Consider the following 57,671-nt stretch of genomic DNA (forward strand, 5'->3'; position numbering starts at 1 on the left):
AAGCGGGCTGGCAGCGACGCTACTTGGGCGTCGTGCTGGGCTCCCTTCAGGGAGCGATCCCGCTGCTGATCGGGCTTCTCGCCCTGCGTCTGGGCGTGTTCGAGCGGCACGCGGTCGGTTGGCGACTCCTCATCGCCGTCACTCTCATTGGCGTGCCATGGTGGGTGTTCGGTCAGTTTCGTCTCGACCAGAAACTCTGGCCAGCCGCATGGGTGATCCCTTCAGTGCGTGTCGCGGCGGGAATCAAGAGTGGGTTTGGACTCGCTTACCGCTGGCAGCTGGGACTCCATGCGATCTATATCCTGGCTATCACGCTGCTCGTCGACAGGTCGCAAACGTGGGAGCGCAGGCTCACCGCGGTCTTCGGCGCGGCTGGCCGGATGGCGCTCACGAACTACGTGATTCAGTTCGCCGTGATAGGCATCGTGTTCGGCAACTACGCAATCGACGCAAAGACAATCACCCCTCAACTCGGACTGGCTGGCGCGGGAACCCTATTTGGCGCACTCATAGTGTTCAGCCGGTGGTGGCTGGCGCGATTCCGCTTCGGGCCCGCTGAGTGGTTGCTTCGGTCACTGACGTATGCGAGGTTTCAGCCCTTTCGTCGGCCTGAGGCAGTGGAAGTGTGAACCAAGCGAACACAGCAGTGTGGCAAGTGTCGGTCGTCTGATGCCCCGTACCGGGACGAGTGGAGCCCTCGTTTTCGAGGTGCACCGTTACGCTACCTGAAGATGGAGCCGACGAACCGGTAGTCTAGTGCGATCCTGTCGCAGCGGCGCACCGCTCGCTCGTAGTTGCTCAGCCCACCACCCTATCGGCAGCGTACCGAAATCCAGTGATTGCTGAGACAACCCAGCCTCCGAGGTCGCTACCGCGGATAGCGCCGAACTTACGGCGAAACCAGATGGCTATCCTCGAGGAGTTTCCGGTACGGGGAAGAACCCGGTCGACGACCGTCAGCCCGATGACGGCTCTTAGAGGCAGGATCTCGCGATCTCCAGGTCAAGAAGCCGGAGCTCGCGATCACCGATACAAGAGGCCGGAGGGCGCGATCGCAAGTTCAACAGGCCGGAACGCAGTCGATCGATCCTGTCTCACGACTCCCGTCGAAGAGGCGCGAAGACGCGTCAGGGCCGCACGATAAGGCCGATCCAGCCTTCCTCGCTGGCCTGCCATTCGATCCTCGCGCGACTGGCAAACGCCTCCAGAACTCCCGTGGCTTCTTCGACGGTGATGCCGCTCAGAATCGCCGCGCCACCCGGCCGGCAGAGTGTCAGCACGTCGTCGGCCGACGAGGCCAGCATCGCGCCCGTCAGGTTGGCCAGCACGATGTCGGCCTGGGGCAGGCGCTCAGCTCTGAAATCGGCCTGCCGGAAGGTAAGCGTCGTGGGATCGCCGTTCAATGCCGCATTGGTGCGCGCCGAATCCAGCGCGTCGGGATCGACATCGACCGCCAGCACGGATGACGCTCCTAGCAGCGCCGACGCGATCGCGAGCACACCGGATCCCGTGCCGATATCCAGCACCGCCCGCCCGTGCGGGCTCACTCGCTGGAGGGCCTGGAGGCACAGCCGTGTGGTCGAGTGATGCCCACTGCCGAATCCCATGCCCGGTTCGATGACGATGGTCAAGGCATCCGGCGTCGGCGCGACAGCCGCGGGGTCCCACGGCGGAGCCACGACAACCCCGCCTACTCGGATGGCGTGTATCGCCGCCTGACTTCGACGAGCCCAGTCTTCGTCTGGCACGTCGACTTCCTCGATCGCCAGACCCGCGTCAATCAGATCGCCGAGAGCGCCGACGGCCTGGTCCCGCGCAACGGTGTCTCGGAAACAGACCCGCCAGACGTCTGCGGACGGTTCTTCAATGGCGACGACATCAAGGCCGTCGAGGCAGGCCGAAACACGGTCCTGCAGCGATACGGCCGGTTCGGAGGTCTCGCCGACAACGTTCACGCCCGGCCGGTCGCAACCAGGTTGGTCATTCGGAAAGGTCAGCGTCAGTGCCGGCCAGGTTCGCATCAGCTGAACAGATCCTTGACGCGACCGAACACGCCGCGGTCCTCGGATTCCTGGCCCGGCTTCCGGACTTCGACCTTGTCAGGCGGCAGCACTTTGGCGAGATGCTGGATGGCGGCCTTCTGTTCCTTGGTGAGCTTCTTGGGGGTCTTCGCCTGGACGAGCACATGGAGATCGCCGCGACCCCGCCCGCTGACGTTCGGCACGCCCTTGCCTCGGATGCGGAAGACCGTACCGGCGTCAGTGCCGTCCGGGATCCGGAGCGACTCCTCGCTATCCACGGTCGGGACGGTGATCTCTCCCCCGAGAGCCAGCGTCGAGAAGTTGACGGCCACCTCGCAGTAGAGGTCGTCGCCCTCACGCTTGAAGAACTCGTGCTCCTGGACCTGGACGACGACGTAGAGATCGCCTGCGGGCCCGCCCATGGCCCCGGCCTCTCCCTCGCTGTACAGGCGGAGGCGCTGGCCGCTCGAAATCCCGGCCGGGATCTTGACGGTGAGCTTGCGATCTCGGGTGAGTTGTCCCGTGCCTCGACACGCGGCGCACGGGTTCGCGATGACCGACCCCGATCCATTGCATGACCCGCACGTGCGGGAGACGACGAAGAAGCCCTGCTGGTAGCGAAGTTGTCCCCGGCCCTGGCATTGTGGACAGCGCGTCGGCGCACTGCCGGCTGCGGCGCCCGTCCCCCGGCATGTGTCGCACTGTTCGAGCCGGGGAATCTGGATCGCGGTCTCGACGCCGCGGGCGGCCTCTTCGAAACTGATTTCGAGATCGTAGCGCAGGTCTGATCCGCGCTGTGGCCCGCCCCGGCGGCGGCCTCCTCCAAACATGTCGCCAAGCCCGAAGATGTCACCGAGTCCGCCGAAGATGTCTTCGAAGCCCTGGAACACGGACGGGTCGAATCCGCCACCGGTGGAGTTTCCGACGCCCGCGTGGCCGAACCGATCGTAGGAGGCTCGCTTGTCGCGATCGGCAATCACCGCGTACGCTTCGGCAGCTTCCTTGAATTTCTCCTCGGCGGACTTGTCGCCCGGATTGCGATCGGGATGGTACTGCAGTGCCAGCTTGCGGTACGCGCTCTTAATTTCCTGTTCGGATGCCGTCCGCGCGAGACCGAGCACTTCGTAGTAATCTCGCCTGCTCACGCCCGGGCCACCTTGACCGTCGCCGGCCGGAGCAGGCGATCGCCGGCCATGTAGCCGCGTCTGAACTGCTCGATCACTTCCCCATCGCGCCGGTCGGGTGCTTCTTCAGAGACGACGGCTTGATGCAGGTGTGGGTCGAAATCCTGGCCGAGCGCGTCGAACGGCGTCACGCCGCGCCGCCTCAACAGTTCCACCATCTGTCGATAGATGAGCTCGACGCCCTGGCGGTACGCCTCGGCCTGTTCGCCGGCGGCCTCGGCCTTCAGCGCGCGCTCGAGGTCATCGATAATCGGCAACATCTCCAGAAACACGTCGGTCACGGTCCGGTCTGCCTGTTCGCGGCGCTCGCGGTCGACTCTCCGGCGGTAGTTGTCGAACTCGGCCGACGTGCGCAGCAGGCGGTCGTAATACTGGTCGCGCTCCTGCTCGAGCGCCTGTTCCCGGGTCGGAGTCTCGGTGTCCGAGACCGCGTCCCGGTCGGGCCTCCCCGTCGGAACAACCGGCGCGTCGTCGTCGGCCGCGCCGACCTGATCGGGTTCATTCATCTCTTCTGTCATGGTTCAAAATGCTCGAACTAGGTATCTCTCGGGGTCTTCTGGCCTGACGGTTCGGTGAGTACGCGGGAGACCGCCTGCGCCGCGCCGTCCACCATCGAGATGGCCCTGGCGTAGTGCATTCGCAGCGGACCGATCAGGCCGACCGACCCGGTGTCCCTGCCATCCGAATACGTCGACGCGACCAGGCTGAACTGGCGGAGGGTCGGATCGGAATGCTCGGCCCCGATGATGACCGTGAGGCCAGGCGTGTCGATGTACTCGTTCAACAGCTGGACGAGGCGATGTTTCTCTTCGATCAGGCGGACCAGCACGCCCAGCGCCGCCAGCGTGATGCCGCTGGACGGGGCCGACACTTCGTCGACCAGGGCTGAGGTGCCGTCGACAAAGAGCGAGACCTGATGGCCCAGCCCTTCAAACGTCGAGCGCGCCAGTCGCAACGCCCGGGCCATCAAACGGTCGTAGAGGATGCGGTCGTGGGACATGCGTTCCAGCACCGCGTCACGGACTGCCGCCAGGGACATGCCGGAGAACTCGATGTTCAGATAGTTGGCCGCCTGCTCGAGTTCGCCCGCGGCCACCTCGTCTTCGAGTTCGATGACCTTATGGCTGACCTGCGAATTGCGTGCGACAACGATGACGAGCACGCGGCCCGACCCGAGCGGCACGAACTCGATGCGCTGGAACTCCGCCGTACCGGCAGACGGCGTCGTCGCGAATGCGACATGACGCGAGGCCTGTGAGAGCATGTGCGGCACGGCCGAAATCACCGTGTCGAAGTCAGGCCGGCCGCCAATCCGCTCGAGCATCTGCGCCTCGACCGACGAGGTCGCACGCGAGACCCGCGGGCGGGTCAGCAGGCTGTTTACGTAGATCCGGTAGCCGGAATCGGTCGGCACGCGGCCGGCCGACGTGTGAGGCTGCCGGACATAGCCGAGCTTCTCCAGCCGTGCGAGGACGTTGCGAATCGTCGCTGACGACAAACCGAAGCCGCCTCGGCGCACAAGTACCTGCGAGGCCACGGGTTCGCCCGAGTCGATGTGCTCCCGCACCAGCGTCGCGAGAATGCGGCGCGAACGCTCGTTGAGAGACAGCGGTTCTATGGCCATGGTTTTCCGCACGCGGGCACGTCAGGCCCTGTTGCCATTATACCAACGTCGGAAGAAGTAGACGGCAAGCACCAGGAGTGCGACTCAAATCCCGGCACGCAACGCGAGAGCTCTCGCCTCGGTCCTGGCCTCCGCCGCGATCTCGACGGGATCGAGGTGCGCAAGCGCGAAGTCGCTCACCAGCATCTGGCCATCTACGATCGTCGTGCTGACGTCGGTTCCGCGTGCCGCATAGACCAGCGTGGAATACGGATCGGGCCCTGGCGTGGTGTGCAATCGGCTCACGTCAACGACGATGAGATCGGCTCGCTTGCCGACCTCGATCGACCCGATGTCCGCCTGCAATCGCAGAGCCCGCGCGCCTTCGCGCGTGGCCATCCAGACGACGTCGCGGGCTGGCAACGCCCCTGGCCCGTTCCGCACCGCCTGGATGACTGCCGCGAGGCGCATCTCCTCGAACATGTCGAGGCGGTTGTTGCACGCGGCGCCGTCGGCGCCGAGCGACACACAGATGCCCCGCGCCCGCAGTTCTGGAATCGGGGCCAGGCCGCTCCCGAGCTTCAGATTCGAGCCGGGACAGTGGAGCACCTTGCAATCGTGTTCGGCCATCAGCGCCTGTTCGTGCGGGTCGACCCAGATGCAGTGCGCGAGGCAAAGCCGCGGCGACGTAAGGCCGATGTCCGCGAAGTACTCAAGGTTGCGGCGGCCCGTGAGCCGCTCGACGATACGTACTTCCTCTTGCTGCTCGGACGCGTGGGTATGGACCAGGACATCCGCACTCGCCGACAGCGACGCCACGGCTTCGAGCAGCGCTCGCGAGCAGGACACGGCGAAGCGGGGAGCGAAGGCCGCGGAGAGCCGCCCGTTGGCCGCGCCGGTCCATCGCCGCTGGATATCCAGGCTGTCGTCGATCGAGGCCTGCGTGTCTTCGAGCAGGCGCCGCGGCACCTGCGCGTCGGCGTCCATCATGCACTTCCCGATCGTCGCTCGCAGGCCCGTCCCCGCGATCGCATCGAACACCACGTCGGTGTCATGGACGGTTTCCATCGTCAGCGCCGTTGTCGTGCCCGTCAACAGCAACTCGCAGGCAGCCAGTCGGGCCGAGGCCCGGAGCGACGCAGGCGTGTGGGCCGCCTCCATCGGCCACACCCGCAGGCGCAGCCAGTCGATCAGCGCGAGATCGTCGGCATATCCTCGGAACAGCGTCTGACACAGGTGCACGTGTGTCTGGATGAAACCTGGCAGCACCAGCGAGCCTGACGCGTCGACGGTGCGATCGTGCGGTCCTTCGATCCCTCCGCCAATGGCGGCGATCCGGCCATCGCGCACCGACACGTCGCCGATGAAGACGTCCATGGCGTCGTTCATCGTGAGGATCGTTCCGCCGCGAATCAGGATGCTCGACACGAACTATGCTCCGGTGCAGACCAGTTTCATGGACAAGGCCGAGGTCTCCGGCTGCTCGATCGCGCCTCGCCGGACAGCCACCAGTTCCGCGACGATGCTGACGGCAATCTCCTCGGGGGTGACGGCGCCGATTCGCAGGCCAATCGGCGCACGGACGGCGTCGAGCCACGCAGGGGCGACGCCAGACTGCGCCAGGGCTTCTCTGATGCGCGCCACCTTGACCCGGCTGCCAATCATCCCGACGTAGCGGAATGCGCGACCGGCCAGGGCCTGCATGGCGGTCAAATCGTGCTTATGGCCTCGCGTGACCACCACCACGTACGCCGACGGCGGCAGTTCGGTTCGCGCCAGCCAGTCCGGGATCGGCTCGACGGCGACCTCGACAGCGTCCGGAAACCGGGCAGGGCTCGCGAACTTGCCGCGATCGTCGACGACATGAACACGGAAGCCGACATCGTGGGCGACGGCCGCGAGATGCTGGCTGATGTGTCCCGCGCCGATCAGGTAGACGTGCGGGGACGGGTCGAGCGGTTCGATGAAGACCTCCATCTGTCCTCCGCAGATGAGCCCGTGTTCTTCGGCGACGTCATCGGTCAGATCGTAGCGGACGACCTGTGCTGTTCGCGTGCGGATGAGCTCGCGGGCCTTGCCGGCCGCGTCGTTCTCGTAGCATCCGCCGCCGATGGTTCCGACGGTGCGTCCGTCTTCCCAGACGAGCATCTTTGCGCCAACGCGCTGGGGCGTGGATCCGCGAGTCGCGACGATGGTGACCAGCGCCGCCGCCTCGCCGAGTTCGAGGGCGCGGACGACGGCGGAAAAGACCGCTTCCTGCACGCCGCGATTATACAGGGGAGTCGGGATGTTCTAGAACTTGTGCAGCGTGCAGATCTCGGTCGGCTCGGTACCGATCAGAAACGCCTCGGAGAACACCCGAGGGCACGCCGGCTGCGCGATCTTGCCGGTGTCACGATCGATGTCCACGAAGGTGATGCCGTCGGGCACCCCAAACGACGTGCGGGGACGTCCGGCGAGCGCGCCCATCATGAAGCGGGTCCAGATCGGGAGCGCCGCGACCGCGCCACTCAGTCCGAGCGGCTGGTTGTCGTCGAAGCCCACCCACACCGCCGTCAGCAGCTCAGGCGTGAATCCGACGAACCAGGCGTCGCGCAGATCGTTGGTCGTGCCGGTCTTGCCGGCGGCGTCTGCGCTGAATCCGTAACTGCGTGCGCTCGCGCCGGTCCCTTCATTGAGCACGCTGCGCATCATATTGGTGACCAGGAAGGTCGCGTCGCGCCGGGTGATGCGCCTGGCGGGCGGGGTGACCACTCGAACCTCGTGTCCGCCGTTGAAGATGCGGCTGAGCGCGCGGAGAGGGCGAAGTTCGCCATAGTTCGGAAAGATCGTGTACGCCGTCGCGACTTCGAACGGCGTGGCTTCGAAGACCCCGAGCGCGATGGACGGATACGGCTTGGGCACGGTGCTCGATCCGACCTGCTTCCAGAGGTTCGCGACCTTGTCATAGCCCGTCATTTCGGCCACCTTGACGGTGGCGGTGTTGCGCGAGTGGGCCAGCGCGCGCCGGAGCGTGATGGCCCCGTCGTACTCATTCTCGTAGTTGCCCGGCGTCCACTCCTTACCCTCAAATGTGAACGTCGTCTGTACGTCATCGACGATCGTGGCTGGCGTGATGTCGGTCAGCCCCTCGTGGGCGGCGTTCTCGAAGGCGGCCAGGTAGACGAAGGGCTTGAAGACCGATCCTGGCTGACGCCTCGCCGCCAGCGCACGGTTGAACTGGGACTGGCTGTACGTGCGCCCGCCGACCAGCGCCAGGATGTCGCCCGTGCGCGGATCAACGGCGATCAGCGCCACCTGCGCCCGGGTCTTGATCTTGCGCCGGCTCAGCTGGAGGTCGATCTGCGCCAGGCCGTCGTGCACGGCGTCCTGGGCGATGCGTTGCTGGTTGATGTCGAGCGTCGTGTAGATCTCGACGGGCAACGTGCTGGCCAGCAGCCCGGGATACTGCTCGGCCAGCACCTGGCCCAGCAGGTCGATGAAGTAAGGGGCTTCGGTATCGAGCGCATGAGCGGCGATCTGGACCGGCTCTCGTCCGGCGCGCTCGGCCGCCGCCGTGCTCACGTATCCGGCGTCAGCCATCGCCTGAAGGACGACGTTGCGGCGGTCCCGCGCCCGCGTGGTCGACGAGAACGGCGAGTGCGTGAAGGGCGCCTGGATCACGCCGGCGATCGTGGCCGCTTCGGCCAGCGACAGGTTCGTCACGTCCTTGCCGAAAAACAGCCGCGCGGCTTCGGGCACACCGTGAATGCCGAACGATCCCCGCTGCCCGAGGTAAACGTCGTTCAGGTAGAGCTCGAGGATCTCGTCTTTCGTGGCCCGCGTCTCGAGTACCACTGCGAGAAACTGTTCCTGCAACTTGCGACGCCACGACTTCTCCGGCGTCAGAAAGAAGTTCTTGATCAGCTGCTGGGTCAGCGTGCTGGCGCCCACCAGGTACGGCTTGTTTCCCCGGATGTTGGTGATGACGGCACCGACAATGCGGATTGGATCAATCCCGGGATGCTCGTAGAACCGGCGGTCCTCGATCGCGAGCACGGCCTGGACCATCATTCTGGGAATCAGGCTCAGCGACACGCGACGCCGCTTCTCGCGGTTGGCCGTCACCAGCGCCGTCATCAACGGCCGCTCGAGCTGCACCGCGCCAATGGCCTGTGCTCCAGCCACGTCGATCCTGTCGATGACCGTCGTCGGCAGCGGCTTGCCATCGGGCCCGAACGGCCGGGGGTCCCGAGGGCCAAGCGATCTGAGCGTGACGCGGATGCTGCGGCCGGCCTGATCGCCACCCCGGGGAAGCACGGTCAACAGGTTGTCGATGCGGGCGAACTCGCCGGGCTTCTCCGCCTTCGCACGCTCCGCATAGCCGAGGTCGTTGAGCCGGTCGACAATCTGCTGCCCCGAGAGCCATTGACCACGGCGGATCTCGAAGGGCCTCGCGAAGACCTTGGGAATCGTCCGCACGCGCTCACCGTGGAGCCGTTCATCGATCAGCCTCGCAAACGTGACGTAGTAGTACCCGGTGACGGCCAGCGCCACCACGAGCGGGATCCCGAGCACGAGCGCGATCCACCGCTTGAGGCGCCGCTTCCGCTGCTTGGGTCGGGCCGGCTTCTTGGCTGATGTGGCGTCAGGCGTCACGGAGGTTCCCTAAATCGTCAGAATCCAGTGCGAGCCCGGATCGATCGAGAGGTCGCTCATCAGTCGATCGATCAGGGCCGGTCCGTAGCGGTTCAGAAAATACACAAATCCGGTCGACCGCTCCTGGGCCTGTCCGGCCGGAAACGCCTGCGCCTGCGTGCGCCCGAATTGCCGCCGGAGCGTCTCGTCGCGCTTCTTGGCGGCATGGATGATCTTGCCATGCAGCCCCTGGAGCTCATGTCGAAGGCGGCCCGCCACCGACCGGGCTGCACCTTCCAGCGTCGGATCGAGCGCCGGCAGGGCGTCGATCAGTACCTGCATCCGCTGCCCGATGGCCGAGTCCGCTTCGTGAAGCGCCTGTTCAACCGCGGGTGGCAGCTGCGATTCGAGGAGGCGATTGAGCGTGCCCTCGTCCCGTGCGTGCAGCGTCTCGAGAGACACGCCGTACTTCGCCAGAAAGCGCACGCTGGCGGAATCGAGCAGCGTGGCCGACGCGCGCTGGTACATCAGGGGCATCGGGACGCCAAAATCGGCGTAGACCGCTTTGAGCTGCCCGAGATAGGCCAGTTCGTTCGGGCCCGCCACGTAGGCGATGGTCGGGAAGAGCGCATCCTGCACGATCGGGCGGAGCAGCACGTTTGGGCTGAATGCCGCCGGCGCCGACGCGGTCAGCTCGACGAGTGACTTCCGATCCATCGCACGTCCACCCACCACAAACCGGCCATCGGCTAGCGTGATCGCCTGGCGGCCGCCGTCGAGATGAAACATCGACACCTGGTCGGGCGCTGGCACAACCTGGGCGTGATAGCCGAGACCCACCAGGCGCTCGCCGGCCTCGGCAGCGAGCTTGGCGGTATGGCCCGCAGACGCGGCTTCGTGCGCGAAGATGTGGGCGACCAGCGGCTTGGCAGCCGGATCGGCGGCGTCGTAGACAATCAAGCCCAACTCGCCCAGGAGTGACTCCAGCCAGCGGCCGAACGCCTCGGACATGCCATGGCCCGGCTGGTACGCGCCGCGGATCTTCGTCAGCAGGCTGCTCGTAAATTCCGTAGGCGGAAGCACGTCGGCCAGCCGATCGACGCAGGCAGACACACTTGCGTCCAGCCGCACCTGGGCTACCGGTACCTCGCCCGCGCGCGCCGGACTCGGCAGGCTGATAGTGGCAGACTGCAGATCGGCGTCGAGCACCTGGCAGTGATCGACCTCGTTCCAGTCGTGATCTTCCGATTCAATCCAGAACACCGCCTCGGCGGGAACCTGGTAGTCCTGCCGGATGCGTGCCGCGAGTTTCAGCGCCGTGATGGCCTTGAGCAGGGTATAGAGCGGGCCGCCAAACAGCCCCGCCTGTTGGCCCGTGACGACTGCGACCGAGCGGGGATCGCGGAGCCGGTCGGATGCCGCCAAGGCCTCAGGCGGCGCTCCGCGGTACCGCTGCTGCCGCGTCAGCGCATCAGACAAACCGGCTCGGTTCCGGGGATGCGTCTGGGCGCGCTCGATCGCTTTTCGCCACGCTTCCGGTTGGCGAGGGTCCCCGGCGAAGAAGTCGAGCAGGCGATCGGCGCCGTCCGAATAGTCAGCCGCCAGGCGGCGGATTCCCGGGTAGAGGCGCATGTCAACCGCCTGATCAACGACGCCGGAGGAAGCAGAATCGGGATATGGGGTCACCGAGAGCTACTGTCTCAGACGCCCCAGTGACTGTCAAGCCGACCGCCGGTCAGTTGTTCGCCCAGTCGAACGCTTCGCGCGTCCTGGCGATCAACGCCCCCTCGCGGGCAATTGAAGCCACAGAAGTTCCGTGTTAGTGTTCCGAATCAGCAGTTCAGTGACAGACAGGCCGGCGAACGCCTGATTCGACACTCGAACCTCGGGCCACTGGTCGATGTAAGGACTTGACTCCAGGTACTTCCTACTCGCCGCCTCCGGCCTTTGGCCGGTTCAGACTCCAGCATCAGATTGGCGCCGGCGTCCTGGGCCCCGTTTTTCGCACGCTGGACGAACAGGACCAGCACCTGGTCGCGGTCAAGGCATTTACCCTCGATATCACGCCGGAGCGGGCAGCGGAGTTGTCCGACCGGCTGCAACGCCTGGTCGACATCGACCTCGGGCACCCTCATATCGCGTTGCCGATTGCCACCGGTGTTGAAGAGTCGGTCGCGTACTTGGCCCAGCAGTACGTCGAGGGCGAGTCGCTCGATGCCGCCATCCGCCAGTATGGACCGGCGCCTGCCGCTGATGTTTTGCGCATGATCGGGCACGCCGCCGAGGCATTGGATTTAGCCGCGCGCGTCGGCGTGTTTCACGGGTCGCTCCATCCGAGGGACATCATGGTGACGCCGGTCGAGACTCGCGTCACCGGCCTTGGAGTGCCGATGGCTCTCGAGGGGATCGGTCAGCACGGGCCGATCCGGCGGCCGTATGCAGCCCCTGAGCGGGAATCGGGGCTCGAATGGGGAGCGGCGGCCGACGTATTTTCGCTCGCGGTCATCGCGTACGAGGTGCTCACCGGGCGCCGCGCACTGCCGGGGACTGAGCAACCGTTCCCGGGACTCGCCGACATCCAGGTGCATGATGTCGCCGCGCTGCGCGAGTTGTTCGAGACCGCGATCGATCCGGATCCTGATCGCCGGCCGGCCAATGCGCGCGATTTCGCGAGCGCGATGGCCCTGACGCTGGTGGAAGGTGGAATCGTACGCGCGCCGGGCGACCGGGCGGGCGGCTCGCGTCGCAAGATCAAGCCCAGAGCTCCCAAACTGCCGGGCCTCGACGATCCACCATATGCGGCGGAAGCCTCGGGCGCAGTGCTCCCGGTGGCGGAACTGAAGAGCGAACCGGCTCCGGCCGTGGATGTCCCGATGCCGGCGGCGCCGGTGGAGGATCGCCGAGAGCTGAGATACGACTGGGACACCGAGGAGGCTGAGCCCGGCCACCGCATCGATGAGGCCGAGTCGCTCGATGCGGCCCCGGGAGCGCCGGACCTCGCCGTTCCACCTGGCGTCGAACCATCAGAGCGATACGAGCTTCGGATGAGACCGACGCCGCGTCTGGAGCCGGTCGTTCCGATTATCTCGACGCGGCCTGACGCCCCGCCTCCCGAAGCATGGGACGAGGCCGACACGGACGTATCCCCGTCGCTCCTGGCTGCCGAGCCCGCCGAATCACCATCCGCGCCGCCGCGATCAGCCGGGCCCGATTCTGCCGTCGATGACGCGCGGGATCCGGGAGCGCTCGGGCTCGATCTGCCTGTGCCGCGAGCGATTGACCCGACGCGGGGAGGTGAGAATTTCTCGCGCCCGCCAAGGCGCTACGAGCCTGACGAGGCGCCGCAGACCAAACGGTCCTATGCGCCGATTGCGATCGCCGCCGTAGCCGGCCTGCTGCTGGGCTTGCTCGGGGGCTACGAAATGGGTGCGCGGTGGGGAGCCCAACCCACTCCCGCGACCGCGGCCGTGGCCCAGACTCAGTCGGTGCCGGCTGGTGAGACGGCACGCCGGCCATCTGCGACCGCTCCGGCTCCGGTGTCCGCGCCGACTCCAATCGCCGTGCCGGCCTCGGCCGTGCCGGCAAAGCGCGCGGCCGTTGCTCCGGTCACGCGTGCCCCCGCCGCGCCGCGCAAGCCCACGGCGAAGAAGCCGGTTCCCACATCTGCGGTTTCCTTTGACTCGCGTCCACCCGGGGCGCGCGTGATTCTCGACGGCAAGGACGTGGGCATCACGCCGTTCACGCTGAACAGGGTTGCCCCCGGGCGCCACACCGTCGAACTGAGGCTTGCGGGTTTCGGCCCGTGGACCACCTCCATCACAGTCGTCGCGGGCAAGCCGCGGCGTGTGTCGGCATCACTCGAGAGGAACATCTCGCGGTGAAGGCCGTTCTCGCCTTGGAAGATGGTTCCTGGTTCCAGGGCACGGCCGCCGGCGCGGAAGGCACCGCGTCTGGCGAAGTCGTGTTCAACACCGGGATGACCGGCTACCAGGAAATCCTGACCGATCCGTCGTACGCCGGACAGATGGTCACGATGACCTGCCCCGAAATAGGCAATTACGGGGTGACCCCCGATGATGTGGAATCGAGGGGGCCGCAGGTGTCGGGCTTCATCATGCGCAGCCCGTCGCCGGTCGCCAGCAACTGGCGGGCAACCGGCACTCTGCGCGAGTATCTGACGGCCGCCGGCGTCGTCGCCATCGGCGACATCGACACGCGCGCGCTCACGCGCCGGCTTCGCTCGGCCGGTGTGATGCGCGGCGTGATTGCGACAGGATCCGCGTGCGACCCTGACGATCTGGTGATGCGGGCGCGGGCCGTGCCATCAATGGTCGGCGCCGATCTGGTGCGGCAGGTCACGTGCGCCGAACCGTTCGACTGGCCTCCGGCCGACGCCGCGGCCGGAATCGGCGGCTACGGGTTTCCTGTTGCGCGGCCTGCCACCAGGCGCTTGCGCGTCGCGGCCTACGACTTCGGGATGAAGTGGAATATTCTCCGCCGACTCGCGGCCTACGGCTGCGCCGTTCGCGTGTATCCCGCGGCCACGCCGGCGGAGATGCTGATCGCGGACCGGCCCGACGGCGTGTTCCTGAGCAATGGCCCCGGCGATCCCGCCGCGCTGCCGTATGTCATTGCCAATGTGCAGGCACTCGTGGCTGGCGATCTGCCGCTGTTTGGCATCTGCCTCGGGCACCAGGTGCTGGGCCTGGCGCTCGGCGCGCGGACATTCAAGATGAAGTTCGGGCATCGGGGATCGAATCATCCGGTGAAGCACCACGAGACGGGCCGGGTCGAGATCACGTCGCAAAACCACGGCTTCGCCGTGGATCCGGAGACGCTGCCGCCCGATCTGATAGTGACGCACACCAATTTGTACGACGGGACCCTCGAGGGCTTCCGTCATCGCCGCAAGCCGATCTTCAGCGTCCAGTACCATCCGGAGGCCTCGCCCGGGCCACACGACGCGGACTACCTGTTCGGAATGTTTGTTGACGCGATGGAGCGCGGTTAGATGCCTCGCCGAACAGACATCAGGCGCGTGCTGGTGGTCGGAGCCGGGCCGATCGTGATCGGCCAGGCGTGCGAGTTCGACTATTCGGGATCGCAGGCGTGCAAGGCGCTGCGCAGCGAGGGCATCGAGGTGGTGCTGGTCAACAGCAATCCCGCCACGATCATGACCGACCCCGAGCTCGCCGATCGCACCTACGTCGAGCCGCTCACCCCCGAGTTCCTCGAGGCGATCATCGCCCGCGAACGGCCTGATGCGCTCCTGCCGACGGTGGGCGGCCAGACGGCCCTGAATCTGGCCATCACGCTGGCAAGACGCGGCGTGCTCGACCGCTACGGCGTCCGGCTCATTGGCGCGTCGGTCGAAGCGATCGAGGTGGCCGAGGATCGCCTGAAGTTCCGCGACGCGATGCGCGACATCGATATCGAAGTGCCGCAAAGCGGCTACGCGCGCTCGCTCGAAGACGCGCTCGAACTGGTCAAGACGCTCGGCTTCCCGTCGGTCATCCGCCCGTCGTTCACGCTAGGCGGCGTCGGCGCGGGCATCGCCTACAACATCGACGAGTTCCACGAGGTCGTTCGCCGCGGCCTCGCGATGAGCCCGGTGCACGAGATCCTGATCGAGGAATCCGTGATCGGGTGGAAGGAATTCGAGCTCGAGGTGATGCGCGACGCCGCCGACAACTTCGTGGTCATCTGCTCGATCGAGAACATCGATCCGATGGGCGTGCACACGGGCGACAGCATCACCGTCGCACCGGCGCTCACCCTGACAGACAAGGAATACCAGCGGATGCGCGATGCCGCACGGCGCATCATCACGAGGATTGGCGTCGAAACGGGCGGGTCGAACATCCAGTTCGCCATCAACCCGCGCGACGGACGCATGGTCGCGATCGAGATGAACCCGCGCGTGTCCCGGTCGTCGGCGCTGGCGTCGAAGGCGACGGGCTTTCCGATCGCGAAGATTGCCGCCAAGCTCGCGCTGGGGTATCACCTCGACGAGATTCCCAACGACATCACCCGGCTGACGCCGGCCTCCTTCGAACCGGCCATCGACTACGTGGTCGTCAAGATCCCTCGCTGGAACTTCGAGAAGTTCCCGGAGGCGGATCGCACGCTGATGACCCAGATGAAATCGGTGGGCGAGGTGATGGCCATCGGCCGCACCTTCAAAGAGGCCTTCATGAAGGCCGTGCGCTCGCTCGAAATGGGGCGTTCGAGTCTGCTGTTCGAAGATGCGGCCTCGCGGGAGGAAGACGACGACGAACTGCGGCAGCGGTTGTCCACGCCGAACGACCGCCGGATCTGGAGCGTATTCGAAGCGCTCGATCGCGGATGGCCGCTCGCCAGCCTGTACGGCCTGACGATGATCGATCCCTGGTTTCTGAACCAGTTCGCCGAACTGGTGGACCAGCGGCGGGAACTGGGGAAGACGGACATCGCGGACCTTGGCGAGGAGGAACTGCGCCGGGCCAAGCGCGCCGGATTCAGCGATGCGCAGATCGGCAGTTCGGTCGGGGCCAGCGAGGCGATCGTGCGCGCGACACGTGAGGCGCTGGGTGTGCGCGCGGTCTACAAACGCATCGACACGTGCGCGGCGGAGTTCGAGTCCTTCACGCCGTACCTCTACGGGACCTACGAACGGGAGTGCGAATCCGCACCCACGCCGGCCCGCAAGGTCATCATTCTCGGCAGCGGTCCCAACCGGATCGGGCAGGGGATCGAGTTCGACTACTGCTGCTGCCACGCCGTCTTCGGCCTGCGGGACGAAGGGTTCGAGACGGTGATGGTGAACTGCAACCCGGAAACGGTGTCGACCGACTACGACACGTCCGACCGGTTGTACTTCGAGCCGCTGACGCTCGAAGACGTGCTGGCCATCGTCGAGAAGGAACGGGAGGCCGGTGGGGAGGTAGCGTGTCTCGTACAGTTCGGCGGGCAGACACCGCTGAAGCTGTCGCTGCCGTTGCAGAACGCGGGTGTGCGCATCCTCGGGACCTCGCCCGATTCAATCGACCTGGCGGAGGATCGCAAGCGCTTCTCGGCGCTGCTTACCGGCCTCGGGATACCTCAGCCGAAAAGCGGGACGGCGACGTCGCGCGACGAGGCACGCGACGTGGCGGCGTCGATCGGGTACCCGATCGTGGTGCGCCCGTCGTACGTGCTGGGCGGCCGCGCCATGGCGATTGTCTACGACCCGGGCGCGCTCGATCGCTACATGACGACGGCTGTGGACGCGTCACCCGACCACCCGGTGCTGATTGACCGGTTCCTCGAAGACGCCTTCGAGCTTGACGTCGATGCGGTCGCCGATGCGACCGGCGCCGTGATGATCGGCGGCGTGATGGAGCATATCGAAGAGGCCGGGATCCATTCGGGCGACAGTTCGTGCGTCATTCCGCCATACCTGGTGGCCGAACACCACCTCGCGACGATTCGCGACTACACGCGACGCATCGCGAGAGCGCTGGGCGTTGTCGGACTGATGAACGCGCAGTACGCGATCATGAACGAGACCGTCTACGTCCTCGAGGTCAATCCCCGCGCCTCACGGACCGTGCCGTACCTGTCGAAGGCGACCGGTGTGCCGCTGGCGAAGGTCGCGGCCAGGGTGATGGCCGGGCGATCGCTGGCTGAGCTCGGGCTGACCGACGACCTCACCGTCGACGGCGTGTTCGTCAAGACGCCGGTGTTTCCGTTCATCAGATTCCCGGGGGTCGATACGATTCTCGGGCCCGAGATGAAGTCCACCGGCGAGGTGATGGGCGGAGCGTCGACGTTCGGAGAGGCGTTCGCCAAGGCGTACCTCTCGGTGGGCCAGCAGCTGCCGGCGTCCGGCACCGTGTTTGTCAGCGTCAATAACCATGACAAGCCCAACGTCCTGGCGACCGTGCGCGACCTCGCATCGCTTGGGTTCCAGATCGTGGCGAGCCGGGGGACGGCCGCGTACCTTCGCGTGCACGGCGTGGACGTCGACACCGTCTTCAAGGTCAACGAGGGCCGGCCGAACGTCGCCGATCAGGTGGTCAACGGCCAGATTCAGCTCATCATCAACACGCCGCTTGGACGGGCGTCGTTCTTCGACGATCGCGCCGTTCGCCGTGCGGCCATGCTGCACGGCGTCCCCTGTATCACGACGCTGACGGGCGCGGCGGCCGCCGTGAGCGCCATCCGGGCGCTGGGGACGCACCCGCTCGACGTGCGTGCGCTCCAGGACCATCACGCAGGATCTGCCAACCGCTGAGCCCCTATCGATCGCAGAATCTGACAGGGCCTGACATGGTCTGACGGCGGGAGCTGCATTTTCGGCCCCTGTTGCCGCGCACCGTGTGGCACCCGACTTGCCACCTCGTGACACGTGCACTACCCGTGCGTACCTCCAGTGCTCGCCCTTCTGTGTGGCGTTGCCGCCGGCTGCGCCTGGCACATGCCCTCGCACATCTCCATCGCCGCCGCAGGCCTCGCGTGGGGATTGGCGCTCGCGAGTCTGATGATTCGTTCGACCGGCCGGTTCGTCGCCAGCGCGCTGGCGGGATTTGCCGTGTGCGGCGTCGGGCTCGGTTCGAGCGCCACGTGGGCCGCACTCCACACGCCTGCCAGGGCGGCGCTCAAGGCGGCGCACGGGGTTACCGAGCTGACCGATGAGCCAAGCGGAGTGGTCGTCGTCACCGGGCGCTTGACGGAGGATGCGGCCCCCTCTGCTTCCGGCGGATCCCGTCTCGCGATGGAGTCGATGAGCCTCCGCGTCGAGGGTCGATCGTGGACTGCAGGCGGGGGCGTCGTCTTGAACGTGGTGGGCACGGTCGAACCGGCGGCAGCGGCGGCGTGGCGGCGCGGCAGAGTGGTCACGGTTCCGGCTCAACTGCGGCGCCCGGCGCGCTATCTGGATCCAGGAGTGCCCGACTTCGAGCTGATGCTGGCGCGGCGCGGAACGACACTGGTGGGGTTCGCGAAGAGCGGCCTGCTGGTCGAGGTGATCGCACGAGGCACCCCGATCGAGGAGGCGTGCGCCGAATTGCGGGCCAGGGCGCGCGGCGTGATCGACCGCGTGATTGGGAGGTGGAGTGCGCGGTCGGCCGCGGTGGCTCGCGCCGTGATTCTCGGGGACCGGACCGGCCTCGACGACGAGACGGAAGAGCGGCTGCAGCGGGCGGGAACGTATCACGTCATCGCGATCTCGGGCGGGAACATCGCGATTCTGGCCGGCCTTCTCTTCGTCACGGTCCGTCTGGTCACGCAAGTGCCCATCATCCCGGACGTCGGGGTGGCGGCCTGCCTGATCGGGTACGCGTTTCTCGTTGGCGGCGGCGCATCCGTCACGCGTGCGACAACGATGGCCGTTGTGCTGCTGGTGGCTCACGCATTTGACGGACGAGGTCGTCCGTTGAACGCGCTCGCGTGCGCAGCGGGTCTGAGTCTGACGATCCAACCGCTGATGATCTACGATGCCGGCGCGTGGCTCACCTACGGCGCGACACTCGCGATCATTGTCGGTTCACCGGTGGCGTTCGGGAGCCTGCCGCCGCTGCCACGGGCACTCAGGCCGGTTGTCGCCCTCTTTGTGGCGTCGCTCTCCGCCGAACTTGCGCTGTTCCCGATTTCGGCAACCGTCTTTTCGCGAGTGACGGCGGCTGGGCTGGCGCTGAACTTCGCAGCGATTCCGCTGATGACCGTCGTTCAGATCGGGGGCATGTGCGTCCTGGGACTCGCGGGACTGTCGGCCCCGCTTGCGAGTCTTGCGGGCGTCGTCACTCACGCGGCGGCATGGGGATTGGTCGAGAGCGCCAGGTTCGTCGATCTGGTTCCCTGGCTGACTACCAGGCTGCCTCCCCCCGAATCGGTCGCGATCGTCGTCTACTACATAGCCTGGTGTGTCCTCTTCGCGATCCGGCCGGAAGTGGAGTCTCGGGTCCGTCTCATCTTCCGCGTTCGATGTGTCGCGGCGCTCGTCGTCGTCGCCGCCGGCATCTGGATCGTCGCGGCGCCGGTCGTCAGCCGGGGCGCGGCAGGCCGACTGCGTGTGACGTTCATCGACGTCGGACAGGGCGATGCGACCCTCATTCAATTCCCCTCTGGTCACGCGTGGATGATCGACGCCGGAGGAGCAACCGGACCGCGGTTCGACATCGCGCGTCGGGTCATCGAGCCTGTGGTCTGGACGCGTGGTGTGAGGCAACTGGCACACCTCGTCCTGACACACGGCGATGCGGACCACATCGGTGGAGCTCCGTCCCTGGTGCGCGACCTGGTGCCCGATGAGGTCTGGGAAGGAACTCCCGTCCCGAAACACGAACCGCTGCGCCAGCTGCGCGATCTCGCGGGCGGGAGCGGCTCGGCGTGGCGCACGGTCCAGCGGGGCGATCAGATCCGGATCGCGGGCGTCGACCTCATCGTGTGGCATCCTCCGCCCGCCGACTGGGAGCGGCAGCGCGTCCGCAACGACGACTCCGTCGTCATTGAGCTGCGCTACGGACGTGTTGCGATCGTGCTGCCAGGAGACATCGAGGCGGCGAGCGAGCAGGCGCTGGCGCGCTTGCTCACGCCGGCGCCGATCACCATCGTGCAGGCTCCACATCATGGAAGCCCCTCGTCAAGCTCTGAGCCGCTTCTCCGGGCGCTGCTGCCGGCGGCCGTGGTGATGAGCGTCGGGAGGAACAACCGGTTCGGGCATCCCGGCCGGGATGTGGTGGAACGATACCGTGCAATTGGCGCCGCCGTGTTCCGGACCGATCAGGATGGCGCCGTCACGATCGAGACCGACGGGCGCACCGCGGACGTGAGGAGTTTCACCGGGCGCCGTCAGCGCCTGACGCCGGCGGCGCCGCATGCCGTTCCGCCTGTTTGACGCGGCCCCAGGCGGTCTCCATCTCGTCAAGGGTGTAGGAGGTGAGCGCTCTGCCGTGTTCCCGGAGACTCGCTTCCATCGAGCCGAATCGGCGTGTGAACTTGTCGTTGGCTTCGCGCAGCGCCGACTCCGGTTCGATCCCGAGTTTGCGCGAGAGGTTCGCGATGGCAAACAGCAGATCGCCCATTTCTTCTTCGGCCCGTGCCCGATCAGCAGCCAAACCGGAGCCGACCACCTCGCGCAGCTCCGCCACCTCCTCCTCGATCTTCGTCACGACGTCTGCCGCGCGTTCCCAGTCGAAACCGACCGCGGCGGCACGTGTGGAGACTTCGTGCGCGCGCAGCAACGCCGGCAGTGTCCTGGGCACGCCGCCGAGCGTCGTCTTGGGCTTGCCCGTGTCGGTGGTCTCGCGAGCCTTGACGCTTTCCCACAGCCGGATCACCTCGTCGGGCGTCATTGTGCTTGGCTCAGCCGGCTTCGCAGGTGTTCCCTCGTTCGGCCCGAAGACGTGGACGTGCCGGCGCACGAGCTTGTTCGAGATGGACTCGAGCGACTCGGCGATCGAGAAATCGCCGGCCTCGTCGCACAGTTGCGCAAGCAGCACCGCTTCGAAGATGAAGTCGCCGAGTTCTTCGCGAAGAGCCACCCGGTCGTCCCGGTCCAGGGCTTCGAGCACCTCGTAGGTTTCTTCGAGCAGGAAGGGCCGCAGCGTCTGAAGCGTCTGCGCCCGATCCCACGGGCAGCCGTTCGGACCGCGCAGATAGCGCACGATTTCGACCAGTCGGGCGAACGCATCGGCGGGTGTCGTTGGAGCCATGGGCGGTATGCTACCATGCCGATCCGGTGGCCATTCTGGCCGGCGGACCGCACGGCGTCTCCTCCGATCGGGGTAGTGGACGATTGCGGGCGCGGGCGAGGGTGACGTCGTGAGCAGGGAGGCGGTAGCGTGTCTGAAGACCCGACGGTGACATTTACTGGCTTCGTGATCTCGCTCATGACCACGGCAGCCGTGCACTTTGGCGACTATCCCGATCCGGTGACGGGCGAGAAGAAGCCGCTGAATCTGGCCGGCGCGGCGCAGATGATCGAGATTCTCGGGATGCTCGAACAAAAGACCCAGGGCAACCTTACGGCCCAGGAGCGCTCGATGATTGAGCAGGTGCTGTACGACCTGCGGATGCGATTCGTCGCGGCCCAGCAGTACCCGGGTCCGGCCGACGACAAGGTACCTGAGTCGTCTTGAGCACCCCGGCTGGTCGCGTCACGATCCTGGGTAGCGGCACGTCGCACGGCGTGCCGATGATCGGCTGTGGCTGCCCGGTCTGCCAGTCGGCTGATCCCCGCGACCAGCGGACCCGTCCCTCCGTGTACATCCAGTTCGAAGACGGCACGAGCGTGCTGGTGGATACGACGCCGGATCTGCGGATGCAGGCGCTGCGGCACGGCGTCGTGCGGGTCGACGCGATTCTCTTCACGCACTGTCACGCCGACCACGTGATGGGCCTCGATGACGTCAGGCGATTCAATGTGCTCCAGGGCGGCAAGCCTATCGCCTGCTATGGCGATGAGTACACCATCGACAACGTGCGGCGAATCTTCTCTTACGCGTTTGACGCCACGGACCACGGCGGGGGATTGCCGCGCATTCAGTTGCAGAAGCTGGCCGGCCCGCTGTCGATCGCGGGACAGACGATCGTTCCTGTCAAGGTGTGGCATGGGCCGCAGCTGATCCTGGGATACCGGGTCGGCGGATTTGCCTATCTGACCGACTGCAATCTGATTCCCGACGAGTCGTGGCCGCTGCTCACCCAGCTCGACACCCTCGTGATCGACGCGGTCAGGCATCGGCCGCACGGCACGCACTTCAACGTGGCCGGCGCGCTCGGTGTGATCGAACGGCTGGCGCCCCGCCGAGCCTTCCTGACGCACGTCTGTCACGATCTTCCGCACGCCGCGACCAACGTGCAGCTTCCGGCGGGAGTTGAGCTCGCCTACGACGGCCTGGTGCTGGAGATTTGATCGTGGAGATCATCCGCTATCCAGACGATTCGCGGCCCGCGGCATGGCGATCGCCCGTTCTGGCGCTGGGCAATTTCGACGGCCTGCACCGCGGCCACATGACGATTGTGGACCGTGTCATTCGGGCCGCGACCGAGGGCGACCGGACGCCCGTGCTCCTGACGTTTGACCCGCACCCACGGCGGATCACCAGGGCCGGCGAGGCCCCGCGCCTGCTGATGGACATGGCCAGGAAGATCGAAGCCCTCGAACGCACGGGCCTGGCAGGGGTGGCCATCGTCGGCTTCACTTACGAACTCTCCCAGTGGGGCCCGGAGGTGTTCGTGAAGGCGGTCCTGGTCGACTGGCTTGGCGTTTCCGAAGTCTGGGTCGGCGCCAACTTCCGGTTTGGACACAACCGATCGGGAGACGTCTCGACGCTTCAGACCCTCGGCCGTCAGTATGGATTCGCTGCCAGCAAGGTTGATTCGGTGCTCCACCACGGCACCATCGTCAGCAGCACGCGGATCCGGGCTCTGGTTGAGGCGGGTGCGGTCGGTGAGGCGGCGGAACTGTTGGGGCATCGCTATGACATCGAGGGCACCGTTGTCGTTGGCGACGGACGCGGCCGCCTGATTGGGTTTCCAACGGCGAATCTCGACACGGGCGACCGACTGCTGCCCAGGCCGGGTGTCTACGCGACGGTTGTGCGCGTCGATGGCAGGGAGTGGCCATCGGTGACCAACATCGGACACCACCCGACGTTCGGCGAATCCGCGGCTCAACTGGTGGAGACCCATCTGCTGAATGGTGGAGGCGACATGTACGGCACGCGCGTGCGATTGTCATTCGTTCAGCGCCTGAGGGATGAGCTGACGTTCACGTCCACAGAGGCCCTGCAGGCGCAGATCTCGGCCGATTGTGAACGTGCCCGGGCCCTGCTGAAGGTGATTTCGGTTTAGAATCAGATCCTCAATGACTGTTGCCGACGAGCGTCCGACCTTGTGCCTGACGGCGACTTTTCCGCCGAATCGGGACTTTGCGCCGACGGTTGGCGAGTTGACGAGCCGTCTCGCGGTTTCTGCCGGGATGGGCGAGGATGAAGCGACTGAGGTCGGGCGGTCGATGGAGACCGCGTTTCTCAAGGCCGTAAACGGACACCGCGTCGAAGACGCACCGCCGATCGAGGTGTCGCTGTGCGCGGGAGAGACAGCACTCGATCTGTCGGTGTCCTGCGGGTCGAACAGCTTCCTGGCGCTCGGTTTCCCCAGGCCGAAGTAGGTTCAAGGCTCGTTGCATCAATGCTCCGCCTGTACAACACGCTGACGCGACGCGAGGAGGCCTTCACGCCCCTGCGGGACAATACCGTCCGGATGTATACGTGTGGTCTGACCGTGTACAACCGCGGGCACATCGGCAACTTCCGGACCTTCGTGTGTCTCGATGTGCTGAGGCGCGTGCTGAAGTATCACTGCGGCTACACGATGCGGCAGGTGATGAACTTTACCGACGTCGACGATCGCACGATCGCCGGGGCCCAGAAGGCCGGAATGCCGCTGCGCGAGTACACGGATCAGTACATCGCGGCGTTTCGCGAAGATGCCCGGGCGCTGGCGTTGGAGCCGGTCGAGGAGAATCCCCGGGCCACCGACGAGGTGAACCTGCGGGCGATGTCGGACCTGGTTGGCGCGCTCGATCGCAACGGCCATACGTATCGGAGCGACGGATCGATCTACTTCAAGATCGCGACCTTCCCGGCGTACGGGGATCTGGCGCGGCTCGACCACAGCGGCATCCAGCCTGGCGCGCGCGTGGATTCGGACTCCTACGCCAAGGAAGATGTCCGGGATTTCGTGCTCTGGAAGGCCACCCATCCCGGCGAGCCGACGTGGGACTTCGGCCAGGGCCCGGGCCGGCCCGGCTGGCATCTGGAGTGTTCGGCCATGGCCCTGCGGCTGCTGGACGGCGCGCCGATCGACCTGCACGCTGGTGGCATCGATCTCGTCTTCCCGCACCACGAGAATGAGATCGCCCAGAGCGAGGGGGCCACCCGGACGCCGTTCTCACGATTCTGGGTCCACGTCGAGCATCTCCTCATCGACGAAGAGAAGATGTCGAAGTCCCTCGGCAACCAGTTCACGCTTCCCGACGTCGTCGCGCGGGGCTTCAGGCCGTCGGCGCTGCGGTATCTCTACATGTCGACTCACTACCGCAAGCAGTTGAAGTTCTCGTGGGTCAGCCTCCAGCAGGCCGAAGAGGCGGTGCAGCGGTTGATGGACTTCCTCGGCCGGCTCGACCACGTCCGTGGCGGCGAGCCTCATCCGGCGACGGTGGCCAGGGTCGAACAGGCACGCGCCGAGTTTGGCGAGATGCTCGACGCGGATCTCAATACGGCCGGCGCCCTGGGCATCGTGTTCGATCTGGTGCGCGCGCTGAACTCGGCCATCGATGCCGGAGAGATGGGGGAGCCCGACCTCGAGTCGATCCGGGGAGTGTTCGACGACATCGACCGTGTGCTGGGATTCATGTCGCTCAGGCGCGCCGAGGATGCTCAATCGGCGCCCGCGCCAGAAGAGATCGAACGGCTCATCGCCGAACGCCAGGCGGCCAGAAGCCGCCGCGACTTCGCGACGGCGGACCGCATCCGCAAGGAGCTGGCGGCCCGCGGCATCATCCTCGAAGATTCCGCCAGTGGCACACGCTGGAAGATCGGCAGGGGCGCCTAACCCTCTGGTGCGGTTACTCGCGCCCCTGGCCGCCGTAGCCGGAGGCGAAGGCGGCCGGCGTCTACTGAATCGTCTCCACCGTCTCTTCAATCCTGATGCTTCGCTTCGCCAGTTCACCCATGAAGTGACCGTAGTTCTCGCCGTAGAAGCAGTCCTCGGGCGCGACGATGCCCGTTTCCTTGACCATCTTCTGGCCCACCATCACCGCAGCGATCGCGGCGGTGTAGCCGGTGACGCGGCCCATGGCCGACACGCCGTTGACCGTGTCCGCCTCGTCCCACAGGTGGTACGACACCCGCGTCGGTTTGCCGTCCTTGAGCCCCAGGACCGTGTTGTACATGATGCAGACGTCGGTCTCGCCCGGATGCGCGCGCAGCAACGGCTCAATCCGTGCCAGCAGCACGTCGCGCGGCACCACCTTGACGCCGCCGACCTCGACCGGAACGAGGTCGAGCATCCCGCATTCCTTCAACGTTTGGACTCCATCCCAATGTCCCGGCCAGCGCACCGTCTTTTCCGCGAACTGCTTCAGGGTTGAGCGCGTGAAGATGAAGCTGGGCATGCCCGGAGTGATGGCACACTCCAGCGCTTCGTGTTTGCCCATCTTGTCGAACGAGAAGCGTTCGCGTCCGCTCGACGCGTCCACTTCCGTGAGCTGGCCATTCTGCAGCACGTTCACCTTGATCACGTATTCCCGCAGCACGTGCGAGAACGCCCACGTGATCATGTAGCGCAGCGGATGGCGGGCTGACGCTTCCTTGTTCGGCACGCCGCCGACGCGCGCGATCACGGATTCGGCCACGTCGAGCTTACGGATCCCCTCTCCGCACGTCACATTGGAGATGCCGGGCGCGAAGCCGATGCCGTCGACAAACGTGACGTGGTTCCTGATGGCCGTCTCGTGGATCCAGTCTCCGTATTGATCCAGCGTCATGCCCTGCGGCAGCACCAGGCCCTCGACTTCGTACGCGTCGGGGCGCCGGTGATACTCCTCGAGGATGTCGACGAAGTTGAATCCGTTGCGGACTGCCGCCTCGACGACCGTGTAGCTGGCGTGACGGTTCGGCAGGGTGTTGACGCCGACGTCATACAGGCGCATCAGCGCCGCCAGGTCGTCGGCGCGGCCCACATCCACCTGGTGCGTCACAATCTTCGGATGTCTGAGCCACGCGCGTGCGCGGTCCAGCGCCGCCTGGCTCTGATCCGCCAGTCCAACCTCGGTGACCTCATTGTTGCGAACCAGATCAAAGGCGACGATGGAGCCCATCTTGCCGCCGCCGCCCAATACGAGCACTTTCATAAGCCACTCCTCCGGGAGTCGATGTGATGATCCGGGACCGCCCTCGGCCGTCGACCGCGACACGTGCGCGCTGGACCATTGTTCGGTGGGACCAGGCGAGACTGGGGGGACGCGGGCGGAGCGACGCCGCCACGGTGACCGCGGCAAGCGCCAGGCAAACACCCCATTATATCCGGGAAACCGCCCGCAGCCGCTGGCGGTCCAGACCTTGCACTCGTAATGACCACATGGGCTCGGTTGGGACGGTCAAGTTCGGAATACTGGGCGAGAATCTCGCGTGTGAGGCGCTCCGGCGGCGGGGGTACGCAGTTCTTGCCAGGCGCTACCGCACGCGGGTTGGCGAAATTGACATTGTCGCTGCCGACGGCGACACGATGGTGTTCGTTGAGGTGAAGGCGCGCCGGGATACCCGTTGCGGTGTGCCCGCCGAGGCCGTCACCTGGTGGAAGCAGCGGCGCATCATCACGATGGCGCGGTTCTATCTGGCCGTGCATCGGTGCCAGCATCGGCCCGTCCGGTTCGACGTCGTCAGCGTGCTCGCGCCCATCGGGGCCCCGCCGACTGTCGAGATTATCCGGGGTGCCTTCACGGCGGAGGGGTGGTAGGGGGAAGAAGCAAGAGGCAAGGGCACTCAGGGTACGATCGTTGCTGAGCAGCGGTGCAGAGGTGTGCTGATTGCCGTCGGAATTGTTGAAACACCGCGTCGCCGTGTGGTACCGTAGTTTACGGATTGAGCGGGAATAACTCAGTGGTAGAGTGCGACCTTGCCAAGGTCGAAGTCGCGGGTTCGAATCCCGTTTCCCGCTCCACTTTTCTTTCCTTGGCCGTCGTTCTCGGCGGTCAATCCAGACAGGGCGCCGTAGCCAAGCGGTAAGGCAGAGGTTTGCAAAACCTCCATTCTCCGGTTCAAATCCGGACGGCGCCTCCATTTCCCAGCAAACCACAGCAGGCTGAGTCTCACATTCGGCCCCTGCGTTGGCGTCCGTGGAGCGAGTGTGAATAGCGTCTGCCGAAGGTGAGGGCCGAGCGTCTTCACCGCGTCCGTGAAGTTCCTCGGGCTGGTTAGGTCGCATCACCCGCCAGGCGTGTCTGCCACAGTCGCCAATGTGGCCGCGTCGCCGCTCCGACTGCGGAGCATGAAATCCCTTCGTCAAGGAACTCGCGCCCGATGTGGCTCCAAGCGTCGTGGCTTCGGCCGAGGGGGGAAACGGAGAGGAGGAAGCCGAAGAGGGGGGCGCAGGCCAGTGCCTGCGCCCCAGCAGGAAGGTCTGGCCTACCTTGCCCGCGCCGACGCGGTGTTCGACCAGGCAGAGCACTCGATGTTCTTGCACGCCTTCACGTGGTACGAGTAGGTCGTGCCGGTGGTGAGGCCGCTATCTGTATAGGACGTCACGTTTGACCCCACCGGCACATCCTTGAGGGGCGACAGCCGTTCGACCACGAAGGAGGTTTCGTCCCCCGAATTATCGACCCACGTCAGCTTGATTTTCCCCTTGCCATTTGCCACGGCTTGCAGGCTTGATGGGGCTGCAGGAGCACCACTAGACTGAGACGTTGTCGCTGTCGCCGTGTTCGAGTACGCGGAATCGCCGTCCGAGTTGTACGCCCGAACGCGATAAGTGTAGGACGTGGACGCCGCAAGGCCGATGTCACCGTAGGCAGCGACCCCGGCGCCAACCGTGGCGATCTGGGCGAAGTTCGTACAGCCTGCACCCATGCAGCGCTCGATCTTGAAGCCGACTTCGTTGGTGGAGTTGTCTGTCCAGGCGAGGTTGATCTGGGAAGACGAAACGGCGGTGGCGCCCAGGCCGGTCGGCGCCGTCAGAGGCGGTGCACCGCAGTTGGGGAATTTGAACGCCGCGATGCGCGTTCGCCACGGCGCGGTCCCGGTGGTTTGCATGTACTCGAGCGTCGCCCAGAACGTGCAACCGTCGACCGGGTCCACGGCCAGCATGCTGTAGTCGCCCCAGCGGCTGTAGGTGCTGGTCTGCGATCCGCTGCCGCCCATGATGTCGGCCTCACCTTGAGTCATCTGGCCGGCTGTATCGCCGAAGAGGCGACCGGTATAGCGCACAGACGGGTAGAAGACGGACGATGAGGTGTTGAAGGCGAGGGCTATATTCCCGACCGCGTCCATGGCCGCGCTCGCCATCCAGCGGCCGGTGGAATCGGGTGAGTAAGTTCCCTGCTGGAAGACCGAGTAGGCGCCTCCGGCCTTGCGGACCTCGTACCAGCGAATCCCAGCCCGATCAGTCCCGTCAACGTCGACGGTGTGGTTCACCACCCAAGCTGCGTGGTCGCCGAAGTTCCTGTACTGCAGCCGGTACATCAGCCGGTCGGAGATCGCATCGAGCTTGGCCGACGTTCCCGGCTGAGGGATACAGCCTCTGGCGTAGTTGCACATGTTCGGGTCGAATGCGGCTGTGCCGACAGTTGCCGCCTTCGTAAAGGTCGAGTTGGCCGTGTTCTTCCAGTCCGCGTGGAACTGCCAGATCTGCAACTGGTCCGGGCTGTCGTCGAACTGCATGTACACGTTCGGCTCACCGGCTGCCGGGGGCGCGCCATCGAGGTCCGAGGGGAGCATCCCGCCGAGGCTCGAGTCGCTCGCCATGTCGAAGTAGATCATCCGAGCCGTCGGGTCGCCCGCCAGCATCTTCTCCCGTTCAAAGACGGCGGCGCCCTGCCCGGCCCACTTACCCGAACGCGCGGCGAACTGGTTGAACGACATGTAGTAACCATCGGGCCACACCCCGAACTTCGGGTAGTCGTTCATCTTCGCGAACGAGAACTGGTAGCGGTTGTACTGGCCGAGCGGGTTGCCGGTCGTTGACACGGCAATGCACTGGTAGAACGGACCGGCAGGGTAGTTCGGCAGCGCGAATTGCGTCAGCAACCACCGATCAGCCTGCTCGTCGTAGAGCGCGATTGGATCGCCGTCGTTGCTGGTTTCGCAGGGGCCTCCGAACCCGCTGAAGATCGTGTTGCCGTTGGTGGGGCCATACATCAGCCCGCCGGCCTTGTCGTAGATTGCCAGCGACAAGTTCACCCACTGGACGTAGTGGTTCGGACCCACATCTCCATTGGTGTCGGGCGGAAGCACGCCGTCGACGTTGTTGACGCCGTCGAAGTTCACAGTCGCAGAGGGCATCAATGTCAGGGGAAGCGCCTGCTGCAGCACGGGGTCACGAAAGCCCTGCGCCTTTCCGGGGCCTCGCTTCACGGGCATCGGGGCCCGCATCTCGCGTCCCCCCTCGACCTCCACCATAGTCGGCGGAATATCTCGCAGCGCCGGCGACCGGTCATGCCTGACGGCCGCCGCGACCTGGGCGCCCGGCGCGCCAGATGGTGGGCCCGGGGGCGTCTGCTGGGCGCCCATTGGAGACTGCTGCAGCAGCGCCGCTGACAGGACTGCTGCGCCGACGGAAGCAAGATTACGGATCATGGTTGACCTCCTCTTCACCGCTGGCGGGTCACACTACTGAGACAGAAGGAGTGAGTCAGACTATCACCAAATGAACCGTACGCCGTCAAGTCGTGGTGTGGCGCACGCAGCCCGGACGAGCTTGGCGCCAGAAGCGCCAGAGGGGCGTAAACTGAGGTAATGTCCCGTCAAGTGGTGGACTTTCGTCAGCTTCCTTCCTGAGTTCTCGTGGTCGCGCGCGTGGACTGCGGTCACGTCACCGCGACGGAGACGGCACGAGCACGATCACCACCAGGCGGCCGTCGGTGTGCCAGGCATCGCCCCCGCCGTTGCGTCCTTCCAACCGGTCGTGGAACCGTTCGACGTAGTAGACCTCCTCGGCCGCCCCGGCTCGTCTGAGGTCGGCCGAGCACTTGTCCCGCTCGGCATCGAGGTCTGCGGCGATGTGATGAGTGACCTGACCGGTCCTGTGGCTCACCCCGACCGACGTGTCATAGGTCGCCGCCCCGAGCCAGAGCGGCTGTCCCAGGTCGGTCACGCCCGCCCGCCAGAACCGGACGTGGTGCCGCTGGCGAGGGCTGGCGCCGACAGGTTGCTCGAACGCCAGGTCCTGCCTACGGCCAAACAGAAACAGGTTACTGACCGGGGCTGTCTCATCGGGCCGCTTGAGCAGCGTGCGTTCAACGATCCGCAGACTGGTTCGAAACGTGATGGGATCAGCCGGATGCCACCCGGCTGCGGTCATGGCTCGGACGATCGAGCCGTCGGATCCCACCAGCGCGATGTTCAACGGATCACCTGAGACGCCTTCGGCCGTGAGGGTGATGCGGGGGCTGGCGCTCAGGTCAGGATGGCGGCGCGTGTTGATTGTCCACGCCCACGGCAGTACCAGGTAGGCGACGACCAGGTAGATCAGGATCAGTCCCAGGACGAGAATCGACACACGCCGCATCATGGCTCCGCGTTCCAACTCCCTCATGTGGCGCACACCCCGAACGGGCTTGGCGCCAGAAGCGCCCGACGGCAGATTGCGGCGTCGCCTGCAGATTCTCTGAGTAGACGCCCTCCCCAGCCCAGACGCGGCCGGCGTGGCGCGACCGCGGGATAGCGGTCACGTGACACATGAGTTAGTCGACGCCGTAGGCGCCCAGGTACTTCCTGCGGTCGGCCTCAGACCACGGCTTCTGCGCCCCTTTGTCGAAAACGAAGTTCTCGACCACGAGCGTGTCCATCTCGGTTGTCATGAAACACTGGTAGGCGTCCGCCGGCGTGCAGACAATCGGTTCGCCCCGCACGTTGAAGCTCGTATTGACGATCACGCCGTACCCCGTGCGGCGACGGAATGCGTCAATCAGCCGCCAGTAGCGCTCGTTGGTGGCGCGGCTCACGCTCTGGATCCTGGCCGAGTAGTCGACGTGCGTAATCGCCGGCAGGTCGGATCGCTGGAAGTAGAGACGCTCATAGAGCGGCCGTGACGCGTAGTCGGCTGGAAGGGGACGGCAGCGGTGCTTCGCCACCGGCGCCACGAGCAGCATGTACGGCGTCGGTCGATCGAGATCGAAGTAGTCGCCAATGGACTCTTCCAGCACCGACGGCGCGAACGGTCGGAACCCCTCCCGGTACTTGATCTTGAGATTCATGCGGCGCTGCATCTCGGGATTGCGCGCATCACCGAGGATGCTGCGGTTGCCCAGCGCGCGCGGGCCGAACTCCATCCGCCCCTGGAACCAGCCGACGACCTTGCCCTCGTCTATCAGTGCCGCCACGTGATCGCAGAGGGCATCGATGTCGTCGAAGCGCGTCGACACCGCGCCACATCGGCGGCTCATGCGTTCGACGTCGCCGGCGCCGTATGCGGGACCGAGGTAGGCACCGTTCATCGCATCCGGCGTCACCGGGAACTGGCGCGGCTGATCCTGGGTGATGTGCCACGCGGCCAACGCCGCTCCGAGCGCGCCACCCGCGTCACCAGACGCCGGCTGGATCCAGATCTCGGTGAATGGGCCCCGCCTCAGGAGTTTGCCGTTGGCGACGCAGTTGAGCGCCACGCCTCCGGCCATCGTCAGGTGGTGGGACCCGGTCAGCGCGTGCGCGGTGTCGGCCAGCTTGAAGACGATCTCTTCGGTGGCCTGTTGGATGGCCAGCGCCAGATTCATGTGGTGCGGCAGGATCTCATCATCCGCCCCGCGTGGCGCCATGCCGAACAACGTCTGCCACCGCTCGTCCCGGCACATGGTCAGCCCCGTGGCATAGTTGAAGTACTCCATGTTCAGCAGGAACGACCCTTCGTCTCGAAGGTCGACCAGTTCGGAGAAGATAGCGTCGCGCCATGCCCGGACCTCACTCGACGCCGGATCGCCGTACGGCGCCAGGCCCATCAGCTTGTATTCACCGGAGTTGACCCGGAACCCGAGATACGCGGTGAAGGCGGAATAGAGCAGGCCGAGTGAATGGGGAAACTCAAGCTCGCGGAGGATCGTGATGTCGGCCCCGCGGCCGTGGCCGATCGTGGTGGTGGCCCACTCCCCGACGCCGTCGAGCGAGAGGATCGCCGACTCCGGGAACGGCGACGGGTAGAACGCGCTAGAGCTTCTCTTTGATCCAGACCGGGATCGCCGACAGGAAACTCGGCAGCCCGGAGGGCGCAAAGGCGTGGTACGTCTCGAGCAGGCGCTCAAACTTCAGGAAGGGCTTGTCGTAGAACGCCACGCAACTGATGTCGGACACCGCCAGTCCCGCTTCGTCGAGCACGTAGCGCGCGGCGAGGCGCGGAAACGACGCGTCATGCTTCTTGCGCGAGAAGCGTTCCTCGTGCGCCGCGGCGACGATCTTCCCGTCGACCAGCATGGCGGCCGCGCTGTCATGGTAGAAAGCTGAGATCCCGAGAATCCCGTTGGGCATCGTGGTCAGGCGGCGTGCTAGAACAGTGTGTAGATGAACGGCGCCACCGCCGTGCCGCTTGCCAGGAAGACGATCGCCCCGAAGAGCAGGAGCATCGCCATCATCGGCAACATCCAGTACTTCTTGCGCGTCCTGAGAAAGCCCCAGAGGTCTGCCAGAAACTGCATAGGCCCTCGCTAGTACGGACGGTCGAGGTCGGCGGGTGTATACCGGTGGTCCCGTACCGTAAACACCGATGCCCGGCCCCGCCGCCACTGCTTCAGGCGCATGGGATCGCGGCCGAGTGCGCGCCGCACCAGTCCGATGGGCGTCAGCACGCCGACAAAGAGCACCGTCAACAGGATCCTCGAGACCACGGCGCCCATCACCTCTGCGAGTCCGAACCAGACGACGGCGAAGGGCGTGAAGGCGGCCGGCCAGATCATGTCGACCACCAGGCCGACCATGGCCGCCGATTCGAGCCATCGGGCGTGCGACCACCCCGATCCAAGCAGACAGAGCAGGACAAACGCCATGCCAGCGTCCCTGGCTTTGTCCCGGCTGATCGCTCTTAAGGTGCCTGTCATTGTCGACCTTTCCGATCACGATTCGACGAGCACCAGACCACCCGTTGCGTCTTCCCGGCCTGTCCTTCCCGGCGCCCGGGAGGGCGACGCTCAGTATCCGTCACGCGCGTGACAGGACGTGTACCAAAGGGAACACTGGTTTCTGCGGGCCGCGCCGTAGGATCAAAACGACGTGCGCGCCATCCGCCTGATTCCCCACGTGTTGCTCCTTGTCGCACTCGCGACGCTGCTCCTCCTCGCGAAGGAATGGGCGTACGTGGCGACCTACCGTCTCTATCTCGATCGCCGGGTGGACGATGCGGTCGGATCGACCGCGCGTCAGCGCTTCGATCTGGACAAGACCGGTGTCGTTCCGCGCATTGTGCTGCGCGACGAACGGGTGTCGTTTCGCGCAGCTATCGGGCAGGACTCCACCATACGGGCGCACCTGACGCCGACTGGCGCCGCGAGCTTCGAGATTCATCTCCGGCAGGGCGACGCCGACAGGGTGGTGGCTCGGGGGAATGTCGCCGGACCGATGGCGATCGAGTGCCAGTTCCCGACCGGAAACGGCATCGTGGACATCGTCAGCCATGGCGAACTGACGTGGTCGGACCTGCAGTTGCGCCGGAACCTCCGGATCGCCCCGGAGCTGTGGCTGCTGGGCATTCTGACGATCTGCTGGCTGATCTGGCGCCGAGCCCGCAAGACGTGCCGCTGGCTGCATCCCGCGTTGCCGCAGCCGCTGCCCGGGCGTTTTGCGTGGATGGCGGCGTTAACGATGTTCGCGAGCGTCGGCGTCGCCCTGCTTGCCGCGGAGGTGGGCCTGCGCGTGGCGTCCAGCCGGCTGCCAAGCGGGATCAGCGCACTCCGCCACGATCTGGGAGAGCCCACCGAGGATCCGCGCTGGCAGTCATCACCGCGCTACGGGCGACGTCTGATGCCCAACGTCCGCGGCGCCGAAAACGAATGGCGCGACGGCGACGTCATACGCATGGGCTTCGTGCCGTCCGCGATGAGCGAGAGGCGAATCCATCGGTACGCGTTTTCGAGCGACGGCGAGGGTTTTCGAAATGCCGTCACGCGCGACCCGATCGATGTCGCGGCGCTCGGGGATTCCTTTACCGACGCCCTCACGATGGCGGTGGAATCGGCGTGGCCGTCTCAGCTCGAACGTCGGCTGGGCCTCGTCGTCCAGAACTACGGAACGGCCGGCTTCGGGCCGCAGCAGGAACGGCTGGTCCTTCAGGATTTCGCCCTGACTCACCATCCGCGCGTAGTGGTGCTGGCGTTCTTCGCCGGCAATGACATTCGCGACGCGGAGCGGTTCGAGGAGTTCGAACGCGGCGACCACAGCGTCACGCAGCCGACCCTCGGCTGGCCAATCCGGGACGTCGTGATTCGAGCGGACACGTGGTATCTGACAAGCGCGATCCAGGCGGCCGCCAGAGCGGCGACTGCCGCCGCGCTGCCGGCGACCGCGGTGGCTGACGCGGTGGGAACATCGTCGGCCTCGTCGTCTCGTTCTGCGGGCCCGCGCTTCGATCGCGGAGTGTTCACGGTGCCGGTCAACGGGCTGACGCTGCGATGGGCGTTCATGCCGCCGTATCTCAACCTTCTGCGCTACTCGGAAGACGATCTCGCGGCACGGCGCGGGTGGGCGCTGGCGATCGAGAACATCCGCGACATGCAGCGCGCGTCGAGCGATGCTGGCGCGCGATTTGTCCTGATGTTCATCCCGTTCAAGAGTCAGGTGTATCTTCCTCTGCTCGAGCGCACGTTTTCTGGAGAGGAGTTGGCCAGCGCGCTGCATTTCTCTCTACCGGACATGCCCGTGCCGCTCGATCTCGCGCGCCTGTCTCGCAATCGGCTGGCTCAGAACGCGCTGATGCGGCGTGTTTGCGCGGGGACGGGGATTCCGTTTCTCGATCTGACGACGGCCCTGCAGGAGCGCGTCGAGAAGGGCGAGAACATGTACTTTCCGGACGACTCACATCTCAATGAGGCGGGCGAGGCACTGACGGCGGCGACGCTGGCGGAGTTCCTGCGACAGCAAGGTCTCGTCAAGATCAACTGATCTTGTGGACTGTGTCTTCAATCACACACACCGCGCTGAGGCAGAGCAGGGGGGACAGCGCCTCCAATTCCCTTATGTGGCGCACACCCCGAACGGGCTTGGCGCCAGAAGCGCCCGAGGCGTAAGCTGAGCCTATGTCGACCGATGACTTGCTGGCGGCGGCGCTCAGGCTGCCTCGCTGCGAACGAGCCCGTCTGACTGAGGAGATGTTGGCAAGTTTCAAGGAACCGGCCGAGCAGGTGGCGGTCGCCTGGGCCGAGGAACTGGAGCGCCGCTCCCGGGATATTGGCAAAGGACTCGTCGAGGCGCAGGATTGGGAAACGGTCCGCGATAAGATTATGCGGGATCTGGACCTGCGCCGTGCGAATCGGAGGCGCGAAGCTCCCGTATTGTCAGCGGCCACCCATTGATCGACAATCCTCGTCCGCATGATGACCGATAGAACCGCGGCGGAATCACAGCATCAGACGTGGCTGCCTGGGATCCCGCTGCCGGTCCTCCTGACAATTGCGACGGCGGCCCTGGCTTACGTGGCGCACGTCGTCGCGCAGCACACCATCGAGATTGTCCGGGCCCGGCGCCTCGTGCCGCTATGGGACCTGGTGACGCACCTCGGTCACGGCTGGCTGGATTACCACCTGCTCGCCACCGGCCAGATCCATCGGCTGCTCTTGGACCTCTGGCTTCAAGGCTATTGGCCGCCGATGCTCTCGATATACATGGTGCCGTTCTACCTCGTGCTCGGCGGCGGCATGACGTCCGGGCTCTGGAGCGGCCTGGTCGCGTTCATCCTCGCCGGCCTGACTGGTTGTGCCGTGCTGTGGCGTCAGTGGAAGCAGGGTGCCGTGCTGTCAGCCAGCCTCTTCCTGGCGCTGCTGATGTCGTCCCCCTTCCTGCTGGCATACGCATCCGTGCCCATGACGGAGGTGCTTGGGGCACTGGCACAGCTCCTCGTGCTGCTCACCTTTGTGCACTATCGTCGCAACCCGAGCCCGCGGGCGGCGCGCCTGTTCGCGGTCTCCCTGACCGTCCTGTTCTTCACCAAGTACAATTATTTCCTGCTGCTTGCGGCGCCGCTCGTGCTCCACGAGTGGTTCGAGCGAACCTCAGACTGGAACGCCGTCCGGAGGTTGACGAGTCTCTCTCGATGGGCGTGGCGCGTCGTATCAACGCCAACCGGTGCGTTCGTCAGCCTGTATGTCGCCGGATTGCTGCTAATCGTGCGTTCGGGTGGGTTCGACTTCCAACTCCTCGGGCGGCGGATCTCCGTGCACTCGATTGGCAACACTGGCTACGTCGTGCTCTACCTGCTCCTGGGGCGGCTGTGGTACCTGCATCGTCGGGGCCGGATCGATTGGGTTCGTCTGACGTCGGCCGATCCGCGCATTCGCCCCCTGTTGCTGTGGTTCGCGGCACCGGTGGCGGTCTGGTTGGCGTCGCCTTATCCGAACCACATCCGGGACGTCTTCAACCTTGTGTTCAACCGACCCCTTGGCGAGTCCACCGTCAGAGCGGGCATCGCAGCCTATCTCGACGCGCTTCGGACGGCCTACTTCTACAACGAGTGGATCCTGGCGTGTGTGGTCGTCGCCTTTGGCGTGGCGACCGTGCGGTATCGACGGCAGCCGCCGCTCATGCAGTTGCTCATCGTCGCAGTCCCGCTGCAGTTCGCCGCCATCGCGTTCCATCACACCCGGTTCCCGCGATTCCTGCTGTTGATGGTCGTTCTGCTCTGCCTGGCCGCTGCGAGCGAAGTTGGACGATGGTTCATGGGTTCGGGCCGTGGCCGCCTTGCCGCCAGCCTGTTGGCGCCGCTGGTCGTGGCGGTCGGTGTGCTGGCGGCGCGGGACGTGGTCACGCAGGAGCGGTTCCGGGCGTACGCATTCGAGAACTACACCGACAACGAGACGCTGCGTGCGGCCCTGGACTCGATCCGCGCCGAACTGAACGCTGGCGACCGTCTGGCGATCGTGGGGCACAGCAACGAACTCTCCCCAGGTCTTTTCAGGTGGGAGCTGGGACCGCCATCCGGCGTGCCTTGCTTCCCCTTCGAGGTCGGTGGCGCCAATGGCGTCGCTCTCCCGCTCGCGACCCGGGTTCTGCTGTTAGCGCCTCTCGACCCGGGCTTCGCGCCGCTCGATGTCACCAGTTACTACCCGGCACAGCGGAGCGCCGTCCTGGAGCGAGTGGACCGCGGCGAGCTCGTATTTCGCCGGGAAGTTCCGCTGCCAGACACGCACATCGCGTTGTGGCTCTACGACCGGCCGTCAACGTCGGAGCCCAAAGCTGCGTGTCGGTGACGACGCCGCACCGCCACCAGACCGGTAGCCGCATGAGGGTGGCCTGGCGCACTCGCGCCTATGGGCGGTTTGCGCTCACCGGGTGACGAAGGATTCCTGCGTGATTGCGGCGCGAATGCACCAACTACGCGGGAGGTTCGTCTTTCTTGTCAGCGGTCCCGCCGCCCGGCTCGGGGTCATCCCCCCATGGCGATGGTTGGGGGCCGGGCACGATCCCCGCGAGATCGCGCGCCTCCTGTTCTGCGGCCGTCGGAGCACTCTGCCTGCGGGCTTTAGCCTCGTCGCGCCGAGCGGCCTTTTCCTTCTGCCATTCCTGACGCGAACGTTCGCGCATGCGCTTCTGCGCCGTAAGTTTTGTGTGAGTTGCCAGTGTTCCCTCGCTTTGCTGCCGGACCAAAGGCGCACGAGCGCGGCCGACACTCCTATCATCGCACGTTCACACGACATGCGACAGGCCGCTCTCCCCGGAGAGCGCATTCGCGTCATGCCCTGCGTCCCCCCACACGCGATCGGCAACAGTCCTATCTGGGAGACCAGTCGGTCCAGAGATGCCAGATGAAGATGCCGGCCGCGATGAGGCCGGTGATCCAGCAGACGGCCGCGAACAGCGTCCAGAGGCCGAAGGCCTTACGGTTACTCATAGGAGGAGGCAGTGCGTTGACAGCGTGTCGTGCGCGGCACGGCGTACTGCAATGCGGCCGTGCCGGTTATAGAGGCGGGCGATGCCGACCTCCAGGGAAATCAGCCGGCGGTCATAAGGAGGAGGAGGAACATGGCCGCTGCGTCGCTCTCCTCGAAGAGCGCTCTTGACACACTTATGCTTTGTGATACAAAGTCACAGACATGGAAACACACTGGGCCGCCGAACAGCTTCAGACCATCCGCACGTTGATGGAGCGCTCCGCGTTGTATCGTCGAGCGCTCGAGCCAATCATGCTCTTTGCCGGCGCGCTGGGCGTGGCCGCCGGGGCGGCGGGGTCCGTGCTTCGCCTGGACTCGATGCGGGCCTTTGGCGGGCTCTGGCTGGGCACGGCGGCCGTCGCCGTCGTGGGTGCCTTTCTCATCGCCCGACAGCAGGCAATCAAGGACCACGAACCGTTTTGGTCCCCGCCTGCGCGGCGGGTCGCACAGGCCCTGCTTCCGCCACTTGCCGCCGGGATGTGCATCGGTCTGGTGTCCCTCCTGGCGGAAGGCGGTGCGGGCGGCGTCCTGTCTCTGTCGTGCCTTTGGGTGCTCTTGTACGGCTGCGCCCTGCACGCGGCGGGCTTCTTCATGCCGAGAGGCATCAGGCTGTTTGGATGGGTGTTTGTTGCGGGCGCGTGCGGCCTGGTGTGCGCCACAGCACTTGCGCGACAGGACCTCCACGTGAATCCAAATCTGCTGATGGGCCTGTTCTTTGGCGTGCTGCACCTGGCGTATGGCGCGTATCTGCACTTAAGCGAAAAGGCAACGAACGCCGCGTGAACCCCGAAACGCTTCTCCATCTCGATCGCGTCATCCACGAGAAAGGGCGACTCGCCATCATGTCCATGCTGGCCGCGTCGAGGGAACTGTCGTTCACCGAGATGCGCGACGCCCTCAAAATGACGGACGGCAACCTGACCACGCACATTCGCACGCTGCAGGAGTCCGGCTACGTGTCGGTCAGCAAGTCCTACGAAAAGAAGCGTTCTCGCACGACCTGCGCGCTGACCTCCGCGGGCAAGAAGGCGTTTGCCAGCTACGTCAACCTGCTCGAGCAGATCGTCCGGCAGAACAAGCCTGGGTAGAGGACCTGTGAACGGACGTGTATCTGCATAATCATTCACTTTGTAGCACAAAGGGTACGCACGACCACCACAGCAAGAGGTGCGCTCTGTGAGTGTCGCCGAAAGACATCGACATACCAGCGGGACGCGGCGGCCGCCTCCTGCCCGCCCCGGCAGATCAACCATGACGATCATCCGCGCTGAACATCTGGGCATGTGTTTCGGAGTGAGGAACGCAATCACGCTCGCCATCGAAACCGCGCAACACGAACCGCTCACCATCCTCGGCGATCTCGTTCATAACGAGGTTGTGCTCGCCGAATTGCGGACCGAGGGGATTCGCTTTGCGCAACAACCGGCTGACGTCGGCACACACACAGTGATGGTCACTGCGCACGGCGCATCGGAGCGGGCCATCAACCAGACGCGCAGGTGCGGTTTGAAGGTGCTCGAAGCCACCTGCCCGCTCGTCCACGTGGCGCATCGCGCGACGGCGAAAGTCGTGCGCGAGGGCTTTCACCCGGTTATCATCGGCAGGCGCGATCACGTGGAAGTGCGTGGGATGACTGAGGATCTCGACGAGTGCGACGTCGTCTTCTCGGAGGAGGACGTTCGGCGGCTTCACGAGCGGGAGCGGTTCGGCGTCGTGGCCCAGACCACACAGCCCATCGAGCGGGTGCAGCATCTCGTGCAGTTGATTCGCGGGCGGTTCCCGCACGCGGAAGTTCGTTTCATCGACACCGTGTGCCAGCCCACCAAACTCCGCCAGGAAGCAGCCGTCGTGTTGGCACGCCAGTGTGATGTGGTGGTCGTCATCGGCGGGGCGCACAGCAGCAACACACACGAACTGGTCAGGACCTGCAGTCGCTATTGTCCGCGCGTGGACCACGTGCAGACGGCGAGCGACTTGCGGGCCGAGTGGTGTGACGGGGCGGAGACCGTCGGTATCACGGCTGGCACCTCGACACCAGAGGAGGTCATCACTGAAGTGGAACACCAACTCGGATCGCAGACCCCGGTTCGGAGACGGCGCACTCGCCATGCGTGTCAGGCATGAACACACGCGCATTCAGTCCTGCTCGCTGGTTGACCGTCGCTACCTTCGCCGTCGCGATGGCGTGGGTCGAGGCGGCGGTCGTGTATTACCTGCGCACCCTGGTGGGCCGCATCGAGCCGTATCAGGCCGATCCGTTGCCGATGATCGGAGGACTCGGTTCGGCTGAACTGGTTCGCGAGGCAGCCACGCTCGTCATGTTGCTGGCTGTCGGCCTTCTCGCCGGGCGAGCGTGGCGGACCCGGCTCGGTTATGCGGCGGTCGCCTTCGGTGTCTGGGACGTCTCCTATTACGTGTGCCTGAAGGTGATGTGTGGTTGGCCGCATTCGCTCCTGGATTGGGACGTTCTCTTTCTGCTGCCGCTGCCGTGGTGGGGACCCGTGCTGGCGCCGGTTCTGGTCGCGCTGCTGATGATCGCGTGGGGGACACTGGCCAGCCAGTGTGAGCTGCCGCAGCGCACCCCGCTTCCCGAGGGCTGGACCTGGGCGCCCAACGCCGCAGGCATCGTGCTGGCGCTCTACGTATTCATGGCCGACGCGATTCGCGTCGCTCCTCAAGGAGTAACGGCCATTGTGAATGTGCTGCCGGTTCGATTCAACTGGCCGTTGTTCGCCGTCGCACTGTCATTGATGGCTGCGCCGGTGCTGCGGTTGGGCTGGCTATGCGCATCCGAACATGTGAAGCGTCGTCTCGCTACCAAAGCCCTGTGCTAATCTTTCGGCGCGCAAACTACCGCCCCCGGTTCCCACTCCTGGAGGCTTCCCATGGCCAGTCCTTCACACCTGCGCAAGTTTCTCCTCATTTCACTCCCCCTGGTCGTCGTGCTGTTCCTGCTGCAGCCGGGATTCGCCCGCCAACCACAGGCCGACGGGCCCATGTGCGAATGCGAGGGCTGCACGAGCATCCTGGTCGGCAAAGCAGCGTCGATAGACGGGTCGACCATCACATCCCATTCCTGCGACAGCACGACGGACCGCACATGGATGACGATGGAGCCGAACAGGAAGCACAAGCCGGGCGAGATGGCGACCGTGTGGATGGATCCGAAGGAGACCAAGGGGCCCGACGATTCGGATCGCATCTCGACGGGAGAGATCCCGCAGGTGGCCGAGACTTATCAGTCCCTGAACGCCGCCTATCCGATTATGAACGAGCACCAACTCGCCATCGGTGAGACGACGTTTGGCGGGAAGCGCGAGCTCAAGAGCGACAACGGCATCATCGATTGCCCCGAGCTGTATCGTCTCGTGCTCGAGCGCGCGAAGACGGCGCGCGAGGCGATTCGAATCGCGGACGAACTGACGAAGAAGTACGGCTACGACGACTACGGCGAGGCGTTTACGTTTGCGGATCCGAACGAGACGTGGCTGTTCGAGATCCTCGGACCGGGGAAGGGGAAGAAGGGCGCAGTGTGGGCGGCGGTTCGCATCCCGGACGACCATGTCTCGGTATCCGCCAACGCGCCGCGGATCCGCCGCCTCAACCTGGCCGACAAAGAGCACGTCCTGGCGTCGGATAACGTGCTGACCCTGGCCCAGGAACTCGGGTGGTGGAACTCGAAGAGCGGGGAAGAGTTCGAGTTCTGCTACGCCTATGGCGGGCGTACCGCGATGGGCAGCCGGCGCCGGGAGTGGCGCGCACTCAGCAGAATCGCTCCATCGCTCAAGCTCGACGCAAACGCCGAGAACTTCCCCATTTCGGTCAGGGCCGAACGGAAGCTGTCGGTCAACGACATCTTCGAGATCTTCCGCGACACCTACCAGGACACGCCCTACGACATGACGCGTACGTTGGTGAAGCTGGACGCGTCGGGCAAGGCGACGAAGAACCCGATCGCGAACCCCTTCATGAACAACGACTACCTGGACGCGTTCGGAATTGGGTCGGAACGCACCATTGCCTGTAAGCGCGCCACGTACCTGCAGGTTACGCAGTCGAGGGGGTGGCTGCCGAATCCGATTGGCGGGCTGGTGTGGCTCGGCTACGACAACCCGATGACCACTCCGCACATGCCGTTCTACATCGGGATCTCGCAGATGCCCGCGTGGTTCATGGTGGATGGCCGCGCGAAATTCCGCCGCGACTGCGCCTGGTGGGCCTTCCGGCAGGTCAGCCAGTTGGCGTTCCTGCGCTGGCAGCCGATGGTGATGGACATCGAGAAGGTGTGGCGGCCAATCGAAGAGAAGGCTTACGCGGATCAGGCGAGGATCGAAGCCGAAGCGGTGGCCCTCTACAAGCAGGATCCGGCCAAGGCGCGGGAGTTCCTCACGAAGTACTCGCACGCGATCGCCAATGGCGCCGTCGAGGCGTACTGGAAACTCGCCGACGATTTGTGGAGCAGGTACACGAACTACTTCTAGCGTGGCGGCCGGCTTCCCCGCGCGCGGGGTGGAGATCATCGGCATCAATGCGTGGGAAGAGAGCAACGCGGCCCCGTACATGAAAGAGAAGGGGACACGTACCGACTGCTGCTCAAAGGTGAAACGGTGGCAGAAGCGTATCGCGCGAACGCGTTACCCACGATCGACGGCATTGGTTCCTCCCGCCTGACCCCTTGCACTTCGACAAGAGAGTTGTGTATAGTCCTGTCGAAGTGAAAGGGGAATCATGACCGAACCGCGTCTCGACCTGCCGCAGGGCACGCTCGACCTGCTGATCCTGAAGATCGTCGCGCTGGCTCCCCAGCACGGCTGGGCCATCTCGCAACGCATCCAGCAGGTGTCGAGCGAGGCGCTGCAGGTCCAGCAGGGGTCGCTGTACCCAGCCCTTCACCGCCTGGAGCGCCGCGGTTGGATCAAGGCGAAGTGGGGCAGTTCCGAAAACAACCGGCGGGCGAAGTACTACGAACTCACCGGCTTGGGCCGAAAGCAGCTCGAGGTGCAACGCGCGAATTGGGACAGGCTGGCAGCAGCCGTCCGCCAGGTGCTGACGACGGCATAGGCCGTAGGGCGCTGAGAGTTGACCGTTGGCACGTGGTCAGGCCCCCCAGCCAGACGGGGGCGGAGACGAACCATGCTCGATGATCTGTGGTTCCGCCTGCGGGCGATGTTCCGGCGCGGCCGCGTCGAACGCGAGTTGGACGAGGAGCTGCGGTTTCACCTCGAACAGGCAGTCGCGGCCTATGAGCGTGAGGGGTGTTCTCCAGACGAGGCGCGGCAGCGCGCGCGATTGCAGTTCGGCGGTCTCGAGCAAATCAGAGAAGACTGCCGCGATGCCCGCGGTCTGAACCTGGTGGATTCTGCCGCTCGCGACCTCAGGTATGCCGTACGCGGCCTGCTTCGGAGTCCCGGCTTTGCGAGTGTGGCTGTCCTGTCGCTCGCGATCGGCATCGGCGCCAACGCAGCGATCTTCGCCGTCGTCGACGCGTTTCTGTTTCGTCCCGCGCCGGTAAAGGACGTCGACGCCCTGGTGGCATTGGCCGATCGCAGCGACAAGTACGCCGGCTATCCGATTTCCTATCCGAACTTCCTCGATTGGAAGGTCCGCAACCACGCGTTCGACGAGACGGCGGCGTACTGGAACGGCAACCGCGTTCTGGGGGACGACGAGGGAGCTGAGCGCATTCGAGAACTCGATGTCTCGGAGGGGTTTCTGCGCGTGGTCGGTGTCGTACCGGTAGTCGGCCGCGGCTTTCTGCCCGAGGATCACGGGGCGGGTGCCGGAGCCGTTGCGCTCGTCAGCTACGAGCTGTGGCAGCGAAGGCTGGGCGGCGACCGCGGGGCGATTGGCAAGACGATCACACTCGACAGCCGTCCATTCACCGTCATTGGGGTGCCGCCGGCCGGTTTCAACATCGGCGGCCGCGCCCGGCGCCGATGTCGACGGCTGCCTCGCCGCCGGGACGAGCCGTCCATGGGCTCGTCCCGGACAGCACACTGCAAGACACCTGTGAGACCGCCAACCCGATCAGATGCGGGCCCGTGCGTGGGTGCTGCTGCTCACTTCCAGGGTACCCCGGGGCAGGTTGCCCCGGCCTTGTCGCACCCGGGCGGCGGATTGGGGAGGCCGCAGGACGGGTCGGGCACCGGGAGCGTCTGCCCATCGACGTTAGTCCCGTTGCTGTAGAACCGTACGACCGGGGTGGTCACGCAGGTCTCCGCATTGAAGCCCGGCCCGGGCTCGAGGATACACAGCCCGATGGCGTTGTCGTGCACCTCGCCCTTCACGCCAGTCTTGATGTACGCGCGCGCCAGCCGCAGTCCGCACGCCCCGGCTCGGCTCGACGTGAATTGGGTCAGCTCGATTCTCGCTTCGTTGCGGCTCATGATGTTGGTGCCGCCGTACGAATCCGGCAGCCCCGCCACTTTGAAGAGTGTCGTTCCCGTCACGGTACCCTGGCGCAGATGGGCCGCGCCGCGATTGCGCACAAGCACACCGATCACCTCATTGTCGGCGATGTCGAAGCGATCGACGTACAGTTCGGCCTCGCTGGCCACCTCGATCGCGCCGACCCGATTGAAGGCCGACGTTCTTGCGAACGCGTCCTTGGCGACGGGGTGGATCCGGTTCCTCCTGACGGCCAGGTCGAGCGCGTGCGCGATCGTGCCCTTGCCATCGAGGTACAAGCCGACGCCGTCGTTGCCATCGATGGCGACCGCGGTCAACGTGGCGTTCGCGCCGCCTCGCAACTCGACGGCGGTCCCGCTTCGAACGGCATCGGAGACGCGACGCGTTTCCGTCACCGATACGTGGCTCAGCGCCAGTCGCCCGCCGTTCTGCATGACCCCGACATCGGGGGCATTCGAGATCGCGAGGTTCTCCATCGCCAGCTCGAAGCCGCTCGGGTTCCTCACCGGTCCGGCCAGGGTCACGCCCGTCTGGCCGCGAAGAGTCGTAGGCTGCGTGATAAGGAATTCGCCCGTGTAGGTGGCGGGTCCGAGCGTAACGACGACGGCGCACACTTTGTGCGCCTCGGCGTACTGCAAGGCGGCGGACAGCGTGGGGAACGTCTTCGGCGGCGCTTCGCTCAGACGCGGCGCGACCGACATTACCGTCGGGATGCACACCGCGGCCCGAACCACGCGCGACGGCGGCCGGATTTGCGGCTTGATAGTGGTTTGTGCGAAGCCCCCGGCCGGCACCGACAGGAGGAGCGCGATCGCGGCACGTCGAATCATGGCAAGTTCTCCGCAGGATGCCGGGGCCTCTCATTCCCCAATTTCTTCACCGGCTCTTTCGCCGGCGCCGGTGGTGCGGCCTTCGGGTTCTTCATGCTCCCGTAGCCGTTCTTCTCCAGCCAGTCCTTCGGGTACTGCGCGCGCTGGCGCTGGGTCCCCTGCAGGTTGCCTCCCGCGTCCTGATACTTCACCACCAGCGTGTCGGCCAGCTTCCACCACGCGTCGATCGTGTCCTTGGTGACGCGGTTCGAGTAGGCGGTGATGTACTCGCGGGCCGCGGCCGGATCCTGCTTGTACAGTTCGAGCGCCACCTTCTCGACGACGGGCTGTTGCGCGAAGAGTCGATCTTCGATCCCGGTGTAGGCCTCCCGGATGTCCTGAATCATCGCGGCGAAGTTCAGGTTCGCCCAGTTGCCGACGAAGTTCGACGACCACCACGCGGATCGACGATCGAATTCCGCGCGGGTCCCGATCTCATACGCCTCGGGAATGCGGGTATTGCCTGCGTAGAGCGGCGCGAAGGGCGATGTCTTGGCGTCATCGTTGGCAAACCAGACCACGCCGCCAATCCAGGCCGGCATCCAGTTGCGAGCCTGTATAACCGTGGTGTAGGAGCATTGGTGCACCGAGATCGTGCGCTCGAAGCCCACCGACCCTTCTGGCGGCCGCGTGGACGCGGCCCAGCGGTTCGGACTGCCGAACGGGCCCGCGACGCCTCCTTGCGACGCGTCGAAGTCGGTTCCCTGGTAGTAGTCGCGATGGAGCCGCATCAGGTCGCGCGGGCCGACCTTGATCTCCGCCTTCACCGTGAACGGCGGGTTCGGGTCCCAGGCGTCGAGTTTGAGCGAGGGCGCCATCGTGCTGAGCACCCGCCATTCGCGCCGCGTGCTGCCGAGCGACCCGCTGCCGCTGTAGGCCTTGTGGAACACGAACGGCTCACCCTGCTTCCACCACCCCATGTCCTTGGCCACCTGGAAGACGTTCTCCGAAGCCATGTAGTTGTCCTTGTCCTCGAGCTTGAGCTCGGGGATACGCGGACGATTGGCGCTCACGCCCACGTGGCCCGCCGGGATGCGGACCGCCGCCCACACAGCACCCTTGTCAACCGCGCCGGCACCGAAGATCTCGAAGTGCCAGACCTCATTCGCGTCGCCGACGGTCAGGCACTCGCCCGAATCCCCGTAGCCGTACTTCGTGGCGAACTCACCCATGATCCTGATCGCGTCGCGTGCGGTCGACGCCCGCTCGAGTGCCAGGCGCTGCAGCTCCATGATGTCGAAGAGCCCCTCGTCGTTGTACAACTCGCGGCGCCCGCCGATCGTGGTCTCGCCCATGATGACCTGCTTTTCGTTCATGAACGGGTACGACGCGTCGTAGCGGGTGAGGGTTTGCTCGATCTCGGGAATCTCGCCGACCTGCTTGGCCGCAGGCCTGTCAGCACCGAGGCCGCCGCCCTTCATGATCGGGCGCATCGTGCCGGCCGCGCTCTTCTTGCCTGGCACAACATGAATCCGGACTTCGTAGTGTCCGTCGCACGAGTGCGACGTCATCACCGATCCGTCGGCCGAGGCCTCCTTGGTGGTTGGCATCGACGTGCAGGAATCGCACGTGAGCTGCCAGTCCTCGGCCGAGACGCCTGGCGGCGGCGGCTCGGTGCACATCTTCCGGATGTTGATCTCGGGGTCGGATGGCGACGCGAACACCTTCTGCGGAGGCGGCGCCTGGCTGGCCACGCCGGCCATCCCACAGAACGCCACGGCCAGCAGTATCAGGAACAGGGTTTTCGGCTTCATCTGGTTCACTCCTCCAAGTCCGTCTCGCCGGCGGTCGCCTCAGCGGCCAGCCGGGTCTCACAAGCTATTCATAATACAAACGTCCGGGTCGCGCCGTGAGGGGGTCGCGCAGGTAGCGTCCGACCCCGTTTGCCTTCAGGTCCTTGTAGCGGGGCACGCCGTGCCCCACCAGCGGTCGATCGGGATGATCCTCGGTCCACGTCTCCATCACCTGCAGCACCGAGGAGGTGTGGCGGCCGACGCGAACAGCGATCGGCCACCCGTTCTCGTCGATCTTCGCGAACAGGAGCCCGTGCTGGCCAGCCCGGACGACGAATTCGTCGCGGCCGGTCAGGAGCTGTTCGCGGGACGTGATGCCGCGCGTCGCGTCCAGGAACGGCTCGGCTGACTCGAAGAGGAGCGACACGGCCTCGGAGTAGTCGCCGATCTCGCGGTGCGACAGACCGTGAAGACTGCGCGGCGAGAACTCGGTGCCGATGGTAAATCCCTCGTTGTCGGTCAGCATCATCGACACCATAGTCGCGAATTCCTGCCCCTTCTGGTGCGTCACGATCGTGTTGATTACCGGGTACTGGAGCTCGGCCTCGTGCAGATCGATGACCACGTCCACCTTCTCGCGGCGGATCAGTTGCATGAAGGCGTACGCGGTCTGCTCGGTGAGCGTCCCGTCGGGACGGCCGGGCCACGAACGATTGATGTTGCGCACGTCCACGTAGGCGAGCGACTGCCCGCTGGGATAGTGAATGTACACCTCGGGGTCGGGCCACTGATCGAGCGGGTCGGTCCAGCGATCGCCGTGCCGGAAGGTGCGGCCGCCGAACGGCGTGTCAATGGTGTAGTCGGGCGGGTAGGCGCCGCCCAGCCGCGTCACTCTCGTGGCGCTCCGGTTGGTGCTGAGCGCCACGATCAGGCGCCCTTTTTCCATCACGCCGTTTTCCGCGAAGAGCCAGGCCGCAAGCCGGCCGGCCGGCTCCTCCGGGTGCGAGCCCCCCAGCACGAGCAGCGTCGCCCCAGGCTCCTTGCCCTCGAGCACGTACAGGTTGCAGTCGTTGACCGTGCCCTTGATGCCGCCGAAGTAGTCGCCGAGCGACTTCACAGCGGTGACGCCATCGCCGACGACCACCGGTTCAAGCCGCGAGCGGCTCCGATAGAAGCTGAGGCCGGAAGCAATCAGCAAAGCCGCGCCGAGCGCGATGACCACCATCTTGCGGACGAGGAACAGGCGGTCGTTCATGATCGGCTCACTTGAGACGCAGCAGGCGCAGCACGAACGGCACGAGCACCAGGACGTAAAGCACGTCCTGCTCCCACTTGCGCGAGCGGATCAGGTTCGTGACCAGCAGGGCCGTCACGAATGCGACGAGCAGATAGTAGAGCCACGTGACCACAAGCATTGATGTCATGACAGTCCCGTGAGCCAACCCAGGTGCTTACTGAACACCACCATCAGCGTGCCGACGATGGCGATGATAACCGCCGGGCCCGAGCATGCCTTCAGGAAACGACCATAGGGGCCCTTGTAGCCGACCACGTCGATGGTGAGACGTCCGATGATGGCCGTGGGCGGCAGCGCGTCGCCGAGCGGCCAGATCATGCTCATGCCGGCCAGCGCCACGATCGGATTGAGCCCCATCGTATTGAACAGCAACACCAGCGGCACGCCGATGACGGGCGCGGCGCCCCACATCAAAACCGCCTCTGAGAGCGGCAGCACGACGAACAGTGTGGCGAAGACGACGGCGACGGGCAGCGTGGCCACGGTGACCGCCAGCAGGCCGCGCGCGCCGGTGAGCGTCATGATCTGGACGAGTACGCCGACGCAGGTAAGCGTAGCGAGCAGCGGCAGGAGCTGCGCCACGGTGTCGCGCGAGATCCTGAGAATGTCGAGACGGACGGGCGACACGGCGACGGTCACAGCCGCCGCGGCCGCAAACATCAGCGGCAGGCCGACAATGGGCGTCGAGTAGGGCCACTGCCGGCCGACGAAGATCAGGAACATGAAGACCGCGAAGGGGAGGAGCAGCTTCCACCAGCGCATGCCGGCCGGCGCTTCGGGAAGTTCGGCGAGCGCGCGATCGATATCCACCTGCTCGCCCTTCCAACCGAGCCAGAAAGCGGAGACGAGCGCGAGCACGACGCAGGGAATCATCAGCGGCCAGAAGAAGCCGACGTAGGGCATGTTCACGCCCGCCGCCGTCATCATCGCCCAGAGGCTCACCGGCGGGGCCGCCGCGCTCAGGCCGGCGATGAGAAAGATGATTGCCGCCGTCCGGACCGCCGAGATGCCCATGTAGGTCAGGACGACCCCGACCGTCCCGCCCATGATGAGGACCGTCACGCTGCCGGCGCCGGTGAGGGCTCCCGGAATCAACAGGAGCAGCGACATCAGCACGAGCAGCAGTGCGCGCTGGCGGTGGAATCGCCTGAGGATGGCTCGCACCACGAAGGCCACGCCTCCCGATTCCTTGAGCAGGTTCATGAAGAGCGTCGCCGTGACGAAGATCAGATTGATGTCGAGGTAGGTGGCCGCCCCCTCGGCGATGTGCCGGGCGGGGATGCCCTGGCCGGCTGCCAGGCCGCCGGCGAGCGCGGCGGCGAGCATCGACAGTTCCGTCGAGAGCCTGGCTGCCCGCACGACCACATAGGCGGCAACCATCACGCCGAGCACCAGCCCGGCCTGGGCGGTCATGCTCAAGGCCTGGCGCTCCTACTTCCCGAAGAGAGTCTTGAGAACACCGCTGAGATCGGTGTTCTTCTCGAACGTGATGAGCGGGATCTTCTTCGTCTTCGAGATGGCGGTGAAGCGGCCGTCCTCGTCACCGTCCTTGCGCACAATCATCAACCGCGACACAGGGCAGACGGCGTCGATCGACAGCTCGTCAGAGTTGTCGCCGGGTGCGGCGTTCTTCGCTCGCCGTTCCATCCCCTCGACGTGCGCGCCGATCACCATGATCCCCTGTTTCTTCGCCTCCGCGATCAGCGCTTCTGTCCTCTTCAGTTCGTCGCTGATCGAGACGCCGGCCGCCCCCATGCCCTTCAAACTGGTTCCGGTGACGATGATGAGCGACTTGAACTTCTTTGCGTTGAGATCCTTCACCGTCGCGTCGGTCTTGTATTCGTGCTCGATGCCGAGGCGTTTGAGAAAGACCTGCAACTTCACCGGGCCCGGGCTCTGGCCACACGAGGTCAGCAGGACCGGCGCCGGGGCTGTCAGCGGGGCCTGCGCGGTGACCACCGCGAGGCCAGCCAGCAGGGCGGGCACTAATACGAGAGCGGGGAGGAGACGGCGATTCATGATGACTCCCTCGAACCGAAGGCCTGATGACGGGATCGCGGCCAGTGTCGGCCTGAAGCGGGGGTACAACGCGCCGGCAGAATATCACATCAGCTCTACAACCACTGTTGTCCCACACTTGACAGGGTGCGCCGCCGTCAATAGAGTCGATTGGCTCCTGTACCGGCCTGACGCTGGCCGATCTCGATGTTCAACCACCTGTCTGTCATCCTTCAATCCCGAGGCCAGGCATGAAAACGCGCCGATTCCTTGTCCCGTTGTTCGCTGTCCTGCTCGCGGCCATTGTCTTCAGCGGCGTTCCCCGCGCCGAAGAAGGCTTCTGGCCGTACAACTCCATCCCGAAGACCGCCATCAAGGCGAAGTACGGGTTCGACGTCACCGACGCGTGGCTCAATCACCTGCAACTGGCCACGGTGCGCTTTGGCGGCGGCACCGGTTCGATCGTGTCGCCCAACGGTCTCGTGCTGACCAATCACCACATCGCGCTCAGTTCGTTGCAGCGTTTGAGCACGCCCGACAAGGACCTGGTCAAGAACGGGTTCTATGCGCCGACCAGCGCCAACGAATTGAAGGTGGCGGGGATGACGCTGAGCGTCCTCCAGAGCATCGAGGATGTCACCGCCAAAGTGACCGCCGCGGTCACGCCAGGCATGACGCCTCAGGAGGCGAGCGCGGCCCGGACAAAGGCCACAACGGCCATCGTGGGCGAACAGCAGCCGGGCGTTACCAAGCAGGTCGTCGGTCTCTACGCTGGCGCCGTCTACAACCTCTACACCTACAAGGTCTACAGCGACGTGCGGCTGGTGTTCGGCGTCGAATACCAGACTGGCTTCTACGGCGGCGACACGGACAACTTCACGTATCCGCGTTACTGCCTCGACGTCGGCATGTTCCGGCTGTATGAAAACGACAAGCCGGCCCAGACGCCGAACTATCTGCACTGGTCGCCGAAAGGCACCGTCGAGAACGAGCTGGTGTTCACCACCGGTCATCCGGGCGGGACCTACCGCCTCAATACCGTAGCCCATCTGAAGTACCGCCGCGACCTGGCGATGCCGTTCTCGGTGGCCAGCGGCGAGATGAGAGAGGCCGCCATCAAGAAGTGGGCGGCGCTGTCGGCAGAGAATGCGCGGGCTACGACGAGCGAGTTGTTCGGCATCCAGAACAGCCTCAAGTCGAACCGCGGCTACCTGAATGGACTGCAGGACAACGCGGTGATGGCGTCGAAGGAGGCTGCCGAGAAGCGGCTCCGCGCCGAACTGGCGAAGAACGCAGCCAAACAGAAGGAACTGGGCGACGCGTGGGACACGATCGAGAAGTCGATCGAGGTCGCGCGGCAGATCGACGCGGAGCGCAACTTCATCGCCGGATCGGCCGGCCTGAACACGACGCTGTTCACCCAGGCGCGGCAACTCGTGCGCAACGCCTACACGCCTCCATCGGCTGAAGGTCGTGGCGGACGCGGCGGACGGGGCGGACGGGGCGGCGGCGCACCGGCGGCACAGGGCGCTCCGGCCGGTGGCGGTGGCCGCGGCGGGACGCAGCCCGCATTGAACATCGCTCGCGAGAAGATCAATCTCACCGAATCGCTCGCCTTCATGCAGAAGTACCTGGGACCGACGCACGCCATCGTGAAACGGATCCTCGGAGACAAGACGCCGGAGGCGCGAGCAAGCGAGCTCATCGATGGCACGCGCATCACCGACGCGGAAATTCGCAACCTGCTGCAGGCTGGCGGGAAGGCGACCATTGACGCGTCGACTGACCCGATGATCATCCTGGCTCGCTCACTTGAAGCCGACGCCCAGGCGGTGACCAAGAAGTACGAGGATGACGTCGTGGCGGTGCAGGCAGCGGCGTACCCGAAGATCGGTCAGGCCGTGCTCGCGGTTGACGGACCGAAGGCGTATCCGGATGCAACGGGCACGCTCCGCCTGTCCTACGGCACCGTGAAGAGCTACACGGAGGACGGCAAGAAGATTCCGCCCTACACCTACTTCGCGGGCATCTACGACCGCTCAGCCCAGCACAACGGCCAGCCGCCGTACGACCTGTCACCGCGTTGGGCCGAGACCAAGGCCGCTCAGGATCTGAAGACGCCGTTCGACCTGGTCAGCACCAACGACATTGTCGGGGGCAACAGCGGCTCGGCGGTCGTCAACAGGAAGGGCGAACTGGTGGGCCTGGTGTTCGACGGAAATATCCAGATGCTGCCCGGGTATTTCATCTACCAGGAAGCGATCAACCGCGCGATCTCGGTCGACTCGCGCGCCATCATCGAGGCGTTCAGGAAGGTCTACAAGGCCGACGCCCTGGTGACGGAACTCACCGGCAAGCCGCCGGTCGCGGTCAAGGCCGCGTCGCCAGCCAAGAAGTAATCCGTTTCAGGAACCGCCGTAGGGGCACGGCATGCCGTGCCCCTACTTCTGCGGGATGATCTCGAACGGAATGGCCGGCAGCGTGCCGATTGTGACGCGCTGGCGTGCCGCCGTCGCAGGTCGCTGAGCGTTGGCCGGAGGCACCCGCTCTCCGGACACGTTGACAATCAGGTTGCCGCGGAGCCCAGCCTTGACCGCAGACGCATCTGTCTGAATCACAAAGTCGGCCCCATTGGAACCGAGCGACACGTCCTTGACGGAAATGCCGTCGGGTGGCTCGCTCAACTCGAGTTCGATCTTGTCGAATGTGCGGTAGCCCGGAGGCGTGGCGACGCGGATGCGCGCATTGCCGCCCGCCGGGATCTTCACGGGCTGGGCCGTGAGCAGCGCCGACTGAACCCTGGTCGCCCCTCGCGCGATCACGGAGACGCGGAGATCGTCGGCGGCGATCAGGTGCTTGTAAGCGAACGCCTGCATCATCTCTTCGGCCGGCACGGCCCGGTGCACCACGGTCTTGCCGTCGATGATGGCGCGTCCCTCAATCTCGACGCTGATTGGCGCCTTCATCGGCGCCGGCGGGGCGGTCAGGGTCAGGCGCACCTTGTCGATCCCGGCTGGCACCACGCCACCGCTGAGCACAAAGTCGCTCGGGGCGTCCTTCAGCGACAACGCGATGTCGCCGGCAAACCCGTCCTTGCGGACCGCGAACGCCGTAATCGCCACGCTGCCGCCCGCAGGCGCCACGATGCCGGACGGCGCGATCCAGATATCGAAATCGGGCCGCGCCAGGCTGATGCGAAGACGGTACGCATGATCAGGACTGCCCTGGTGCTGCGTATCGCTGATGCGAAGCAGATACTTCCCGTTGGCCGGCAGCGTCGCCATGAGCAGCGAATCGGCCTGGTGGGTGATGAGGCCGGCCGACTTGTCGTCGTGGTCGTCGTTGAATGCGATCCGAGTTCCTGCCGCATCCGTCAGTTCGAGCTCGGAATCAAGCGGCGAACCGAGGCGGCGGGCGATAACTTCGGCGACGATGTGCGCGCCCGCGCGGCCGTCGAAGTTGAACATGTCGGTGTCGCCGGGCTGCCGAATCCGTCCGTTGACGATGACCGGAAGCGTGACGCGCTGGGCAGTGACCGGCGTGTCGTTGGGCTCCCGTTCCAGTGTCTCCGGCAGTGTGTCGAGCGCGAACGGCACGCGGTTCGAATTGATGGCGCCCGCGCGCAGCGAAACAGGGTAGTAGCCCTTCGTGGCGCCCTTGGCATCGACGATGAGTTTCGTCGTCGGCAGGTTCCATCCGGTCAATTCGGTGGGGGTTTTTGCGCCGACTGAACCACCCAGCGGAAACACCCCCGTCAGGAAGGGCACCGCGCCGATCGTGATGCGATACACAAAGTCCTCACGCCCGCGGTAGAGCGCGTCCTTGATCTCGACGACATACTCGCCGTCGGCCGGGATCGTGTAGCGAAGCACCGGATCAGGCTGGAACCGGAAGTCGTCGTCGTAAGCGACCTCCTTTCCGCTCGCATCGTAGAGGGCAAGCGTGGCCTGAAACCATCCCGGCACCGCATCCGCCAGATACGGCATCAGCTCGCGCGCGCTGGCCGCCACGACCAGGTCCTGTCCCTTGCGCGCCTGGAATCGATACCGATCAACGTCGCCCGGCATGTACTGCTGGCCCTGACGCACGGGCTGTTGAAGCCGGTTGCCATCGCCGGGAATGATGCGGCCGTTGACCACTGCTGGCACGGTAATCGCCAACTCCGCGTCGGCCTTCCCGTTCTTGAGCTCCTTCTCCATCACTTCGGGCAACTGGCCCACCGAGAACACGAGGGGATTGGACAGTCCGACAGGTGTGTCCAGCCGCAACTGCCGCAATCCGGGCTCGGCATCCGGCGCGATAGTGACCTCGAGCGTGACAATTTCGGACAGAGTCGGATTCTGGTTCCGTCTGACCGAATCGCCGATCTTCATGCGAAGGTCGAGCAGTTCCTTGCGTACCGCCGGGTCGTTCGCCTTCTTCTGAAGTTCCTGCGCCTTGTCGCGCAACGCGGTCAACTGCTGGCCGGCGATCGGCCTGTCGTACTCAGCCACCGCGGCGCGCACACCACGTCCGGAGACCAGCACACTGCCGGTCCGATCCAGAAACCGCCCGCCGACGCGCACGCGAAACGATGTGCCCTGCTGGCCGCCCGCCGGATACACATACCCGGCATGCGGGCTGTTCTGCTGCTGGGCGCCGGCGGTCGGCGCCATCAAGGCCAGGGCCATCGCTGCCGTCAACCCGATGCGAAGTGCCTTCATGGGTCCCATTCCAATGGCTACATGATTTCCGTCAGCCGCTTGATCGGCTGCGCGCCTTCGGCAGTCGTTGGCACCAGGCGGATGTCGAGCCCGTCCGGATTCGGCAGCTTCGCGTTCACATCAAAGCCCAGCTGCTCGTACATGCTGGCGATCACATCTTCGGGATAGACAGGCCGCTCCCTGACTTCCTCGCCGCGCGCATCGGTCGAACCGATCACGTGTCCGCCCTTGAAGCCGCCACCGGCCAGCACCGTCGAGAACGCCTGTCCCCAGTGGCCTCGGCCGCCATTCCACGGAGCTTCCCACTGGACCCTGGGCGTCCTGCCGAATTCGCCCCCCCACCAGATGATGGTGCTGTCGAGGAGGCCGCGTTCGGCGAGATCCGCCAGCAGCACCGACATGCCCTTGTCGAGCCATGGCAGCCGCTGCCTCATCGTCTGGAAGTGCTGCTTGTGGGTGTCCCAGCCCTGGAAGTTGATCGTGACGTACGGAACGCCACGCTCGACCAGCCGCCGCGCGGCCAGGCACGATTGCCCGAACGTATTGCGGCCGTAGCGCTCGCGCGTCTCATTGGTTTCCTGCGACAGATCGAACACCTTGCCGGCGTCACCCAGAATCAGCTCGTAGGCCTGATCCTCCGACTGGACAAAGGCATCGAGTGCAGGTTGGCCTTTGAGCGCGTTGCCGAACGTGTTCAACGTGTGGAGCAGTTCGCGCCGGTCGCGCTGCCGCTGTTCGGTGATGCCCGGCGTGATGACGCCCTGGACGGCAAAGGGAGTCTGCTGCGGATCGCTACCCGTGGCAAACGGCGCGAATCGTGGACCGAGAAAACCAGATTCGGAGAACCGCCCCTGCAACTGGGTCAGGACGACGTACGGCGGAATCAATCCCTTGTAGCCGACGTTGTAGCCTCTGAGCAACGACACGACCGAACCCACGCCGGGAAAGACGAGGCGGTCACCGGGCTTGCGGCCCGTCTGCACCCAGTAGGATGCCGATTCGTGGGCGTTGTTACCGTGCGTCATGCTCCGGATGACCGAGTACTTGTCGGCCTGCCTGGCCAGCAGCGGCAGCAGTTCGCCAATCTGCAGGCCGTCAACGTTGGTGGGAATCGGCTTGTCGAGCGGCCCGGTGTAGTCGGATCCTGCGCCCGGCTTCGGATCGAACGTATCGATGTGGCAGGGGCCGCCCCACATCCAGATCTGGATGATCGACTTTGCCTTCGCGGCCGGCGCCGCCGCCCAGCCGCGAGGTCCAAACCGGTCGGCGAGCAGCAGACCAGCGCCGCCGACGATGCCGGTCCGAATCACGTCACGTCTCGTGAGGGCCATCTTCCGCCTGCCCCTTCTTCGTTAATGCCGATATCTGAATTCCGCGCTGTTGATGAGTGCCCACGCCAGGTCCAGCGCCGCCTGCCGCCGAGCGCCTCCGCCCGCCTGCGGATTGCCGACCGCGGACTGCACATAGCCGCCGACCGCTTTGATTTCGTCGTCCGTCGGCCTCCGCGACAGGATCGTCAGATAGAGATTGACGATGAACGGCTGACCACCGCCGCCGGCCTGTAACAGGGCCTGCATCTTCGGGCCCTGCTGAATCTTGCGTTGAATGTCGCCGCCGTTAAGCAACTGCAGCCGCTGGGATGCGGTGGGCCGGCTGTTGCGTTCCGAGGCGAGTCCGCTGTCGCGCGGCGGCCGCCCGAACGTCTCGAGAAACGCGCTTGTGACGCTCCCGTCACCGAGCGCAATCGAGCGCACGTCCGGCGGGACGAACGTGAACGGCTCGGGAATCGCACTCTGGTATTCCTCGGCGCCGCCGGTGATCTGGTTGATCGCATCCACCAGCACTTCGGCATCGAGCGGGCGAATGATGGCGTGGGCGAAGTTGGCCTCTGCTTCCGGGGTAGCCGTCTGTGGCAGGGAGGACAACTGATACGTCGCTGAATTCAGAATAAGGCGCTGCAACGCCTTGAAGTCGTAGCGCGAGGCCACGAACGCCTTCTCGAGATAGTCGAGCAGTTCCGGATTGCTGGGCGGATTGTCTGGCCGGATATCATCGGGATCCTGGATGACACCGCGTCCCATCAGCCAGTACCAGGCTCGATTGGCGGCCGTGCGGGCAAACCACGGGTTGGCCGGCGAGATCAACCAGGTCGCGAACACCTCGCGCGGATCCTGTCCGGGCGCGATGGTGGCCCTGGTCCCGTCGGGAAACACCGGCTGCTTCAGCACGCCAGCGGCCGAGGGCGCCGGAGCCTTGTCCGGATCGAAGTAGACGATTTCTTCCTTCCACTCGCCCGTCGGCTTGTAGCCGATTCGCGAGAAGAACATCGACATGCCGTCCAGGCGCTCTTTGGGCCACCGATCGGTGCGCGTGCCCATGAAGGTGAGCGCGACGGTCGAGGCAATCGCCAGCGGATCCCGGCTCTGCACCGCGC

The 57,671-nt window shown here is 65.4% G+C and carries 44 protein-coding genes, 2 tRNA genes and 1 pseudogene (1 of these 47 running past the window's edge); 24 read left to right on the top strand and 23 right to left on the bottom strand.

Features of this window, described 5'->3' with window-relative positions; all coding sequences use genetic code 11:
• The coding region (locus tag NTV05_09375) for a DUF418 domain-containing protein (protein MCX6544612.1) at window positions 1-629 on the top strand (629 nt) is incomplete at its 5' end.
• A gap of 498 nt (window positions 630-1,127) precedes the next feature.
• On the opposite strand, the gene NTV05_09380 is transcribed toward NTV05_09375, so the two are convergent.
• The 8 genes from NTV05_09380 to bshC form a co-directional block, all read right to left on the bottom strand.
• Window positions 1,128-2,021 carry a 50S ribosomal protein L11 methyltransferase gene (locus tag NTV05_09380; protein ID MCX6544613.1) on the bottom strand — a complete coding sequence of 298 codons (894 nt, stop codon included), beginning with the start codon at window positions 2,019-2,021 and terminating at the stop codon, window positions 1,128-1,130.
• The gene (dnaJ, locus tag NTV05_09385; protein ID MCX6544614.1) at window positions 2,021-3,166 is read right to left on the bottom strand and encodes a molecular chaperone DnaJ; all 1,146 of its coding nucleotides are present in this window, start codon (window positions 3,164-3,166) and stop codon (window positions 2,021-2,023) included. Before dnaJ ends, NTV05_09380 begins: the two co-directional genes overlap by 1 nt.
• Window positions 3,163-3,711, bottom strand: a complete 549-nt coding sequence (gene grpE / locus NTV05_09390) for a nucleotide exchange factor GrpE (GenBank protein ID MCX6544615.1) — start codon at window positions 3,709-3,711, stop codon at window positions 3,163-3,165. The genes dnaJ and grpE overlap by 4 nt, the downstream gene beginning before the upstream one ends.
• Before the next feature lie 29 nt (window positions 3,712-3,740).
• Complete coding sequence (gene hrcA / locus NTV05_09395; protein MCX6544616.1) at window positions 3,741-4,829, bottom strand: heat-inducible transcriptional repressor HrcA; 1,089 nt, start codon at window positions 4,827-4,829, stop codon at window positions 3,741-3,743.
• An 84-nt stretch (window positions 4,830-4,913) separates the two neighbouring features.
• Complete coding sequence (locus NTV05_09400) at window positions 4,914-6,236, bottom strand: 5'-deoxyadenosine deaminase (protein MCX6544617.1); 1,323 nt, start codon at window positions 6,234-6,236, stop codon at window positions 4,914-4,916.
• Window positions 6,237-6,239: 3 nt separating this feature from the next.
• Complete coding sequence (locus NTV05_09405) at window positions 6,240-7,070, bottom strand: XdhC/CoxI family protein (protein MCX6544618.1); 831 nt, start codon at window positions 7,068-7,070, stop codon at window positions 6,240-6,242.
• 30 nt (window positions 7,071-7,100) lie between these two features.
• The gene (locus NTV05_09410) at window positions 7,101-9,446 is read right to left on the bottom strand and encodes a PBP1A family penicillin-binding protein (GenBank protein ID MCX6544619.1); all 2,346 of its coding nucleotides are present in this window, start codon (window positions 9,444-9,446) and stop codon (window positions 7,101-7,103) included.
• Between the two features lie 9 nt (window positions 9,447-9,455).
• A complete protein-coding gene (gene bshC, locus NTV05_09415) occupies window positions 9,456-11,057 on the bottom strand; it encodes a bacillithiol biosynthesis cysteine-adding enzyme BshC (protein MCX6544620.1) in 1,602 nt (533 codons plus the stop codon).
• Window positions 11,058-11,335: 278 nt separating this feature from the next.
• Between bshC and NTV05_09420 the strand changes: the two genes are divergently transcribed.
• The 4 genes from NTV05_09420 to NTV05_09435 all read left to right on the top strand — a co-directional run bounded on the left by NTV05_09420 (window position 11,336) and on the right by NTV05_09435 (window position 20,280).
• Window positions 11,336-13,306, top strand: coding sequence for a PEGA domain-containing protein (locus tag NTV05_09420; protein ID MCX6544621.1), 1,971 nt, complete (start codon window positions 11,336-11,338; stop codon window positions 13,304-13,306).
• Complete coding sequence (carA, locus tag NTV05_09425; GenBank protein MCX6544622.1) at window positions 13,303-14,436, top strand: glutamine-hydrolyzing carbamoyl-phosphate synthase small subunit; 1,134 nt, start codon at window positions 13,303-13,305, stop codon at window positions 14,434-14,436. Before NTV05_09420 ends, carA begins: the two co-directional genes overlap by 4 nt.
• Window positions 14,437-17,679 carry a carbamoyl-phosphate synthase large subunit gene (gene carB, locus NTV05_09430; GenBank protein MCX6544623.1) on the top strand — a complete coding sequence of 1,081 codons (3,243 nt, stop codon included), beginning with the start codon at window positions 14,437-14,439 and terminating at the stop codon, window positions 17,677-17,679.
• 183 nt (window positions 17,680-17,862) lie between these two features.
• Window positions 17,863-20,280 carry a DNA internalization-related competence protein ComEC/Rec2 gene (locus tag NTV05_09435; protein ID MCX6544624.1) on the top strand — a complete coding sequence of 806 codons (2,418 nt, stop codon included), beginning with the start codon at window positions 17,863-17,865 and terminating at the stop codon, window positions 20,278-20,280.
• On the opposite strand, the gene mazG is transcribed toward NTV05_09435, so the two are convergent.
• Window positions 20,222-21,097, bottom strand: coding sequence for a nucleoside triphosphate pyrophosphohydrolase (gene mazG, locus NTV05_09440; GenBank protein MCX6544625.1), 876 nt, complete (start codon window positions 21,095-21,097; stop codon window positions 20,222-20,224). The genes NTV05_09435 and mazG overlap by 59 nt on opposite strands.
• 129 nt (window positions 21,098-21,226) lie before the next feature.
• On the opposite strand from mazG, the gene NTV05_09445 reads away from it, so the two are divergent.
• The 5 genes from NTV05_09445 to cysS are packed head-to-tail and all read left to right on the top strand — an operon-like array spanning window position 21,227 to window position 25,004.
• Window positions 21,227-21,523, top strand: a complete 297-nt coding sequence (locus tag NTV05_09445) for a DUF1844 domain-containing protein (protein MCX6544626.1) — start codon at window positions 21,227-21,229, stop codon at window positions 21,521-21,523.
• Window positions 21,520-22,299: an MBL fold metallo-hydrolase gene (locus NTV05_09450; protein MCX6544627.1), complete on the top strand. Its 780-nt coding sequence runs from the start codon at window positions 21,520-21,522 to the stop codon at window positions 22,297-22,299. Before NTV05_09445 ends, NTV05_09450 begins: the two co-directional genes overlap by 4 nt.
• A 2-nt stretch (window positions 22,300-22,301) precedes the next feature.
• Window positions 22,302-23,240, top strand: coding sequence for a bifunctional riboflavin kinase/FAD synthetase (locus NTV05_09455; protein ID MCX6544628.1), 939 nt, complete (start codon window positions 22,302-22,304; stop codon window positions 23,238-23,240).
• Between the two features lie 13 nt (window positions 23,241-23,253).
• Window positions 23,254-23,559 carry a hypothetical protein gene (locus NTV05_09460; protein MCX6544629.1) on the top strand — a complete coding sequence of 102 codons (306 nt, stop codon included), beginning with the start codon at window positions 23,254-23,256 and terminating at the stop codon, window positions 23,557-23,559.
• Window positions 23,560-23,579: 20 nt separating this feature from the next.
• Window positions 23,580-25,004 (top strand): cysteine--tRNA ligase, encoded by a 1,425-nt coding sequence (gene cysS, locus NTV05_09465; protein MCX6544630.1) that lies wholly within the window; start codon window positions 23,580-23,582, stop codon window positions 25,002-25,004.
• Between the two features lie 61 nt (window positions 25,005-25,065).
• Here the strand turns inward: cysS and NTV05_09470 are convergent, their stop codons facing one another.
• A complete protein-coding gene (locus NTV05_09470; protein ID MCX6544631.1) occupies window positions 25,066-26,304 on the bottom strand; it encodes a saccharopine dehydrogenase NADP-binding domain-containing protein in 1,239 nt (412 codons plus the stop codon).
• Window positions 26,305-26,531: 227 nt separating this feature from the next.
• Here NTV05_09470 and NTV05_09475 point away from each other — a divergent pair, with 227 nt between their 5' ends.
• From NTV05_09475 to NTV05_09485, 3 genes are all read left to right on the top strand, one after another.
• Window positions 26,532-26,909: a YraN family protein gene (locus NTV05_09475; protein MCX6544632.1), complete on the top strand. Its 378-nt coding sequence runs from the start codon at window positions 26,532-26,534 to the stop codon at window positions 26,907-26,909.
• A gap of 129 nt (window positions 26,910-27,038) precedes the next feature.
• A tRNA-Gly gene (locus tag NTV05_09480) sits at window positions 27,039-27,113 on the top strand.
• 44 nt (window positions 27,114-27,157) lie between these two features.
• Window positions 27,158-27,232, top strand: a tRNA-Cys gene (locus NTV05_09485).
• A gap of 345 nt (window positions 27,233-27,577) precedes the next feature.
• Here the strand turns inward: NTV05_09485 and NTV05_09490 are convergent.
• The 5 genes and pseudogenes from NTV05_09490 to NTV05_09510 all read right to left on the bottom strand — a co-directional run bounded on the left by NTV05_09490 (window position 27,578) and on the right by NTV05_09510 (window position 33,192).
• Complete coding sequence (locus NTV05_09490) at window positions 27,578-29,746, bottom strand: fibronectin type III domain-containing protein (GenBank protein MCX6544633.1); 2,169 nt, start codon at window positions 29,744-29,746, stop codon at window positions 27,578-27,580.
• Between the two features lie 235 nt (window positions 29,747-29,981).
• Window positions 29,982-30,704 carry an LssY C-terminal domain-containing protein gene (locus tag NTV05_09495; protein ID MCX6544634.1) on the bottom strand — a complete coding sequence of 241 codons (723 nt, stop codon included), beginning with the start codon at window positions 30,702-30,704 and terminating at the stop codon, window positions 29,982-29,984.
• 148 nt (window positions 30,705-30,852) lie between these two features.
• Window positions 30,853-32,626 (bottom strand): annotated as a pseudogene (locus NTV05_09500) (hypothetical protein).
• A gap of 17 nt (window positions 32,627-32,643) precedes the next feature.
• The gene (locus NTV05_09505; GenBank protein ID MCX6544635.1) at window positions 32,644-32,793 is read right to left on the bottom strand and encodes a DUF5989 family protein; all 150 of its coding nucleotides are present in this window, start codon (window positions 32,791-32,793) and stop codon (window positions 32,644-32,646) included.
• Window positions 32,794-32,802: 9 nt separating this feature from the next.
• Window positions 32,803-33,192 (bottom strand): SxtJ family membrane protein, encoded by a 390-nt coding sequence (locus NTV05_09510; protein MCX6544636.1) that lies wholly within the window; start codon window positions 33,190-33,192, stop codon window positions 32,803-32,805.
• Between the two features lie 172 nt (window positions 33,193-33,364).
• On the opposite strand from NTV05_09510, the gene NTV05_09515 reads away from it, so the two are divergent.
• The 10 genes from NTV05_09515 to NTV05_09560 all read left to right on the top strand — a co-directional run bounded on the left by NTV05_09515 (window position 33,365) and on the right by NTV05_09560 (window position 44,415).
• On the top strand, window positions 33,365-35,248 hold the full coding sequence (locus tag NTV05_09515) for a GDSL-type esterase/lipase family protein (GenBank protein ID MCX6544637.1): 1,884 nt from the start codon (window positions 33,365-33,367) through the stop codon (window positions 35,246-35,248).
• 134 nt (window positions 35,249-35,382) lie between these two features.
• On the top strand, window positions 35,383-35,658 hold the full coding sequence (locus tag NTV05_09520) for an addiction module protein (GenBank protein MCX6544638.1): 276 nt from the start codon (window positions 35,383-35,385) through the stop codon (window positions 35,656-35,658).
• 18 nt (window positions 35,659-35,676) lie between these two features.
• Complete coding sequence (locus NTV05_09525; GenBank protein ID MCX6544639.1) at window positions 35,677-37,548, top strand: hypothetical protein; 1,872 nt, start codon at window positions 35,677-35,679, stop codon at window positions 37,546-37,548.
• A gap of 843 nt (window positions 37,549-38,391) precedes the next feature.
• Window positions 38,392-39,012: a hypothetical protein gene (locus NTV05_09530; GenBank protein ID MCX6544640.1), complete on the top strand. Its 621-nt coding sequence runs from the start codon at window positions 38,392-38,394 to the stop codon at window positions 39,010-39,012.
• Window positions 39,009-39,317, top strand: coding sequence for a transcriptional regulator (locus NTV05_09535; protein MCX6544641.1), 309 nt, complete (start codon window positions 39,009-39,011; stop codon window positions 39,315-39,317). Before NTV05_09530 ends, NTV05_09535 begins: the two co-directional genes overlap by 4 nt.
• Window positions 39,318-39,480: 163 nt before the next feature.
• Window positions 39,481-40,353, top strand: coding sequence for a 4-hydroxy-3-methylbut-2-enyl diphosphate reductase (gene ispH / locus NTV05_09540; GenBank protein ID MCX6544642.1), 873 nt, complete (start codon window positions 39,481-39,483; stop codon window positions 40,351-40,353).
• Window positions 40,350-41,063: a hypothetical protein gene (locus NTV05_09545; GenBank protein ID MCX6544643.1), complete on the top strand. Its 714-nt coding sequence runs from the start codon at window positions 40,350-40,352 to the stop codon at window positions 41,061-41,063. The genes ispH and NTV05_09545 overlap by 4 nt, the downstream gene beginning before the upstream one ends.
• A gap of 51 nt (window positions 41,064-41,114) precedes the next feature.
• Complete coding sequence (locus tag NTV05_09550; GenBank protein MCX6544644.1) at window positions 41,115-42,710, top strand: C69 family dipeptidase; 1,596 nt, start codon at window positions 41,115-41,117, stop codon at window positions 42,708-42,710.
• Between the two features lie 247 nt (window positions 42,711-42,957).
• Window positions 42,958-43,290, top strand: coding sequence for a PadR family transcriptional regulator (locus NTV05_09555; protein MCX6544645.1), 333 nt, complete (start codon window positions 42,958-42,960; stop codon window positions 43,288-43,290).
• Window positions 43,291-43,362: 72 nt separating this feature from the next.
• The gene (locus NTV05_09560) at window positions 43,363-44,415 is read left to right on the top strand and encodes an ABC transporter permease (GenBank protein ID MCX6544646.1); all 1,053 of its coding nucleotides are present in this window, start codon (window positions 43,363-43,365) and stop codon (window positions 44,413-44,415) included.
• A gap of 1,048 nt (window positions 44,416-45,463) precedes the next feature.
• Here the strand turns inward: NTV05_09560 and NTV05_09565 are convergent.
• The 5 genes from NTV05_09565 to NTV05_09585 all read right to left on the bottom strand — a co-directional run bounded on the left by NTV05_09565 (window position 45,464) and on the right by NTV05_09585 (window position 50,555).
• Window positions 45,464-47,260, bottom strand: a complete 1,797-nt coding sequence (locus NTV05_09565; protein MCX6544647.1) for a C69 family dipeptidase — start codon at window positions 47,258-47,260, stop codon at window positions 45,464-45,466.
• Between the two features lie 64 nt (window positions 47,261-47,324).
• Window positions 47,325-48,494, bottom strand: coding sequence for a succinylglutamate desuccinylase (locus tag NTV05_09570; protein MCX6544648.1), 1,170 nt, complete (start codon window positions 48,492-48,494; stop codon window positions 47,325-47,327).
• Between the two features lie 7 nt (window positions 48,495-48,501).
• Entirely contained in the window at window positions 48,502-48,663 is a 162-nt protein-coding gene (locus NTV05_09575; protein MCX6544649.1) for a hypothetical protein, read from the bottom strand.
• The gene (locus NTV05_09580; protein ID MCX6544650.1) at window positions 48,660-49,949 is read right to left on the bottom strand and encodes a C4-dicarboxylate ABC transporter; all 1,290 of its coding nucleotides are present in this window, start codon (window positions 49,947-49,949) and stop codon (window positions 48,660-48,662) included. The genes NTV05_09575 and NTV05_09580 overlap by 4 nt, the downstream gene beginning before the upstream one ends.
• A gap of 18 nt (window positions 49,950-49,967) precedes the next feature.
• Entirely contained in the window at window positions 49,968-50,555 is a 588-nt protein-coding gene (locus tag NTV05_09585) for a DUF6305 family protein (GenBank protein ID MCX6544651.1), read from the bottom strand.
• A gap of 230 nt (window positions 50,556-50,785) precedes the next feature.
• On the opposite strand from NTV05_09585, the gene NTV05_09590 reads away from it, so the two are divergent.
• The gene (locus NTV05_09590; GenBank protein MCX6544652.1) at window positions 50,786-52,933 is read left to right on the top strand and encodes a S46 family peptidase; all 2,148 of its coding nucleotides are present in this window, start codon (window positions 50,786-50,788) and stop codon (window positions 52,931-52,933) included.
• 42 nt (window positions 52,934-52,975) lie between these two features.
• Here NTV05_09590 and NTV05_09595 read toward each other — a convergent pair whose 3' ends face one another.
• The 3 genes in view from NTV05_09595 to NTV05_09605 are tightly spaced (at most 21 nt apart) and all read right to left on the bottom strand, a layout consistent with a single transcriptional unit that may run on beyond the window.
• Entirely contained in the window at window positions 52,976-55,237 is a 2,262-nt protein-coding gene (locus tag NTV05_09595) for a PPC domain-containing protein (protein ID MCX6544653.1), read from the bottom strand.
• 17 nt (window positions 55,238-55,254) lie between these two features.
• A complete protein-coding gene (locus NTV05_09600; protein ID MCX6544654.1) occupies window positions 55,255-56,568 on the bottom strand; it encodes a DUF1501 domain-containing protein in 1,314 nt (437 codons plus the stop codon).
• A 21-nt stretch (window positions 56,569-56,589) separates the two neighbouring features.
• On the bottom strand, window positions 56,590-57,671 hold the 3' portion of the coding sequence (locus NTV05_09605; protein ID MCX6544655.1) for a DUF1553 domain-containing protein. Its footprint extends 583 nt past the window's final position; the window shows 1,082 of its 1,665 coding nt (coding positions 584-1,665); its start codon lies off the right edge, out of view; it ends in the stop codon at window positions 56,590-56,592.

The organism is Acidobacteriota bacterium, from assembly GCA_026393755.1.
GTDB lineage: Bacteria > Acidobacteriota > Vicinamibacteria > Vicinamibacterales > JAKQTR01 > JBAXOX01.

Coding starts and splice junctions, on each gene's coding strand:
- NTV05_09380 (MCX6544613.1), bottom strand. CDS start 2,021: ATGCGAACCTGGCCGGCACTGACGCTGACCTTTCCGAATGACCAACCT.
- grpE (MCX6544615.1), bottom strand. CDS start 3,711: ATGAATGAACCCGATCAGGTCGGCGCGGCCGACGACGACGCGCCGGTT.
- hrcA (MCX6544616.1), bottom strand. CDS start 4,829: ATGGCCATAGAACCGCTGTCTCTCAACGAGCGTTCGCGCCGCATTCTC.
- bshC (MCX6544620.1), bottom strand. CDS start 11,057: ATGCGCCTCTACCCGGGAATCCGCCGCCTGGCGGCTGACTATTCGGAC.
- carB (MCX6544623.1), top strand. CDS start 14,437: ATGCCTCGCCGAACAGACATCAGGCGCGTGCTGGTGGTCGGAGCCGGG.
- NTV05_09435 (MCX6544624.1), top strand. CDS start 17,863: ATGCCCTCGCACATCTCCATCGCCGCCGCAGGCCTCGCGTGGGGATTG.
- mazG (MCX6544625.1), bottom strand. CDS start 21,097: ATGGCTCCAACGACACCCGCCGATGCGTTCGCCCGACTGGTCGAAATC.
- NTV05_09460 (MCX6544629.1), top strand. CDS start 23,254: ATGACTGTTGCCGACGAGCGTCCGACCTTGTGCCTGACGGCGACTTTT.
- cysS (MCX6544630.1), top strand. CDS start 23,580: ATGCTCCGCCTGTACAACACGCTGACGCGACGCGAGGAGGCCTTCACG.
- NTV05_09470 (MCX6544631.1), bottom strand. CDS start 26,304: ATGAAAGTGCTCGTATTGGGCGGCGGCGGCAAGATGGGCTCCATCGTC.
- NTV05_09475 (MCX6544632.1), top strand. CDS start 26,532: ATGGGCTCGGTTGGGACGGTCAAGTTCGGAATACTGGGCGAGAATCTC.
- NTV05_09490 (MCX6544633.1), bottom strand. CDS start 29,746: ATGATCCGTAATCTTGCTTCCGTCGGCGCAGCAGTCCTGTCAGCGGCG.
- NTV05_09495 (MCX6544634.1), bottom strand. CDS start 30,704: ATGAGGGAGTTGGAACGCGGAGCCATGATGCGGCGTGTGTCGATTCTC.
- NTV05_09505 (MCX6544635.1), bottom strand. CDS start 32,793: ATGCAGTTTCTGGCAGACCTCTGGGGCTTTCTCAGGACGCGCAAGAAG.
- NTV05_09510 (MCX6544636.1), bottom strand. CDS start 33,192: ATGACAGGCACCTTAAGAGCGATCAGCCGGGACAAAGCCAGGGACGCT.
- NTV05_09520 (MCX6544638.1), top strand. CDS start 35,383: ATGTCGACCGATGACTTGCTGGCGGCGGCGCTCAGGCTGCCTCGCTGC.
- NTV05_09525 (MCX6544639.1), top strand. CDS start 35,677: ATGATGACCGATAGAACCGCGGCGGAATCACAGCATCAGACGTGGCTG.
- NTV05_09530 (MCX6544640.1), top strand. CDS start 38,392: ATGGAAACACACTGGGCCGCCGAACAGCTTCAGACCATCCGCACGTTG.
- ispH (MCX6544642.1), top strand. CDS start 39,481: ATGACGATCATCCGCGCTGAACATCTGGGCATGTGTTTCGGAGTGAGG.
- NTV05_09545 (MCX6544643.1), top strand. CDS start 40,350: ATGAACACACGCGCATTCAGTCCTGCTCGCTGGTTGACCGTCGCTACC.
- NTV05_09550 (MCX6544644.1), top strand. CDS start 41,115: ATGGCCAGTCCTTCACACCTGCGCAAGTTTCTCCTCATTTCACTCCCC.
- NTV05_09555 (MCX6544645.1), top strand. CDS start 42,958: ATGACCGAACCGCGTCTCGACCTGCCGCAGGGCACGCTCGACCTGCTG.
- NTV05_09560 (MCX6544646.1), top strand. CDS start 43,363: ATGCTCGATGATCTGTGGTTCCGCCTGCGGGCGATGTTCCGGCGCGGC.
- NTV05_09565 (MCX6544647.1), bottom strand. CDS start 47,260: ATGAAGCCGAAAACCCTGTTCCTGATACTGCTGGCCGTGGCGTTCTGT.
- NTV05_09570 (MCX6544648.1), bottom strand. CDS start 48,494: ATGAACGACCGCCTGTTCCTCGTCCGCAAGATGGTGGTCATCGCGCTC.
- NTV05_09575 (MCX6544649.1), bottom strand. CDS start 48,663: ATGACATCAATGCTTGTGGTCACGTGGCTCTACTATCTGCTCGTCGCA.
- NTV05_09580 (MCX6544650.1), bottom strand. CDS start 49,949: ATGACCGCCCAGGCCGGGCTGGTGCTCGGCGTGATGGTTGCCGCCTAT.
- NTV05_09585 (MCX6544651.1), bottom strand. CDS start 50,555: ATGAATCGCCGTCTCCTCCCCGCTCTCGTATTAGTGCCCGCCCTGCTG.
- NTV05_09590 (MCX6544652.1), top strand. CDS start 50,786: ATGAAAACGCGCCGATTCCTTGTCCCGTTGTTCGCTGTCCTGCTCGCG.
- NTV05_09595 (MCX6544653.1), bottom strand. CDS start 55,237: ATGAAGGCACTTCGCATCGGGTTGACGGCAGCGATGGCCCTGGCCTTG.
- NTV05_09600 (MCX6544654.1), bottom strand. CDS start 56,568: ATGGCCCTCACGAGACGTGACGTGATTCGGACCGGCATCGTCGGCGGC.